Source organism: Chryseobacterium lactis (assembly GCF_003815875.1).
GTDB classification, from domain to species: Bacteria; Bacteroidota; Bacteroidia; order Flavobacteriales; family Weeksellaceae; genus Chryseobacterium; species Chryseobacterium lactis.
Genome location: NZ_CP033924.1, coordinates 807,171 through 864,841, shown reverse-complemented (window position 1 = coordinate 864,841; position 57,671 = coordinate 807,171). Strand labels below are relative to the sequence as shown.

The following is a 57,671-nucleotide window of genomic DNA, read 5'->3' as shown; positions in this document are numbered from 1 at the left end:
AATAAAATATCCGCAGCCATCAAAATAGGATAGGTAAACAATCCTGCATTCACATCCTGAAGTCTGTCTGCTTTATCTTTAAAAGAGTGCGCTAATGTTAATCTTTGATAAGGGAAGAAACATGATAAATGCCAAGTAAGTTCACAGGTTTCAGGGATATCACTCTGTCTGTAAAAGTACGTTTTCTGTGTATCTAGTCCACAAGCAAGCCAAGCCGCAGCAATCTCGTAGGTATTCTGTCTCAGCACCTCCGCATCTTTAATCTGCGTAAGTGTATGAAGGTTAGCGATAAATAAAAATGATTCATTTTCCTCCTGCTTGGATAATTCGATAGCAGGAATAATCGCCCCAAGAAGATTTCCAAGATGGGGAGTTCCGGTGGCTTGAATGCCGGTAAGAATTCTTGACATTTGTTTAAAATTTATATTTAAAAATTAATGAATTGCAAATTTACGAGGTTTGCCGGGAATAATGAATTAAAAAGTTTAAAAGATGAAAGACGAAAGACGAAAGATGTTGTTACCAAATTTCAATATTGGCTTGGCTCTATCAATAGGGGTGGGCTTTAGCCCGCCTTACAATAAAGAAACAATTCCAATGGCTTTAGCCAAAACATAAATTATGGAATCACGATCTTTTCACCTCCAAATTTCGGCTGTACTCCAAACAAAAGATCCCAATATGCTTTAGCTTTCGCTAGGTATTCTCTCAGGTTGGTCTTTAAACCCGCATATTTATTCACATCTGCTGCGTTATATCCGAATGCTTCCATGCCGTTGTGCCGTGCCAGAAAAACGGCTCTTTCATTGTGAAATTTTTGTGAGATGATCACCAGTTTCGTTTGTCCGAAAATATCCTTAGCTCTTACAACGGAATCCAGTGTTCTGAATCCCGCGTGGTCCATGATGATTTTGTCTTTTGGAATCCCTTGTTTCATCAGTTCCAACTGCATATCTTCGGGCTCATTATAATCTTTGGTGCTGTTGTCGCCGCTGACAATAATGTATTGTATTTTTCCGCTGTTGTATAAATCTGCGGTGGCTTTAATTCTGTTGTAGAAATAAGCATTCGGCATTCCGTTGCTTAATGTTTTGCCGGTTCCAAGTAACAAGGCTGTCTTGGTTTCCGGTACATCCGCAATATGGTAGGAAACAAAAGATTCACTTTCTTTCTTAATACTGTAATTTGCCCAGGCGATAAAAATAATTCCTGCCACTACAAGCAACAGGAAAAATTTAAAAATATTTTTGATTGTTTTTCTCATCCGAAAAATAAGTCATTTAAAATTCAAGACCGTTCGGGAAAGCTTTTTTTCTGAAAATTAATAATAAAGCAGCTCCTACAGTAATGGCAGAATCGGCTACATTAAAAATATATTTGAAAAATTCAAGGTGCTTGCCACCGATTAAAGGCCATCCTTCAGGAACATACCAGTCTACTAACGGGAAGTGGAGCATATCTACCACACATCCTTTCATAAATGTAGAATAACCTTGTCCAAAAGGGGCAAACTTGGAAATCCCACCATATCCTATCCATCGGTCAATACTTGGATCATATACGGTTCCGCTGTCGAAAATCATTCCGTAGAACATCCCGTCGATAATATTTCCGATGGCTCCTGCAAAAATAATGGCCATAGGAACCAAAAGATAATTGGATGCTCCGTCTTTCAGCCATTTTTTGAACATATAAACCATTCCTCCGATTAAGAAAAGTCTTAAAATAACAAGGAAGTATTTCCCAATAACTCCACCGAAGTGAAGTCCATAAGCCATTCCTGGATTTTCTACAAAAGTCAGCTTAAAGCCGGGAAGAACAGAAATGCTGTCATCCAGATTGAAATGGGTTTTAATATAAATTTTTGAAGCCTGGTCTATTAACAATACCAAAAATGTAATCGCTAAGATCTTTTTCATTACTCTCCTTTAGGTTTTGAAGGTTTGTTAGCTGGTTTAATATTTTTATTATCGCTTGCTTTTTTGATTACCTTCTGGCCATTAAACGAACTTTTAACATGAGCTTTCTCAAATTTAATGTTCATTTCTTTCAAAACACCTTTCAGTGCGCTTAGCTCCATTGCGTTTTTTGGATGTACTATAATAGATTCCATTTCTTATATTTAATTATTACATTTTGGACAAATCGTCAAGTCGTTTCCTATCTTTTTCTGACAAGTCATTGACTCCGTTTTTACCCATCTTACTCAAAAGTCTGTCAATTTCTTTTTCCCGGTCGCGTTTATCAGAATTAAATTGATCATCTATCGTATAGTTTTTATGTTGTTCCGGAAAGAATTTATTTTTGATCCATTCTCTATTAAAAAACATTAAAACGATTGCGATGATAATTCCTAAAATTAATAATTCGCTCATGGGTATACATTAAAAATTAGGTTTATAAAGTATCCTTTGAATACGATATAAACCCAATATTATTTTTCAAACCTTACGGTTATTTTTGCATATTTTTCGCTTCGATGCTGAGCGTAGCATGAGGAACGGCCAAAAGTCTTTCCTTAGGAATTAATTTCCCTGTTACTCTACAAACACCATACGTTTTATTTTCGATTCTGATTAATGCATTCTTCAGATCACGCACGAATTTTTCCTGTCTTCCTGCTAAAATAGAGTTTTGCTCCTTGCTCAATGTTTCAGCTCCTTCTTCAAATGCTTTGAAGGTAGGCGAAGTATCATCCGTCCCATTGTTCTGGTCATTGATGAAACTTTCTCTGATCAGCTGAAGATCTTTTTCTGCTTTCTCTATTTTGTCTTTAATGATCGCTTTAAATTCCTGTAAATCAGCATCGCTGTATCTAACTCTTTCGTCTGACATATTCTTTTCTCTTTTTTAATAAAATTATGAAATGGAATTTGAAATACAATAACTACATGTTAATTTTTTTCGATATTTATCTTAAAATTAACCTCATCTATTTCGATTTCGTTAAAATTTGAAAGTGAAGATACAATTTCTATTTTATTTGACAAGACCTCTGAAGAAATATATTCCTCATTTTTCTTAATATTCTCAATGAATGGTGAGCTTTCTTCAACGAAAATATTAATTCTGTCTGTCAGTTCAAAGTCTTTATCTTTTCGCAAGTTCTGAATTCTGTTAATAAACTCTCTTGCAATCCCTTCAGATTTTAATTCATCTGTTAACGTCAAATCTAGTGCCACAGTTGTTTTCCCGTCAGAAGTCACGGTCCATCCTGGGATATCTTTTGTAGAAATTTCCACATCTTCAAGAGTAATCTCATATCCCTGAACATCAAGTTTTCCTTCTTTTTCAAGACCGGAAATCTGTTCTGCAGTAAGATTGCTGATTTCAGCACCTACGACTTTCATGTCTTTTCCTAATTTAGGGCCTAATGCTTTGAAATTGGGTTTAATCTGTTTTACAATTAAATGAGATGCTTCTTCAGCATTAATTAACTGTAATTCTTTCACATTCACTTCCTGCTTGATCAGATCTGCAACAGCAAGAATTTGCTCCTCTGTTTTGGAATCCAATACGGGCACCAATACTTTCTGTAATGGCTGGCGTACCTTCATGTTCTCTTTCTTTCTCAGGGAGAAAACCATACTGGTGATATTCTGTGCTAAGTGTGTCTTTTCAACCAAATCCTGATCAATCATACTTTCATCAGCCACCGGGAAGTCTGTTAAGTGTACAGATTCACAGTTTTCTTTACCGGTTACTTTATTTAAATCCTGATACAACTGATCCATAAAGAACGGAGCAATAGGAGCCGATAGTTTGGCCACTACCTCAAGACAGGTATATAAAGTCTGGTAAGCAGAGATTTTATCATCAGAATAATCTCCTTTCCAGAAACGTCTTCTGCATAATCTTACATACCAGTTACTTAAATTATCATTTACAAATGTACTGATCGCTCTTGCCACTCTTGTTGGTTCGTAGTCTTCATAGAATGCTTTTACTTCTTTGATCAGAAGATTAAGCTCAGAAAGGATCCATCTGTCTATTTCAGGGCGGTTTTCCACTTCTTTCTCAGAATAGTTGAATCCATCAACATTGGCGTACAATGCAAAGAATGAATAGGTATTGTAAAGAGTTCCGAAGAATTTCCTTCTTACCTCATCAATTCCTTCGATATCAAACTTCAGGTTTTCCCATGGATTGGCATTGGAGATCATGTACCAACGGGTAGCATCAGGTCCGTATACAGAAAGTGTTTCAAATGGATCTACAGCATTTCCTAAACGTTTTGACATCTTCTGTCCGTTTTTATCCAGTACAAGACCGTTACTCATCACATTTTTGTATGCAACAGAATCAAAAACAGCTGTTCCGATCGCATGTAACGTATAGAACCATCCACGGGTCTGATCCACTCCTTCTGCGATAAAATCAGCAGGGAATGCTTTATTGCTGTCGATTAATTCCTTGTTTTCAAAAGGATAATGCAATTGTGCATACGGCATTGAACCTGAATCAAACCATACGTCGATCAAGTCGCTCTCACGCTTCATTGCTTTTCCTGAATCAGAAACCAATACCACTTTGTCTACTACATTTTTATGAAGATCAACCAGGTCGTAGTTGGATTCAGACATATTTCCGATCACAAAACCTTTGAACGGGTTTTCGGACATTAATCCTGCTTCAATAGATTTTTCTATTTCGTTGTAAAGCTCTTCCACAGAACCTATGATCTTTTCTTCTTTCAGATCATCTGTTCTCCAGATAGGCAATGGAATTCCCCAATATCTTGAACGGGAAAGATTCCAGTCGTTTACATTCTCCAGCCAGTTGGCAAAACGGCCTTCTCCCGTAGCTTTCGGCTTCCAGTTGATTTCTTTGTTTAAGTTAACCAATCTGTCTTTTACAGCAGTCATCTTTACAAACCAGGAATCCAGCGGGTAGTATAATACCGGTTTATCCGTTCTCCAGCAGTGTGGATAAGAGTGGACATATTTTTCTACTTTGAAAGCCTTGTTTTCTGTCTTCAACAAAATAGCAAGCTCTACATCCCATGATTTCTCAGGAGCAGTGCCTTCATCATAATATTCGTTTTTGATATATTTTCCAGAGAATACTTCAGGAACATTTTCTCCCTGAATGAATTTACCCTGAAGATCAACCAGTGGTACAAGATTCTCGTTCTCATCCTTTACCAACATTGGTGGAATCTCAGGTTGTGCCATTTTAGCAACTCTCGCATCATCAGCACCAAAGGTAGGTGCAGTATGAACGATACCTGTACCATCCTCTGTGGTTACAAAATCTCCAAGGATTACTCTGAATGCATTTTCAGCATGATCATTAGGTGTAAACCATGGAACCAGTTGCTCATATCTTGTGTCAACAAGCTTTTCTCCGGTAAATTCTTTTAAAATTCTGAAAGGAATTACTTTAGTTTCCGCCGTATAATTTGCAAAATCCTCATCCGTTCCTTCAGCATATTTTTTACCGAAAACCTTAGGTAAAAGAACGCTTGATAAAACAACAGTTACCGGTTCAAATGTATATTGATTGAAGGTTTTAACCAAAACATATTCAATATCTCTTCCTACGGTAAGAGCCGTATTGGAAGGCAACGTCCATGGAGTAGTCGTCCATGCTAAGATATGTACATCACCGTCAACATCACTGAATAAAGCAGATGAATCTTTTTTAACTTTAAATTGGGCCACAACCGTAGTATCTGAAACATCACGATATGTTCCGGGCTGATTCAATTCGTGAGAAGAAAGTCCAGTTCCTGCTTTTGGCGAATAAGGCTGGATGGTATATCCTTTATACAACAAACTTTTGTCGTATAACTGCTTCAGCAACCACCATACCGTCTCCATATATTTTGATTTGTACGTGATATACGGATCATTAAGATCTACCCAATATCCGATTTTTTCAGTAAGGGTATTCCAGACATCTGTATAACGCATTACTGCTTCACGACAAGCTTTGTTATAATCTTCAATCGAGATTTTTTTGCCAATATCTTCTTTAGTGATTCCTAATTCTTTTTCTACACCCAGTTCCACAGGAAGACCATGCGTATCCCAACCCGCTTTACGGAAAACCTGCTTCCCGTTTTGCGTTTGATAACGGCAGAAAATATCTTTCAATGCTCTTGCCATTACGTGGTGAATTCCAGGCATACCGTTTGCTGAAGGCGGACCTTCATAAAATACAAACTCGGGACTGCCCTCGCGAATCTCAACACTTTTGCTGAAAGTTTTATTCAGTTTCCAGAATTCCGCTACATTCTCGGCTATGTCAGTAAGGTTGAGGTTTTTATATTCTTTAAATTGGCTCATTGTAAATATCTCAATTTTCGTTGATTAATTAAGTCTGCAAATTTAGTGATTTTTGTCGGTTTATAATATATGTTTTATTTCGATATATTCTATTAAAAAGTTCAATTTCAGAAATATAAATGGAGAAAGGGTTTAAAAGGGAATAGATAGTAGTAAATGAGTGAATTTATGAGCCTCTTTTATTTTCAATCTTACCGGGAATTTATGCATGAAAGATTTAATACAGATTGACTTTGGCTTAATTTAAATTAGGTTATTATATACAATTTTACACTGATCCTGATATCGTAGTTATTATGGCTCTGTCATTCTGAATACAAACTGAAGGTTTGCGGACGTAGTTCAGAAGTGAAATGAAGAATCTAGCCATATATGAGATTCTTCCTTCGTCAGAATGACAATGGCCCTTGAGTAGATTATCTCTCGCAGACTTTAGAGATTACAAGATTATCAATAGAAATGGGCTTTAGCCCATTTAATAAAGGAAATATTCGCTCCATAGGCTTTAGCCAAAACTTTAAATAACCCTTACCAATCTCCATCTCTGTAAATCTCTGGTTTAAAAAATATGGTCAATCCAGATTATCTGTAAAACTAAAATAGCACAATCATTGCTTGAAATTTCGTATATTTAAAATGAACCTAACTAAATGATGTATGAAAATCTTTTGTAAACTGATACTGATTGTTTGTTTCATAAACAGTATCGTCTCACAAGCTCAGAATTACCCACAAAATTATTTCCGGAATCCCTTGAATATTTCCATGCAGCTGGCTGCTAATTTTGGAGCGGTCCGTTCCAATCATTTTCATATGGGATTGGATCTTCGAACCAACAGTCAGGAAAACCTCTCTGTTCTTGCCGCAGCAGATGGCTATGTAAGCAGGATAAAAGTAGAACGATATGGTTTTGGAAATGCGGTTTATATCACCCATCCCAATGGATATACGACAGTGTATGCCCATTTAAATAAATATTACGATAAGCTTGATGAATACGTAAAAGAAAGACAGTATAAAGATGAAAAATGGGAGCAGGATATCACTTTTCAGCCCGGGCAATTTCCTGTCACAAAAGGGCAGTTAATTGCGTTAAGTGGTAATACAGGAGGTTCAGCCGGCCCGCATTTACATTTTGAAATAAGAGATACCAAAACAGAAGAATGCCTTAATCCATTGCTTTTTGGTTTTGCGATTCCCGATAATGTGTCCCCAATTATCAGTGGGTTGTATTGGTATGACAGACGTTTCAGTACTTATGAGCCGGGAGCAAACGGAATTGCAGTTAAAAAAACAGGAAATATTTACAGTGCAGATATTGTCAGAGTTAACTCTCCGGTAATAAGCTTTGCAATAAAAGCCGTAGATAAAGCAAATCAGGGATTTAATCTTGGAATTTATCAGGCAGAGTTGTTGATGGATGGTAAGTTAATCTATGGTTTTTCTATTGATAAAGTAAGCTATGACGATACCCGTTTTGAAAATGGTTGTATTGATTACACGAAATTTTCAAGAGACAAAATGAGTATCCAGCATTTATCTACTTTACCGGGAATGAAACTTCAGAATTACAGCACTCCCAATTTAACCGGAATTATCACCCTTCAGGATGAAGAGATTCACAACATTGAGATTGTTTTAAAAGATGTCAAAGGAAATACAAGCCGCCTGACGACCAAAGTTCAGCTTAGTGGTGCTGCAAATAAGGCAATCCCTACAGGTAATAATGTTCTGCAACCTAACGAAGCTAAAACTATTACGACCCAGAATGCTGAAATCAATTTCAGTAAAAGTGCAGTGTATGATGCTGTTAATTTTAACGCTAATGAAAAACAGGATGCTGACCCGAATGTAATTTCCAGTCTCATTAATCTGCACAATCCTTATGTACCGGTTCATGATAATTATACGGTGAAAATAAAACCGAACAGGAAGTTAAGTCAGGAAGAAAAAGATAAGGTAGTTCTTTTGTTTGATTATGGCAGCGATACCGATGCAGTAAAAGGAAAATGGAATGGTGATAAAGCAGAAGGGCAATTTAACAGATTGGGTACTGTAAAACTGGTATTGGACAACAGTTTACCTTCTGTTTCTTCCGGTTGGAAAGATGGAGCATTGGTGAACGGAGCTTCCTTACGATTAAAAGGCACTACCAAAATTGGTGATATCATCTCATTTCGGGCAGAGTTGGATGGGAAATGGCTTAGATTTTCCCGAGTGAAAAATGATTTTGTATATATTTTTGACGAAAAATGTCCAAAAGGTTCCGGTTCTCACACATTAAAAGTTACCACCATCAATACGGCAGGCAATACCAATACCCAAACATTTACGTTTCAGAGATAAATAAGAGATTAGTTTTTAAATCTTGTAATCGCTCAATCTTTTAAATTTAATTAAATAAATTTGCTCAAAATTAAAATCATTGGAATTTCATCCTTCAATCGAAAAATCGAGTACCGCAGAGATTAAGCAGTTTCAGGAGAAAAAGCTTCACGAGCTGTTAGTTTATCTTGAAAATCATTCTCCTTTTTATCAGAAGCTGTTCAGGGAAAATAATATCAATATTGAAGATATTAAAACTCTGGAAGATCTGCAGAAAATTCCCATGACCACTAAGAATGATCTGCAACAATACAATCATGATTTTTTCTGTATTCCTCCAAATAAGATTGTGGATTATAGTACAACTTCCGGGACACTTGGTGATCCGGTAACATTTGGACTGTCTGATAATGACCTTGAAAGGCTGGCTTACAACGAAGCCATATCTTTTGCCTGTGCCGGTATTCAGAAAGGAGATGTAGTACAGATGATTACCACCATTGATAAAAGATTTATGGCCGGCCTTGCCTATTTTTTAGGATTAAGAAAAATGGGTGCGAGTGTGGTGAGAATGGGCCCGGGAATTCCTGAGCTGCAGTGGGATTCCATCTTCAGATATCAGCCTAAATATCTGATTACCGTTCCTTCTTTCTTACTGAAAATGATTGATTATGCAGAAAAACATGGCGTGGATTATAAAAACTCCAGTGTTTATGGTGCTGTGTGCATAGGAGAAAGTATCAAAAACCAGGATTTTACCGATAATATCCTGTCACAGAAAATAAAAGAAAAGTGGAATATCAAACTTTTCTCAACTTACGCTTCTACGGAGATGAGTACTGCCTTTACAGAATGTGAACATCAGATTGGAGGACACCATCATCCGGAATTAATCATTACAGAAATTCTCGATGATCTTGGAACTCCCGTGAACGAGGGCGAAAGTGGCGAGTTGACGATTACTACGTTGGGAGTAGAAGCAATTCCGTTGTTGAGATTCAAAACAGGAGATATTGTAAAAGCTCATTACGAACCATGCAGATGTGGTAGAAATACAATGAGACTGGGACCGGTAATCGGCAGAATGCAGCAAATGATCAAGTACAAAGGTACAACGCTCTATCCACCTGCTCTTAATGATATTTTGAATGATTTTAATACTATTTTGTGTCATCAGATCGTTATTCAATCGAATGAAATTGGTCTGGATGAGATTATCATTAAAATAAGTACAAACGGTGAATCAGAAAACTTCGTGAATGAGGTTCGGGATCATTTTCGTGCAAAATTAAGAGTAAGCCCGAAAATTGAAATCATCGAATTTGATATTTTATCTAAAATAGTTTTTAATCCCAACAGCAGAAAACCCATTACATTCATTGATTTAAGATAAAAAACTAATTAAAACAACCATGAAAAAAACACTATTTCTATTCTTTTTGGCTCTTTCCGTATGCCTGATGGCACAGCGGGTCAAAGTAATTTCCGGAGATTATAATTTCTTAAAAGGACAAAAATTTATTAAAGTCGTTTTCAAATTTGATGGAGTAACTTTTGCCAGGAAAAAAATTACGGAAGAGCAGTATATTGCCGAAAGAATGGCAGAAATTGAAAAAAGAAAGGATAAAGAAGAAGCTGAGAAATGGAAAAATGACTGGGAATATTCGAAGACAAAAACATTTCAGGATAAATTTTTAGCATCCTGGAATAAAAATACGGATATAGAAGCAGCTACCCATTTTGAAAAAACCAAATATACTTTAATTGTAGAACCAACCTGGATTTCTCAGGGTATTTTTGGTGGTATCGGGAGCATTCATGCCGAAATGAATTCTAGAATGACGTTTGTAGAAACCGATAATCCAAACACTGTTTTAATGGTAGTCGAAGGGTTAAAAGCTACAGGAGATAATGTTATAGGAGTTCCTAACAACAATGACCGTATTGCGGAATGCTACGCAAAGACCTCGAAAATGCTCGCCCTGAAAGTTGACTATTATACTAAAAAATAAGTGTCCCTTATAAATTTAAATTTTAACTAATAAACTATGAAAAAATTATTTCTGCTATTGTTGATGGCAGTTGCTACAACCACTTTTGCACAAAACCAAATCAATCTTCAATCCGGTAATTTTGACTTTTTAAAAGATCAGAGTGTGGTCAATGTTCAATTGAAACTTGAAAATGCTACCTATCAGGAGAAAAACCTTACTGAAGCTCAGTATCTTGAAGGCAGAAAAGGCGAAATTATGCTGAAAAAAGGCGAAGCTGTGTGGCAGAACTGGACTTCTCAATGGGAAAAATTCAAAACATCAGAATATCTTGAGTACTTTTTAAAAGGTATTAATGGTAAATCTAAAAAAGTAGTGTTTAATAATGACACTAAAGCAAAATATACGCTGATCATTGATTCAAAATGGATCTATGCGGGTTGGTATGGTGGAATGATCGGTTCTCAGGAGGCTAAGCTTACAGCTGATCTGACCTTTGTAGAAACGGATAATCCTGAAAAAGTGGTCATGAAGTTAAAAGCAGATAAAATCGGAGGAAAACAAATGAACAAAGAGTTTTCCTGGGAATATGGAAGAATTGCTGCTGCTTATGAAGTGACAGGAAAGAAGTTAGGAAAAGAAATCAAAGATGCTTTGAAATAAAAACAAAAACGGTCTGAATCTCAGACCGTTTTTTTATGATTAATTTTGTTCCTGTTTTTCTAATTTGATGAGGTTCGCGAGATTCTTAATCACCGTATCATGCTTCTTCACAAAGGGATTTTCCTTATTCCATACATATCCTGCCAATACGGCGCAGATCTTTTTCTTTACATCCGGATTTTCTGGTTGGTGGAAGAATAATTCCTGGAGGTTTCCGGTATACCATTCCTTTACATACGTTGTGAAAACATCTACTCCATAAAGAATGTAATCGCTATATTCCGTTTGCCAGTTGATCGTTTCCCCATTCAATTGTCTTAAGGCCAGCTTGGCAGCCAGCATTCCGGATTCTGTGGCAAAAGCCATTCCTGAAGAAAATACCGGATCAAGGAATTCAGAAGCATTTCCCGTTAAAGCAAATCCATCTCCGAAAAGACTTTTTACCGAACAGGAATAATCTTTTAAATGTTTTGGTTCAAAAAGGAAATCTACACTTCCAAAACGTTTCACATAATAATCCGAAAGAGAGATTGCCTTTTTTAAAGCTTCGGTGGTATCTCCGTTTTCAGATAATTTTTCAATATAATCAGTTGGCCCTACAATTCCTACACTTGTATTTCCGTTGGAAAAAGGAATTACCCAAAGCCAGACTTCAGTTTCAATAATATCAAAAGAAATCAAAGTGCCTTCTTCACCTTCCTCTCTGTTGACGTCCTGTACATGAGAAAAGATGGCAGAATGAGGAGAAAGTTTTGATGGTTTTTCAAGGTTTAATAATTTGGGAAGCACTCTTCCGTAACCACTTGAATCGATAACAAACTTAGCATGGATCTCTTTTGTTTCACCATCCTTGCTTCTTACCGTAGTAACTGAATCTGTACCATTGAATTGAATATCAATAACTTCAGTTTCAAATTCAAGATCAATTCCTTTATTGATAACTTCCTGAGCAAGAGTATTATCAAAATCAGCTCTCGGAACCTGCCAGGTCCAGTCCCAGCCGTCGCCGAATTTGTTGCTGAAATCAAAAATGCAGACTTCATCTCCGCGAAGGAAACGTGCGCCGAGCTTTTTTTCAAAGCCCATTTTATCTAAAGCAGGGAAAAGTCCGGCCTCGTCAAAGTGATCCATAACCCTCGGAATTAAGCTTTCACCAACTACCAGCCTGGGAAATTTTGTCTTTTCAACAACTTTCACGTTGACGTTGTTCTTCTTTAAGTATGAAGAAGACACGCATCCGGAAGGTCCAGCTCCGATTACAAGAACGTCAACAAATTCTTTGCTCATCTTTGATTTTTTATTTTAATAATAACTTTTATCTTTGCCGCAAAATTAGTGACAAATAATTAATATTTTACAAAATTATCAACTATTACTTTTAATTGATGAAAATAAATAACTTTTTAGGACTGAAAGATTTTCAAAAAATTATTATTGAAAATGAAAAAATAGAACTGGATGAATCACTTTTATCGAGAGTAGATACAAGTTTTCAGTTTTTAAAGGAATTTTCAAAAAATAAAGTAATATATGGTGTGAATACCGGCTTTGGGCCGATGGCTCAATTCAAAATCAGTGACGAAGATACCCATCAGCTTCAGTATAATCTGATCAGAAGCCACTCTTCAGGAATTGGAAATCCTTTGCCTGCTCAGGAAGTGAAAGCTTGTATGCTGGCCAGAATGAATACTTTATCGCTAGGGAATTCCGGAGTGCACCAGTCTGTTATTTATCTTCTTCAGGAGTTAATTAACAGAGATATTACGCCATTGATCTTTGAACACGGAGGTGTAGGAGCAAGTGGAGATCTTGTTCAGCTGGCTCATTTGGCTCTGGTATTAATCGGAGAAGGAGAAGTTTTCTATAAAGGAGAAAGGAAATCTACAAAAGATGTTTTCGAAACGGAAGGCTTAGAACCTATTAAAGTAGAAATCCGTGAAGGACTTGCCTTGATGAACGGAACTTCCGTGATGTCGGGAATTGGTATTGTAAATGCTTATAAAGCAAACCAGCTGACAGATATTTCGATCAGACTTTCCTGTGCCATCAACGAAATCGTTCAGGCGTATGACGACCACTTCTCGGAGGCTTTGAACGCCACCAAAAGACATTACGGTCAGCAGAAAGTTGCGGAAAGAATGCGTGCTCATCTGGCAGACAGTAAATTAATAAGAAAAAGAGAAGATCATCTTTATACCCATTTTGAAGAACAGGAAAAAGTATTTAAAGAAAAAGTACAGGAGTATTATTCTTTACGATGCGTTCCACAGATTTTAGGACCTGTATTGGATACTTTGGAATATACTGAAAAGGTGCTGGAAAACGAAATCAATTCTGCCAACGATAATCCAATCATCAATGTGGAAGACCAGCATGTTTACCACGGAGGAAACTTCCACGGAGATTACATTTCTCTGGAAATGGATAAGCTTAAAATCGTGGTAACGAAGCTTACAATGCTTGCAGAAAGACAGTTGAACTATCTTTTGAATTCTAAAATCAACGAAATCTTGCCTCCTTTTGTAAATTTAGGTAAATTAGGTTTCAATTTCGGAATGCAAGGGGTACAGTTTACGGCAACTTCTACCACGGCGGAAAGCCAGATGTTATCGAATTCTATGTATGTTCATAGTATTCCAAACAATAATGATAATCAGGATATCGTTAGTATGGGTACCAATGCAGCGGTAATATGCAGAAAAGTAATTGAAAATGCTTTTGAAGTATTGGCCATTGAAGCGATTACAATCATTCAGGCTATTGAATATCTTGGTTTCCAGGATAAAATTTCATCCTCTACAAAAGAACTGTATGATGATATCAGAAAAATTATTCCGGCATTCTCCAGTGATATGATTATGTATCCATATCTGGAGGAAGTGAAGAAATATTTAAAAACCATGTAACTATTAGCCTTGATCAATTGTCTATTAATCAATAGATACAAAGCTAAACTTAAAAAAACTAAAACGAAATAAACACTAACGCATGAAATGTGCAATTGTAACAGGAGGCTCCCGCGGAATCGGGAGAGCGATCTGTATAAAACTGGCTGAAGAGAAAAACTATCACATACTGATCAACTACACTTCCAACGAAGCTGCGGCAAAGGAAACTCTTGCCAAAGTACAAGAACTTGGTGCCACCGGAGAAATCCTTAAATTTGATGTTGGTAATACGGAAGAAACACAAACTGTTCTGACAGACTGGCAGGAGAAAAACCCTGATGCAGTAGTAGAAGTCATTGTCAATAACGCAGGTATCACAAGAGATGGACTGTTTATGTGGATGCAGAAAGAAGACTGGAACAGTGTCATTAATACAAGTTTAGATGGGTTTTTCAATGTTACCAATTTCTTTATCCAAAAGCTGTTACGTAACAAATACGGAAGAATCATCAATATGGTTTCAGTTTCGGGGGTAAAAGGTACAGCCGGACAGACGAATTATTCTGCTGCAAAGGGTGCTTTGGTAGGAGCAACAAAAGCTCTCGCACAAGAGGTTGCCAAAAGAAATGTTACTGTGAATGCGGTAGCTCCAGGTTTTATCAAAACAGATATGACTCAGGAGTTTAATGAAGATGAACTTAAGGCCATGATTCCTGCCAACAGATTTGGTGAGGCAGAAGAAGTCGCTGATCTTGTCGCATTTTTAGCTTCAAAAAAAGCTTCATACATTACAGGAGAAGTGATTAATATTAACGGAGGAATTTATTCATAACATGGAAAATAGGGTTGTAATTACCGGAATGGGAATTTATTCCTGCATCGGGACATCTTTAGAAGAGGTCAGGGAATCCCTATACCAAGGAAAATCCGGTATTATTTTAGATCAGGATAGAAAAGAATTCGGTTTCAGGTCAGGGCTTACAGGCGTTGTTCCCAAGCCGGATCTTAAAAATCTCCTGAACAGACGTCAGCGTGTGAGTATGGGCGAAGAAAGCGAATATGCTTTCATGGCTACTACCGATGCGTTGAAACAGGCGAATCTTGACGAAACATTTTTAGATTCTCATGAAGTAGGAATTTTATACGGAAATGACAGTGTTTCCCAGGCAGTCGTAGAATCTATAGACATTGCAAGGGAAAAGAAAGATACAACATTGATGGGATCGGGAGCGATTTTCAAATCAATGAACTCTACGGTGACCATGAACCTTTCCACGATTTTTAAATTAAAAGGAATCAATCTTACCATCAGTGCAGCCTGTGCAAGCGGATCTCATTCTCTGGGATTGGCTTATATGATGATTAAGAATGGTTTTCAGGATATGATTATCTGTGGCGGCGCTCAGGAAACCAATAAATATTCCATGGCAAGTTTTGATGGATTAGGAGTGTTCTCCGCCAGAGAAGATGAGCCTACGAAAGCATCAAGACCTTTTGATGCCGGAAGAGACGGCTTGATTCCTAGTGGAGGAGCGGCATCTTTAATCGTTGAAAGTTTAGAATCTGCTCAAAGAAGGGGAGTTCCGATTATTGCTGAAATTATCGGCTACGGGTTCTCTTCAAACGGAGGGCATATTTCGACACCCAATGTTGACGGGCCGGCTTTAGCAATGAACAGAGCCTTACAACAATCGGGATTAAAGGCTTCAGATATCGATTATATCAATGCGCATGCAACTTCTACTCCCATTGGTGACGCCAATGAGGCAAAAGCGATCTATGAGATTTTTGGAAGCGAAGTTCCGGTAAGTTCTACCAAATCTATGACAGGACACGAGTGCTGGATGGCCGGCGCAAGTGAAGTTATCTACTCAATTCTGATGATGCAGAATGATTTTGTAGCCCCTAATATTAATCTGGAAAATCCTGATAATGAGATTGCAAAGATAAATTTAGTCGCAAAAACAAAAAATCAAAAAATTGATGTATTTTTGTCGAATTCTTTTGGTTTTGGGGGAACCAATTCTGCATTAATAGTTAAAAAATTTGATTAAAAACATGGAAAGGGGAAAAATTGTTGCTATCGTAAATGATTTTTTAGTGAACGAATTCGAAGTAGACGGAGACGAGATCAGCAACGAAGCAAATCTTAAAACAACATTAGGCTTAGACAGCTTAGATTATATTGATATGGTAGTGGTTATCGAATCTAATTTTGGAGTGAAATTGGGAGAAGCCGATTTCAAAAAAATGGTGACATTCGATGATTTCTATACAACGATTGAAAATAAGATTGCTGAAAAAAACGCGTAATTATTGAATCAATCTTAATTCTTTAAAAGGTACCAATGTGATAATAGAACAGTGTGCAGGCCATACTCATGATATTGTTACATTGGTATACTGTTATATTGATAAAATGTATTTATGAACAAGTGGAAAGGTAAATCTAAAGGGACGGTATCGGGATACAGAATATTCGTCTGGTGTATTAGAAATATCGGGATCAAAAGTTCATATTTCGTATTATACTTTGTAGCTGCGTACTACACACTCTTTCAGAAGAAAAGTAACCAATATATTCTTTACTATTTCCAGAGAAGATTGAGCTATGGATATTGGAAAGCAAAATCTTCAATATTTAAAAGCTATTTCACATTCGGAAAAATTCTTATTGATAAAACGGCGATCTCTGCCGGGTTAAGAGAAAAATATACCTACGAATTTGATGGGATTGAAAACCTGAGAAACCTTTTAGCAGCCAAAAAGGGAGGGGTTTTGATCAGTGCTCATATCGGTAATTTTGAAATTGCTGAACACTTTTTTGCAGATATTGATTTCGATTGCCAGATTAATCTGGTTACTACAGATCAGGAAGTTACAGTGATCAAAGAATATCTTGAAACGGTAGCTGTTAAAAAAAGTAATATTAAATTCATTTATGTCAGAGAAGATATGTCGCATATCTTTGAAATCAATCAGGCATTATCCAACAACGAACTCATTTGCTTTACGGGAGACCGTTATTTTGAAGGATCTAAATATCTTGAAGCAGAACTGCTGGGGAAAAGTGCCAGATTTCCTGCCGGTCCTTTTCTGATCGCTTCCCGACTGGGCGTACCCGTAGTATATGTGTATGTAATGAAGGAAAAAAATCTTCATTATCATCTCTATGCCCGTGTTGCACAGAATATTAAAAATCGCGATTCACAAGGACTTCTGCAGTCTTATGTTCAAAATCTGGAGGTGATGGTAAAAAAATATCCTCTCCAGTGGTTTAATTATTTCGATTTTTGGGATGATGTTGATTAATTTTTCTATTTTTATCTCCTAAAACTAACAAAAAAACTAACAACTACTAAGATTTATTGAGAATCTAAGATCATCAGATACTATTTACCAGATAGAATTTTCCTGTCTATTGATAACAAATAATACGCGAATTTCTTAATTTCTCAATCTCTTATTAATAAACACATTCCCCTTGAAGAAAGAATATGACATACTTGTAATCGGCAGCGGATTGGGAGGTCTTGTTTCGGCTCTTATTTTGGCGAAAGAAGGACTAAGTGTCTGTGTGCTGGAGAAAAACAACCAGTATGGGGGGAATCTTCAAACTTTTTCACGGGATAAACTTATTTTCGATACCGGAGTTCATTACTTAGGCGGTCTTTCTGAAGGTCAGAATCTTAACCGGTTCTTTACCTATCTCGAAATCATGGAAGATCTTGAGCTTCAGAAAATGGATGAGGACGGGTATGACAGGATCTCATTTGATGATGATACTATAGAATATCCTCATGCGCAGGGATACGAAAATTTTGTAGAACAGCTCACCCGATATTTTCCCGAAGAAAAAGAAAACCTTGAAAATTATTGTGAAGAAATTCAGTATGTCTGCAGTCAGTTTCCGAGATATCATGTAGTTGGAAAAGACCATTACAATGAGGAAATTCTTCATTTAAATACCAAAAGATTTATAGAATCCGTTACATCTGATAAAAAACTTCAGGCGGTCTTATTGGGTTCTAATTTTTTGTACGCCGGAGATTCTGAGAATGTTCCTTTCTATGTGCATGCCCTTACGGTGAATTCATACATCCAAAGTGCTTACAAATGTGTAAAAGGAGGAAGCCAGATTTCTAAACTGTTGATCAGGAAACTTCGTGAATACGGGGCAGAAGTCCACAAACATGCTGAGGTTTCTGAGTTCATTTTTAATGAAAATAATGTGCTGACATCGGTAAAAACAGCAAATGAAAAAGAATATGCTGCCAAGCAATTTATTTCCAATATTGAAATCCGTTCCACCATTCGGCTGATTGGAGAGGAAAGGTTAAAAAAATCTTTTCTGAACAGGGTTTTAAGCTGGAAGCCGGTTCCTTCATGCTTCAGTGTTTATTTGATTTTAAAACCTCACAGTCTTCCAAATTTCAATTATAATATCTATCATTATTCCTCGGAAGATCACGTTTGGAATGCTTCCCGCTATCAAAAAAAGGCATGGCCTGAAACGTATATGCTTTCATCAACACCATCAAAACATCATCCTGAGTTTGCAGAAAGTATGACTGCGATTTCATATATGGATTTTGATGAGGTTAAAAAGTGGGAAAAAACGTTCAATACTGTAGCTGATGAACATGAAAGAGGAGAGCAATACGAAAAATTTAAGCTGGAAAAGACAGAGCGGATGCTCGATGCCTTAGAAAAAAGAATTCCTAATTTAAGACGGGCAATTAAAAATATTTATACCTCTTCACCGCTGTCTTATCGTGATTATATCGGAAGTTTTGAGGGAAATATGTATGGATATATGAAAAACTCAGATAATCCTCTTAAAACCATGGTTTCCCCCCGTACGAAAATAGATAATCTTTTTTTGACAGGCCAGTCGGTGAACATGCACGGAATTCTGGGGGTAACAATCGGGGCTTTTAATACCTGTGCTGAAATTGTAGGAAAAAATTTGATCGATGAAAGATTAACACAAATGATTAAAAATACTGATGGGAAGTAATAGGCAGTCTGTCATTCAGAGTGAAGCAAGTAGTTCTTTCTGCGGGAAACAAATCAAAGTATTGTGCTGCTTATTCCTGCTTGTTAATCTGATTTCCTGTGGTATTAAAAAATCAATTACCCATATTCCTGATGTCAAAGAATATTCACTGGAAACTCCGAAAGTAACTCAAATTAACGACACCACATTTAGCTACAATCAGAATTTTCTGACTAAAAATAAACAACAGCTCTGGGAATTGTACATCAAAGGAAATCCTTTACAGCTGGGTTACAATAACGGTGCACTGACTCAAAGTCTGATGCAGAAACAAGAGGAAATCTTTTTTTCAAAAGTGGAAGGATTTGTACCTTCAAAATTCAAACAGAGATTGCTGAGAGGATTTTTAAAATGGTACAACAGAAAGATGTATCTCAATGTGAGGGAAGATTATCAGGTAGAATTATATGGTTTATCACAATACTCATCTGATAAATATAATTTTATTGCTCCCAAATATTTAAGGAATTTGTATCTCCACGGGGCACATGATATTGGGCATGCTTTGCAGGATCTTGCTATGGTAGGCTGCACTTCGCTTGCGGTCTGGAATGAGAATTCAGAAGACGGGGATCTCCTGATCGGACGAAATTTTGATTTTTATGTAGGCGATGATTTTGCCAAAAATAAACTGGTAGAATTTGTAGAACCGGAAAACGGAATTCCCTATATGTCCGTAAGCTGGCCGGGAATGATTGGTGTTGTATCCGGAATGAATAAAAAAGGAATTACAGTCACCATCAACGCAGGGAAATCGAAAATCCCGCTGACGGCAAAGACACCCATTTCTCTTGTTACCAGGGAGATTCTGCAATTTGCAGGGAACATTGAAGAAGCCATTGCGATTGCTAAAAAAAGGAAAGTTTTCGTTTCAGAATCCATTCTCGTGGGAAGTGCAGCCGATAAAAATGCGGTCATTATTGAAGTTTCACCCAAAAACTTTGGAGTCTATCGGGTGCAAAATACAAGTAAAGTTCTTTGTACCAATCATTTTCAGTCAGAAGCGTATAAGGATGATCTTAAAAACCAGAAGCACATTGAGGAAAGTCATTCAGCGTACCGGTATGAAAAGCTTCAGGAACTTTTACAGGAAGAACCAAAGCTTAATCCCGAAAAAATGGCTGCTATTCTCAGAAACCGATCCGGGTTAAAAGATGAAAAGATTGGCTATGGAAACGAAAAAGCATTAAATCAGCTTCTGGCCCACCATGCTGTGATCTTCTCACCTCAGAAAAGATTGGTTTGGGTTTCTTCTAATCCTTACCAATTGGGAGAATTTGTGTGCTATGATTTGAATGAAATATTTTCTGATAAAGGAATTCAAAAAAATGATTTTTCAAAATCAGGATTAAATATTGCCAAAGATCCGTTTGCCGATTCACAGGAATTCAGAGATTACCAGGAATATAAGCTGATCAACTCAAAAATTAATGATGCGATTGATCATCATGAAATACTTGCTGATGATTTTTTAACCCATTATCAGTCTTTAAACCCTGATTTTTGGAAAAGCTATTATATGGCCGGAAAATATTATTTTTACAAAAAACAATATACCAAGGCAAAAAAAGAATTTGAAACAGCTCTTACCAAGGAAATAACAACCATTCCGGATAAAAGAGACGTAGAAAAATATCTGAACAAAACGTTGAAGAAATTAAAATGATTCCTAAATATATAAAACTCTTATTCTGTATTCCCGTCCTTATTATTATCTGCTATTTTATCTATCTGTGCACGGTCTATCAGTCGGTTCCTGATGTGATAACGATTCATAGCTATGGAAATAATCCGGATCTTTCCGGTAGCAAGATGTTTCTCTTTTTACCGATATTGCTCAATGTTGTGATTCTTGTATTCACCTGGCGGATCATTAGCAGACCTGATAAAATCAAATTTACCTTTGAGATCAGTGAAAATGAGAAGGGAAAAGTATATCATACTACACAGTTGGCCTTGGTCATTATTGCCATATTTGTTACAATCATGATGGGCCCGTTGTCATTTTCAGATGTTGTTTATAAATAATTTTTTCTCTTGTTAAGGCAGAATCGTGTAAACATTTGATTGATTTCTATACAATTAATGCCTTTTTATTCCAAATTTTCGGTACAGGAAACGTATAAAAAATAATTTAACAATTATTTTAGCGAAAAATTTAAATCTTTTCATTGCTTTTTTTGTGAATTAGTTGATGTTTTTTTAATTATATCATTGTTTGTTGTGTTTTTTATTGCTGTATTATAAATTAGGCTTTTAAAAAACATTAGATATGATAAAAATTAGACTGACTGTTAAGCTCCTGCTTTTAACTTCACTGCTGAGTACAGGAGTAATTCTTGCTCAAAATCAGGAGCAGGTAATTAAAGACTATATGAACTCCTCAAAGGGGCAGTTTCAAAGAGTAGATGCAGATTTGAAAACCTTTAAAGTAGTTAATGTTGACCATTCCACGAGCCTTAAAGGAGATGTGGTTGGTATACAACAAACCATCAACGGAATCCCGATTTTTGGAAGCTCGGCAAATGTGCTGATCAGAGAAGGAAAAGTACTAAGTTTTGCAGATACATTTATAAAAACACTTCCCAGCAGTATCAAGGGTAAAGAAAACTCTCAGAAAGAGGCTTTGGTTGCTGGCGTGGCCACGAAATTCCGCGGGAGTTCTACATCTAAAAATAAGGAAGATAAAGAAGTACCGATCAAGACTACAACCGTTTATTTTGAGAAAAATGGAACTTTGATACTTGGATATCATTTCGATGTTGAAGAAAAAGGAACGAGTAATGTTTGGAGTGTGATTATCAGTGCTGATGACGGCTCTGTTTTGTATAAAGAGAATTTAACGTTGTCTTGCAATTTTCATTCTGATGCCTATCAACGTTTGGAGGAAAATAATCAACCACAGAGAAGTATACAGCCTGCAATATTTCCCCTGCTACAGAAGGAACTGAACCAACAGAATAAAAACTTTGTTTTGGCTCCTGATGATGCATCTTATAATGTATTCGCATTTCCGGTGGAAGCTCCTAACTTCGGCAATAGAACTTTAGTCAATAATCCGTGGGATATTACTGCTTCTCCTGAAGGATGGCATTCTGACGGAACCAACAAATATACCATAACAAGAGGAAATAATGTGTATGCTTATACTGATGAAAATGCAACGGATACCCCGCAGTTTTCACCTGATGGTGGGGCCTCCAGAGCTTTTGATTTTCCATTGGATATCACACTAACACCACAGAATTATACCTCTGCAGCGGTAGCCAACTTGTTTTACGTGAATAATAAAGTGCATGATGTCTTTTATAAATTTGGATTTACAGAAACCGCTAAGAATTTCCAGACTAATAATTTTGGACTTGGAGGAAATGGTGGTGATGCGGTCTTAGCTGAAGCAAGAGACGGGGCGAAGTATGATAATGCTGATTTTACTACATCTGATGATGGCTGGAAGCCAAGGATGCAGATGTACTTATTTGAACCTCGAAATATGCAGAACCTTTTTTATAATTCACCTGCCGCCTATACATCGAGAACTCCTAATAGTAAAACTGCGGATTTTGGGCCAAAACTTACAGTAATTGGTGTTACAGGAGATATTGGAACAACTACACCTACTGATGGATGTGCCTCTATCACTGAGGATTTAGCGGGGAAAATAGCTTTAATACAACGCGGAACTTGCAATTTTGCGGCTAAGGTTAAAAATGCTCAGCTAAAAGGCGCTAAAGCTGTAATTATATATAACGCCGCCACTTCTACAAACTTTCTTGGAATGACAGGAGGTGATTCCAGTATTACTATTCCATCGATAATTATTGAAAATTCTGAAGGTGTGGCGATTGTTAATCAATTAGCATCTACTTCTGTAAATGTAACATTGAAGTACGATAAGCCCAATTATATCTATAGAGATGGAAGTCTTGATAATGGTATTGTCACTCACGAATATGGGCATGGCATTTCTAATCGTCTTACCGGCACAGCTGTGGGTTGTTTAAATTACAAAATATCAAATGAGCAGATGGGTGAAGGGTGGTCTGATTTTTTTGCTTTGATGTTGACCAATAGACCTGGAGATAATGCTTCAGTTCCCAGAGGAATGGGAACTTTTGTTTATGAACAGCCAATAAATGGGGCAGGAATGAGACCGAAACAGTACTCACCTGATTTTACTGTTAATGATTATACATACGGAAAGACAAATGGGATGAAATATAATGATACCGAAAAAGATGGTACTCAGATTACCAGAGCAAATTCTCATAGTATAGGATTCGTTTGGGCTACCATGCTGTGGGACCTTCACTGGAACTATGTAGAAAAATATGGATATAACAGTAATGTTTTAGCTGATCCTAACAGTGGAAGTGCCAGAGTACTCCAGCTTGTAGTAAATGCTCTTAAATTGCAGCCATGTTATCCTAATTTTGTGAAGGGAAGAGATGCTATTTTAGCTGCTGAACAAGCTAGAACAGGAGGTGTTGATAAATGTATGATTTGGAAAACTTTTGCTAAAAGAGGCTTAGGAGTTAATGCTTCATCAGGTGGGCTCAATGGAAGATGGCTAGGTTCTGATCAGCCTGCACCAGATTTAAATGATCAGGTAGAAGATAAGACTATTCCGGCAGAATGTGGAGTTTTGGCTGTAAATGAAGTTTCAAAGTCAACAGGAATTGCCATTTATCCAAACCCTGTAAAAAATGAGTTTACTATAAAAACTCCTTCAGGAATGAATCTTTCAGGAATTACAACCGTGGCTATCTATGATTTCACCGGTAAAATTGTCTCTAAAGAAAGTATCAATCTTAATAAAGAAAATACCATTAGGGTTGATAAGCTGATCAATGGAGCTTATGTGGTAAAAATCAATGGAAATTCAATTGATTACACACAAAAGATTATCGTTTCAAAATAAAAATAGAATAATTCAATTGGGTAAAGTCTCGGAATCTTTTGGTTTCGGGGCTTTTTTATGTTTGATCCTTATCCTAATTATTCTCCGGATTAAGCTTATTAAGAAAAAGAAAAGTGATTATTCCTGACAGCGCTGCTAGTGAAGTACTCAAAATAAAACTGCCGATAATATATTGAAGCAGATTGTTTTTAATCAGATCAAAATTTAAATCCTGACCTAAAATATTACTATCACCATGCACAAAAGGTGCTCCCAAAAATAAAGAAGCTGCAATAATAAAAGGAATAAAAGGTGGTAAACTCACATTGGACGCCACAAAAGCAAGGACTTTGTTCAGTTTTAAAAGTACCGACAGGCTGATGACAAGCAATGTCTGAAATCCCCAAAAAGGAGAAAGCCCGATGAATACTCCAAGTGCAATAGAAAATGCTTTGGTACGGTTGCTGCCATCACTTTCCAGAACATCTTCCTGAATGAATTTTTTAAAACTTTTTTTTTTGAAATTATTCACAAAATTCCTCGGAATAATATAAAACAAAGTGATCGTTACCAGAATTGTATTCAGAATACTGATTCTGGTGAAATCCTTGAAAGGCCTGAAATGAGAAACCCGCTCAGCAGGATCGTAAAGAACTTTTATCGGCACATTTTTTACAGGAACATGCCTCCATGCTGTTCTGACAATGATTTCAATCTCAAATTCAAATTTTGGAGTAAAATATTTTTTTGGTATTTTATGTAAAGGATAGAGCCTGTAGCCCGATTGGGTATCTTCCAGTTTAATTCCGGTTTCAAACCAAAACCAGAAATTCGAAAAACGATTTCCGAAACTGCTTTTCTTAGGAATTCCATCCTGAGACATATTTCTGTTTCCGATTAATAAAACATCCTCCTTTTCCTGCAAAAGAGCTTCAACAAAAACAGGAATGTCATCCGGATAATGCTGTCCATCAGAATCAATGGTTATCGCATAATGATACCCCATTTCTTTCGCTTTCCTGAAACCAAGTTTCAACCCATTACCTTTTCCTTTATTTTCCGGTAAGGTAATCACCATAATTTGCGGATATTGCGTAAGGATATTTGGGGTAGAATCAGTAGATCCATCGTTAACTACAATAACGTTCCCGGTATAATTTAAAACACCGTCAATGACCCTTTTCAGAGTCTTTTCATTATTATAGGTAGGTATTAAAACACAGATTTTCTTTTCAGAAATTGCATTTTGTACTTCAGGAAAGGACATGGTTTTATTTTAAAGTGGCTCTTTCAGCCTCGGTAATAGTTTTAGACTGCATTGCAAACCTTTTGATATAGTTTTTTAATGCTGTGTTTTGCTTGCTGTAATTGCTCAGAAGGAAAGCTTTATCATCTTTCAGACTTCCACGGTATCCTACTATTTTGGGAATATTTTCCTGTACACTCAGTCTGATCAGGCGAAGTTCTGCATTGTTCGGATTGCTTTTGATGGTTGCTTCAAGACTCGTAGCTCCTGTTTTTACCAAAGCTTTTCTGTTTCCTTTAGCAATTTTAGCTTCCATGATCTTAGCAGCAGCTTTATAGCCTATAGTTACCGGATCAGAACCGGATTGTCTCCCTGCAGTTTCAATAAAGTTTTCTGTATTGGCATTGGATTCAGTAGCTTTTGCATAGCTGTTTCTCAGCGCTTCTATGTCCGACTGAAAGAAAAAAATAAAAGCCGTTACTAATGATAAGATAAGTTTCATGACGGTATTTTTTTATAGCTTACAGACAATTTCAATGCAATAGTCTCGCCAAAAGAGGTTATATTTTTTACTTTAACATCTTCTTCATTTTCGTTAATATCCAGTTGAAGAACCAAATCCGATGTTTCAAAAGGATTTATAATTGCCATAAATTTGACGTTGGAAGCTGTTTTTAAAAATAATTTTGAACCTACAAATTCTTCAGTCAGTTCCTTAATAATTTGCATCATACAAACTCCAGGAGTTACAGGATTTCCAGGAAAATGTCCCTTGAAAATATCATGATCCTTGTTCAGGCTGATGTTGGCGATATAATGTCCGTTTTCTGCTTTTTCGTATGAAGTAAGAGTATAAAAGTCTGTAAGAATGGTTTGCATAAACTATTTTTTCAGGTTAAAATTATTCGGTTTCGGTTATTTGAAATAGTTTTATATTAATCTTAAAATCCTTGTGTTGAAGGCGTAAGCTATCCGCGAAGATATGCTTTTTTGCATCAAAAGTAAAATCGATTTTTTCCTTATTATTTTTAGTATAAATGATCTGTTTCAGCAAGCCATTTTCTTTGTTAAAGAATAGATAGTAATTTTTTCTATCAATTTTAGAAAGATAAATAGTAGCATTTTCATTCTCAAAGCTTTCGCTCACCGGATATTGTCTTTTTAAAAGCTGCTGGAAATCATTTTTCAAAAAGTTGATGACAATTTTTTTATCCAGATCTGGCAGAACATAGTTGAGTTTAAAATCGCTGTCAGAAATTTCAAAATCAATCAGCTTATTCCCGAAATCTGAAGTTAATACTACACGATGCGTCGTTTCATTCAATTTTTTGATGATCAGGATACCGCTTACATGATTGCTGTAAATATCCATCTGACACTTGTATACATAATCTTCTTTGGAAGAAAAATACAGATTCTCAACCATTTTTTCTGTCGTTCCTGTTGGCTTTGCATCTGTAAGCTGATATGTTTTACAGGACACAGCCAGCAATAAAATCAGACTATAAAGTAAATTCTGACGCAGGAATCGAAGCATTGACTTTGGTGTTTTTAAATACAATATTTGTAGTGTCTCCTGAAGCTTCCGTCATATTGACCTGTGAAACCGTTGACTGGTTTTTTGGAAAATAAAGCTCAATCTGTTTGATGTATTTCAGAAGCTGAGATGTTTTAGGAACGAACTTCGCGACATTATAATTTCCATTTTTAAAATAAGTGACGGTAAATTCAGGATCGTTAAACATTGTCCCGTTGGAACTCCCTACAATTAATTTATTGATTTTCTCAAACGTCTTGCTTTTGGCATCTACAGAAGATTTCTTCCCCTGATCGTTAATGTATATTTTGTTGCTTTTAAAAACAATGCCGTATTGATAAGGCTTGGTGTACTTCCAACTCAGCATATTAGGAGTCTGTAAAGACATTTTTCCATAGGTCACAATGTTTTTATCCAGAAAATCCATTTTTTTGGTCTGGGTAAAATCACTTTGCAGGGTTTTAATCTCCTTCGTTTCTGATGAGACTTTTGAGACAAATGCTTTTGCTTCAGCTCCTGACATTGCCGTATTTTGGGCAAAAAAGAACCCGGAAACCAATAAAAATGCTCCGAAAGCAATATTTTTAATCATTTTTTCTTTGAATTTGTAATTGAATCAACAGTGAATGTTGAATATTTTTTATCCTTCAAAAATACTAATAAATCTACCACGACCTGATATGTTTTGTCTGAAGTATCGTGAAGCAGAATAATACTCCCTTTTTTAAGGGTTTTAGTAATTCTTCGGTATATTTTCCTTTCGTCATCGATTATTGTGTCTAAAGAACGAACATTCCACCCGATACTGTGTTTGCTGGTTTTGCTAATTGCTTTTGCGATATTGGGATTTGTAACTCCAAAAGGAGGTCGGTACAAATTCGTTTTTATATTCCCGACATCATTCATTACCTGATCACAATTTTCAATCTCTTCAATCATTTTTGAAGTGGATAAAAATCCGGTAGAATTGGAGTGAGATAGGGTATGATTGCCAACAGTGTGGCCTTCGGCAATGATTCGCTGAAATGTTTCAGGATATTTTTCAATCTGTTTTCCTATACAGAAAAAGGTTGCTTTGATCTGATGTTCTTTGAGTAGATCTAAAAATTTTGGTGTAAATTCAGTCGGGCCGTCATCAAATGTCAAGGCAACTTCCTTGATTTTTGTTCGTTTGTGGGTAATGCTGTTGACGAAATACCCTAATTCAATATCAAAAGAACCCCAGACTACTACTGCTGAAAAAGCAATGAAACAAACAACATAAACCCAAAAGCTTCCTTGAAACGCATAAATAAAAACGTTACAAAAAATATAAAATAGAATGAATGGGTAATGTTTCATCGTTGGCTGTTTTTGAGTTTAAATGCTCTGTTTTGTCATTCTCAAGGTAGCGAAGCGAAATGAAGAATCAAAATATAACAGAAGAGATTCTTCCTTCGTCAGAAATCGAAGATTCGGCGCAGCCAATGACAATAACGCAGTATTATATCATTTCTTTTAGGTAAATAAGCAAATTTATTACCATTAGGCTTTTTCCAATAATACCAAACTGTGGTCGCTTCCCGCTAAATGATTGTAAAGAAGGACAGTTTTTATTTCCTCTTTCTTCACGTCATTGATCATCATGACTTCCGGAATTTGCTGTTCCTTCAAAATATGACATGCCATGAAAGTGGAAAATCCACTCGCAGTGTTGAATTCGCCACTCAAATGCTTATAATACAATGCAGCCGAATCGGGAAATATTTCCATTGCTTTTGTATAATAAACATCGGATTTTGCATCTCCACTGAAACCTAAAATAACGGCATCAATATCCTGTGCTGAAAGATCATTTTTAGTCAGATAATCCTGGATAAAGATAATCACTTCATTGATATCCACTCTATTGCTAATCTGAATGTTTTTAAGCTTCGCATAAGAACCAGCCGTCTTATCTTTTCCCAGCACAAAGAAGCTCGCTCCTTCTCCCCAAATGACACCATCAGTTGTGGAGGTTAAATAATCAACTGGAAGATCAGTTTCTTTTTTAATGGTATTATTTAAACAGTAAAGCTCCATGGTTCGGGCTGTCTGCTCATCGGTAGACCCTGCCAAAACATTTTCTGCTTCACCGTCATTGATCTGAAGTTGTGCATCCAGGAAAGAAAATTCCAGTGACGATGAGGTGTTTACATAGGTGAAGTTATACGCATGGCATTGTAATCCCAGCGCAATTTGTCCTGCAACAGTGTTGTGGGTCGACTGAATGAAAAATGTAGGTGTTAAAAACTCTTCTTCATTATCAATCACATTTTTGAGAAACTTTTCAGAATCCTGGGAACAACCCATTCCTGTTCCTACGATGATCGCATCCGGTTTCGATATTCCTGCTTCCTGTAAGGCATAATGGGAAGCAACAGCGCTCATCTTTACGGTTTTAGACATCCTTCTGATCATGGCAGGAGGGATGAATTCTTTATAGTTAGGATCTATAGCTTTTAACATTCGGCTCGAATTTTCCGGCTTCAGATTCTGAAGAATATTTTCGTTTAAAGTGTCCTGAGCAGAGATACAGGATGCACTGTTGATGTATACTGGACTCATGATTTTGAGAAAATTAAGGTTGAACAATTTCCTCCAAACCCGAATGAATTGGAAAGAACATTCGTGATATTCTTTTCTTTTAACTCGGTCACAGGAGTCAAATCAAACTCTTCCATTTTCGTTTTGAAATTCAGGTTGGGGAAAATAAGGCTATGTTGCATCGCAAGGATTGAAAACACAGCTTCTATTCCAGCGGCGGCTGCCAGAGTATGCCCTGTAAATGCTTTTGTAGAACTGAATTCAGGAACCTGATGATCACCAAAGATTCTGATCATGGCAATACCTTCCGATAAATCATTATTAGGGGTCGCAGTACCATGAACGTTGATGTAATCAATATCTTCTTTAGACAATCCTGAAACTTTCAAAGCCTGCTGCATGGCTAAAAATGCACCTTGTCCGTTTTCTGAAGAAGCGGTCTGGTGATGAGCATCATTGGCGTTTCCATATCCGGAAAGATAGGCCAAAACCTGTTTATTGTCTTTTTTAACTATTTCTTCGGATTCCAGGACCAAAAAAGCAGCTGCTTCTCCCAGGTTCAGTCCTTTCCGGTCATTATCAAAAGGAGTGTTGTAAGAATCGGTAAGAATCATCAGGGTATTGAACCCGTTTAATGTAAATTTTGACAGAGAGTCTGTTCCTCCGACGATCACACGATCCAAAACGCCATTTTTTATCAGCTTCGCCCCCATCATAATTGCATTAGCTGCAGATGAGCAAGCAGTGCTGATGGTGGAAACCATCCCCTTTAGTCCTAAATAATCGGCAATAGCCAATGAGGAATTTCCGGCATCATGAGCGTCAATATATTTTTGCTTTTCAGGAAAGTCTTCATAAGAGTAGAAATACTTTTCAGTGATATCCATTCCGCCCACACTGGTGGAGGAAATCAGGCCTGTTTTATAACCGTTAATATCTGAAATCTTAGCACTTTCTACGGCTTCTTTTGCAGCAATCATTCCTAATAAAGAGGTTCTTGTCACATTATTGTCTTCATTCAGCTGAAGTTTCTGTACAAGCTCTTCGTTAGATAATTTTATTTCACCTGTTTTAATCGATCCTGCATGGCGGGTTTCAAACATTTGGATATCTGAAATTCCATGGGTTCCCGATTGTAATGAAATAAAATTTTCCTCTACGTTGTTTCCGATAGAGGAAATGATGCCCATTCCTGTTATGGCAATTTTTTGACTCATGGTATTACATAATATAACAATGCAGCGATCTAACAATTTACCAGTAATTGCTACATTGTTACACTGTTAGATTGTTACATTAACTTTATTTCGTTCTGTTTTCTTCGATGAATTTAGCCATCACATCAATGGATTGAAAAATTTCCTTTCCTTTTTTAGGATCAGATAATTTTATTCCGTAGTTTTTATCAAGAAGAACAATCAGTTCCAAAGCATCAATCGAATCAAGTCCTAATCCACCTCCGAATAAAGGATCTGAATCTTTGATATCCTCTACAGATACATCTTCAAGGTTTAGAACTTCAATAATTTTGTGTTTCAATTCAGTTTTTAGGTTTTCCATAATTAAGTTTAATTTACCAATGTATCAATAACCGGTTTATCCATTAATATTGCCACATTGTTATATTGTTACATTTTTATAAGGTTAGCAAATATACAAAAGCTTTATAATTTTCCTGATACAATTCTACCCAGCCGCATAATACCTTTTCAGCCTTTCCGGAGCGAAGAATCTGTTCGGAATACTCATTTAAAAAATTTTCATCAAAATCATCCAAAACGAAAAAAGCATTCTCAGTCTGCATCTTATGTTTAATGCTGATTTCACCTGCGCAGATATTCGGAAGTGTGTATACAAAAACTGCGGGGCTAGGGAAGTATTCTTCTTGTGAATTGATACTTTCCTGGTATTTAAAATCAGTATCCAGACTGGCTGATTTGTTAGCAAAAACGAGAGCTGTCTGGCTTTGGTCTTCATCTTTTAACAGCATTTCAGCTGCCAGGAAAGCTAATTTGCTTAGGCTGTCCATTTTATGAAACTTAGGATAATTGAGTTCTAAACTTTTATAAGCCTCTTTTGCAAATTCAGGGAAAGTTTGATTTTCTGTTTCAAAAATAAGGTTTCCGTCAACGGTTATTTTTGAATCTTGTATAGTACAGGTACTGGTTTTCTTCATCATATTCATTTTAATATTTCTCCAATACAATGGCAGCATTACACCCTCCAAAGCCAGAAGCGGTTTTGAGAATATATCTGATTTCAGCAGGCTGGTTTTCTTTAATAATATTCAAAGGTTGGGAAACTCCCGGTTCTTCAAAATTTTTGGAAGGGATTAACGTATTGTGAATGGCACTTTCCATAGAAATAATACTTTCCAGAAGTCCGGAAGCGCCAAGACAATGCCCGTAAAATCCTTTCATACTGTTTAAAGGAGCGTTTTGCAATTCCATTCTGTTGAATGCAACGGCCTCCATTTCATCATTGTATAATGTTGCCGTTCCATGAGCGGAAATAAAATCAATTTGCTCTGAAGATACAGCAGCTTCTCTCATTGCATTTCTGATGCTGGCATATAAGCCGTCTCCGGTTCTCGAAGGTCCGGAAATATGATTGGCATCATTGATGGCGGAATCTCCCAGGATTTTAAACCTGAAATGATCTTTTTCTGAGGGTTCTGAGGTGATATAGGCGGCAGCTGCGGCCTCACCAATATTGATTCCGTTTCTGTTTTTATCATAGGGCTTGCAGGGTTCTGTTCCTATTGCCTGAAATGAATTGAATCCTGAAATCACAAATTCAGAAAGTTCATCACCGGCAATTACAAAGGCGTCTTTATATCTTCCTGCCTGAATCATATTCTTGGCAACAGCAATCGCCATTACTCCTGAGACACATGCGTTGGAAACCACAATGGGTTTTGTTTTAAATCCGAAAAAATCAGCTATTTTCTGTGCTAATGCGGAAAGATAAACACCTTCCGGCAATTCCGCCTTATTTTTTAACAAACTGATATTACCTTTTGTAGTTGAAAGGATAAAAGCAGTATTTTCTGATATTGAATGTTTTTCAACAAGAGGCTGTATGCTTAAAAGCAACATTTTTTCAAGTCTTGTGAAATCAAAGGTGTTTTGAACAAAAATCCGGTTGAATTCCTCATCCAGTTTTTCAGAATCAATTCCGGAAGCGTAAAAGGCATCCTGATTTTCTATGATCTGATGTAATGCCACTCCTGATTTTCCTTCTAAAATTGCGTTCCAGTTGGAATCTACATTAAATCCTAAGGGAGTAACGCAGTTGTAATCGGTGATATAAATTTCCTTCTTCATGATAATCCCATTTTATCTTTCCAGGTTTGAAAAAACTCCGGATTGTAAAGACACAGATTATTTTCACTATCTAAAAATACCTGTATGGTTTCCCCAGTACAGACCAGTTTATCTTCCTGATTAAAAATCTCATATGTATAGATCAGTTTTGCTGAGACTGAGTTCACAAAAGTGGTGACAATCTTGAATGTTTCTCCATATTTTAGTGGAAGAAAATGTTCACAGGTACTTTTTACAATAGGTGTTACATACCCGGCATTCTGAATATCCAGGTAAGTTAAGCCGTGTTCTCTTCCGAAAGCCTCCCTTCCGTCTTCAAAATAAACGATATAGTGTCCATGCCAGACGATCCCCAATGGATCAGTTTCATTGAATCGTACTCTTACTTCTTCAGTACAGGATAATATGTTTTCTTTAGACTGCATTTTGTTTTTTCTCGTAAAAAATGGAAATGGATACCGTTGCAAGGTAGAATAAAAATAAGAAAGCTAATTCTTTTGCAATTCCGCCGATACCACTATTTCTTAATATAATATCATAATAAGCGTTCAGTCCCCAGTTCATTGGAGAGAACTTAGCTACCGTCTGCATGAAATCAGGCATTAAAAATACCGGTACCCAGATTCCGCCAATGGCTGCCAATACAACAACCGATGTAGCTCCAAATGGGGCAGATTGTTCCTGAGTGTCGGCAATAGTTCCCAATAAAACTCCGAATCCGATAGCCGCTAATCCTGCAAATAAGGTGACTACCACAAGGTGAAACATTTTTCCTGATACATCAAATGCAGGAAGATCCATGTATGGAAAAAGATAAATACCCACAGCAACCATCAGTAAAAACTGAATGATACAAATGATAAGGTATGTAAATGTTTTTCCTAAAATATGCACAAAATAGGGGGTAGGGCTGATTCTTGCTCTAACACTTGTTCCCTGGCTTTTTTCTTTTACCAGGTTGATAGATAATGGAACAACAATAAAAAAGATGGCAAAAAGAGTCCATGCCGGGACGTTGTGCTGAACAGAGTTCGGCATCACATCCATTTCTCCTTTTTTAGGAGTAATTTCTTTAAAGCTAATCAGGTTTTTGTTTTCATCCAGATTTTCTGTAGTCCCCAGTTGATCCTGAAATGCCTTGTAAATTTTTTTATTTTCGATTTCAAAAACCATTTTGTTGACAGAATTCATCACAGAGTTTTTGAATCCTGCATTGGTCGCCGGATCGAAATATAAATGAATTTCTTTTGCTTTTGGAGAAGCTATTTTTGTTTTTGCAGAATCTCCTTCCAAGCCAAATGAGCTTACAATGGTCTGAACTTTTGACTCAATATTTGAATTTAAATCTTTCGTCAGATTTTCAGGAATGACGATGGCCATCTGATAATCTCCCGAGAAAACGGCTTCCTGAGCTGATTTTTCGTTATAGTTGGTCAACAGCTGAAAAGTTTTGCTGCTTTCCAGTTCACTTTTTATATTTTTTGAAACTTCAGATTTGTCGTTGTCAATAAAAATGATTGGGATTTTCGAGCCTTCAAGATTTTTAAAGGTTGAATCCTGGATTAAGGTAATGGTTACAATTAAAAGCAACGGCATTACAAATATGATGACAATTCCTCCGATATCTCTTTTGAGCAGAAGAATTTCCTTAATAAAGCTTCTCCACAGTTTATACAACAACATCTCTTAATTCTTTTCCGGTTAATGAAATGAAAACATCCTCAAGGTTTTCAGCGCTGGCAATTTGGGAAACCAATTCTTCAGGTGTTCCCACAGCATGTATTTTCCCCCTGTCAATGATGGCTATTTTGGTGCAAAATTCTTCCGCTTCAGAAAGGTGATGGGAAGTATAAATAATGCAGGTTCCGTTTTTATTCAATTCCTGTAAGAAATCAATAATTACTTTTTTGGATTGAACATCAACACCAACGGTCGGTTCATCCAAAAACAAAACCTTCGGATTATGAAGGGTTCCGGCGATGAGGTTGCAACGGCGTTTCATCCCTCCTGAAAATTGCCCCACCTGTTTATCTGCAAATTTTGAAAGTCCCATGATTTCAAGGGAATCATCAATTGCTTTTTTAAGCTGTTTATGTTTTAAACCATATAAACTGCCGAAAAACATTAAGTTCTCTCTTGCAGTAAGGGTAGGATAAAGTGCATATTCCTGAGGTACAATACCGATAATCTGTCTTATTTTGAAACCATCTTTGTGTGGCGATAATCCGTTAATTGTAAATAGTCCTGAAGTAGGCTTAATCAATCCCGAAAGCATAGAAATCAAGGTGGTTTTTCCTGCTCCGTTTGGTCCAAGAATTCCGTAGATCTCGTTTTTTTCGATATTCAAAGAGATATCATTGACAGAAAACTCATCTGAGTTTTTGTACTTTTTATATAAACTTTTGATTTCAATCATATTCTCCGCCATATCAGATCGCTTTTCTCAGTTTTTTATAGAAAGCTTCTTCCAGATCTGCAATCTGCAACATCGTTTTTGAAAGTTCGTTATAAATATTGCTTTTTGAGTTTCTGTTTTTGTAAACACGGGCAATATCTACGGCGAAATCTCTCCAAAGGTCTCCGATAGAGGTTATTTCTTTGGATAACTCCTTTAATTCATCATTTTTAAGAATCACTGCTGCTTCCTGAAGAAAAGCGCCATAAATAAATCTGAAGCCTCCACCACCGGTTCCGATTTCCTCCTGCATTCTGATCAGTTGTCCCAGATAGTGGTTGGTCACTTTTGGCCCTTTCTTTTCTGCCCATTTCGGAATGCTCTTCGCAACCCATCTCATGGCTTTCACTCCGATGAGAGGAACGGGAGCCAGCATATTTTTGCAGGTATCCTTAATACCTTTTTTGATGGCTTCTTCAAGATTGATATTTTCCGGAACATAAATAGGGTAGTACATGTGTCCTTTCGGAGGCAAGGCTCCTTTGGCATATCTTACCTTTTCCAGTTCTGCTTCAGAAAGGGACGTTACATAATCCATTACCGGATCACTGATAAGAAATTTTCCGTCTTCTTTACCATACACCACCAGGTTGTGGGCATTGAAGTGGAATTTATATTCTTCAGGAAAATAAGTAAGGTTAAAAACTCCAACCTGAAGTCCTGTAGGTATATTTTGTTCTAAGTTTCTTTCCAGCGCCTTTTGGGCATCTTTTGGATTTGAAAACTTTTCTCTTTTGATTTTAATTCCTAATCTTTTGGCGGCTTTACTGAAAATAGCACCCGGCATCGGCCGATAGCTGAAGCCCGGAGCAAAATTCACTTTTAAAAAAGGCAGGTATACAAAAAACAATCCGGAACCGATTCCGAAGATCATCGGTTCGCTCAGTTTTAAGCCTTTGTTAAGCAGTAGATTAGAAGCAACACCGTTTTCGCAATGCGCAGTCTGATGGTGTTCAAAGTTTAATTTCATTTGCAGCTTATATCTTTTTCATTGGTCAAATGGAATAATGCATAGGTGCCTTATTTCATTTATTTCCCGTCGAAGTTTTTTAATTCATCCACTGAAATTCCGAATGCATCGGCATATTTTTTCAGGGTGGTCTCGCTTAGTGTTTTAAAATTTTTGGGTTTAAAGTGTCTTTTTACCCTCCATTGCCATATTCCCACATAGGAAGAAAGCACGCCCATATCCATTTTATTGAGTTCCATAAAATAAACAATCGGGCTTACAATATTATTGGCAACGTTTTGCTTTGCCTCTTCAATTCTTTCATGAATGAGTTCCATGGATTCATCCAAAGCAGCCTTCTTTGCATCCCAGCCTGTACTGTTTGCCGTGGTATAGTTGTCGTTTTCATCCATTACATACAAGACTTCAGTCATGTTGGCGGATTTCAGATTGCTTTCGTCCTGAGGCAGGTCTTGTTTTTTCATCTAAATAATGTTTAATTTTTTTAGATTCCAGATGAAATAAGGTTCACCTGTTTTGATTCTTTTAATCAGGTGGCTAAAATAGTGAAAATACATTATATGTAAATCAGATCATTTGTTTCCGGCAAATAAATACTAAATGTTATTGTAATTCGGTATTGTCATGAGATTTGTGTGGCATTCAATTTTTTAGGACAATATATTTGTATTTTTACAACTCATCAAAAATGTGCGATAAATATCTGAACAATTGCAGTAGTATATGAAAATCGATGTAAAGTTTTATAAGCCATCCAATAATATCTTAAACAAATATATCGAAGGGTTTTATTTCATCTCCAAACAAAAGATTGAAAATCCTTTTAATTATCAGACCTTTCCAAACAATTATAACATTGTTTCTATTTATCTGAATGCAGCTGTAAAACTGGAAAAAGATAAAATTACGGTCTCTTCTGCTGACCAAAAATTTACGTCTACACTGGTGAAAAAATATATTACACCCGTAGAAGTCATCGTCAATGCTGTAGTGGACGAAATTACAATTTATTTTAAGCCTGCCGGGCTCAATTATTTTATAGAGGAGCCATCGTCTTTATTTGAAAATGACTTTAGCTATTTTAGTCCTTTTAATGATTATGAGGATGAAATGATAAATATACTTTTTACAAAAGAAAGAAGTCATCAATTGGAGTTACTGGAAAAATACTGGATGTCAAAGCTTATTAAAAAAGATCTTACACGTGTTGAAGATTGGCTGAAGGATATCAATTCCCAAATGAGCATAGAAGAAATAGCAGAAAAAAATCAAATATCCAGACAATACCTGAATAAAATGTTTCAAAAGTATGTAGGGAAATCACCTTCTGAATTTCGAAAAGTAAATAAATTTAGGAACGCCATTAACCAGAAAAGCAGTAATCCTAATCTTATAGGTTTATCATTGGATGCCAACTTTTATGACCAATCTCATTTCATCAGGAATTTTAAAGAACTGGCTAAAATTAATCCTGGATTATTTTTCAATAATGTTGACATTTCCAAAGAAAATATCTGGATGTTTAAAGAGTAGTTTCCATTTGTACAATTATAATCATGTTGCACTTTATATTTTTGTTCCAACCATTATAAAACAAAAATGAAACAAAAATTATTAGCGCTGCTACTTGTAATTGGCCTTTTTCATATAAAAGCCCAGGATTATCCTGTCAAGACGATTGAACTCAATGTAACTAAGGATTATGTGAAAATAGTAACACCGGTTGTAGAAGAAATCGGAAACAATACCATTGTCGGGCTTGGAGAAGGCACGCATGGAACCAAAGAGTTTAATGAAATACGAGCGGCAATCTCTAAAAATTTAATAACGAAGCAACATTTCAATATTGTATGTTTCGAGGCCCCGTATGGCGATATTTACTATTTGAATAAAGCTGTTAATTCCAATACAGATATTAAAACAGCAATGAAACAATATCTCATTTCTATATGGCAGACTAAAGAAATTGAAGATTTTCTGTTATGGATAAGAGATTATAATAAAAGGAATAAAAATCAGATTTTGCTTTCCGGAGTCGACTTTAACTTTACATTTAATTGTGTAAATATTCTTGAAAATGAGTTTAAAAATAACAAGGTATTAAAATTATTGACGGATAGTCTTCTGTTAAAAGCCAAATACCAGGATGAGATGTGGAACAAACAGAATGATAAAGGCTTTCGGATTGATATGCCGTCACTTATAAAGAATGGTACTCAGGCTTATGAATTAGTAGAGAATATTAAAGAAACAGTAAGGAAGGAAAATGTTGATCTATCCACTGAATCAACACTGGCATTAGAAAATATAAAACTGGGCTTTACTGTAATGTATGAAGCCAACAAAAAGAACTATGAGGTTTCCAGAGATCAGATGATGGCAGAAATGGTCATAAAAACCTATCAGTTATACAATAACAAAAAGGTTATTATTATAGCTCATAATGGGCATGTCTCTTTCAGATTTCCTTTTTCTGGAGATATGGGTATGGGCGGATATCTTAAAAAGCAGTTTGGTGAAAAATACTTTGCATTGGCAACATTAACATCCACCGGTACTTATAGCGCTACTTTAGATAATATTGACACTAATGATAACAAATATAAAGCCTATGAGCTTCCACTTCCGTTAAAAACCAGCTGGCAAAATTATTTTTCAAGTTTTAAAAATGAAAATTTTTATCTGGATCTTCGTAAAAACCATGGAAATCTTAAACAAAATTTGTCCTTAGCGTTATGGGGATACTTTTATCTGGATCCTGTAAAATATGAGAAGAATATATACACAGAAAAGATCAGTAATCTAAATGATTATTTTGATGGTATTATTTTCCTCAGAAAAACAAATGCTTCTGAGCATTTAAACTGATAGGGTAAACCTCACTAATAATAAGGAGCTGGATTTTTATAATTTGGCTCCTTTTTTATATTAATTAACCGCTCTTCTGTGTCCCTTTAAACATTTAGTATGCCTTCTGTGTGATCTACAAAATTCTTTTAGGAATGTAATACATCTACTGTAACAAGTGTATTGTAAATAAGACTAATGGTTTTAGAAATTTGGATAAAAATAACTAGCAAATAACAACTATGAAAAAGTTTTTTATTTCTGTTTCGCTTTTCTGTATGCTGAGCGCAATGGCACAGAAATTCGATACACAAAAACTGACGGATGCGCAGGGGTACACCTATGAAACGGTAAAGAACGACCAGGCGGGCGTAAGAGTGTACACTTTGAAGAACGGACTGAAAGTTTATCTGGCAAAGAATGAGGATGCACCGAGAATTCAGACTTATATTCCTGTAAGAACAGGTTCGAATAACGATCCAAGTGATAATACCGGTTTGGCTCATTATCTTGAGCATATGGTGTTCAAGGGAACATCACACCTGGGAACTCAGGATTGGGCGAAAGAAAAAGCTTTATTGCAACAGATCTCCGACCTTTATGAGCAACATAAGGCGGAAAAAGATCCTGTAAAGAAAAAAGAATTGTATAAAAAGATCGACGAAGTATCTCAGGAAGCATCAAAGTATGCGATCGCTAATGAGTATGACAAAGCAATTTCTTCATTGGGAGCTACAGGTACGAATGCGCATACATGGCTGGATGAAACGGTATACAAAAATAATATTCCGGCCAATGAACTGGAAAAATGGTTAAGAGTTGAAAAGGAGCGTTTTTCGGAACTGGTATTACGTCTTTTTCATACAGAACTGGAAGCTGTATACGAGGAATATAACAGAGCACAAGACAACGACGGACGTTTGGTAAACTACGCCTTAATGGAAGCTCTTTTCCCAAAACATCCGAACGGACAACAAACTACGATTGGGACTTCAGAGCACCTGAAAAGCCCTTCAATGATAGCAATCCATAAGTATTTTGATACGTATTATGTGCCTAATAATATGGCGGTAGTGCTGGTGGGAGATATTGATTTTGACAAAACTATAAAATTAGTTGATCAGTATTTCGGAGCTTTCAAATATAAGGAGCTTCCGATGAAAAAGATGGTTACTGAAGAACCGATGACCAAAATCGTTTCCAGAACAGTGAAAAGCCCGTCTACTCCAAGAATGACGATGGCATGGAGAACAGATTCTTACGGAAGTCAGGATGCAAGATTAGCAGATGTCATTGCAGAAATTTTAAGCAACAGTGGAGATGCAGGGCTGATTGACCTTAATATTAATCAAAAGCAAAAGACTCTTGGAGCGAGTGCTTATGAGTCCCCTTTCAAAATGTATGGTTATTTTGGATTGGTGGTAACTCCTAAAGACGGACAAAGCTTTGATGATGCTAAAAAGTTATTGCTGGATCAACTGGATCTTGTTAAAAAAGGACAATTCCCGGATTGGATGCTGAAAGCCATCGTTAATGATAAAAAGGTTCAGCGCATGAAAGGATGGGAAACCGCAGACGGATTGGCAACTGAGCTTTATGATTCTTATATCAAAGGAAGAACCTGGGAACAGGAACTGGATGAAATTAATCAGTATGAAAAGATTACGAAAGCTGATGTTGTAAAGTTTGCGAATGATTTCTTTAAGGATAACTATGTAGTGGTTTATAAAGAAAAAGGAGTGAATGATAAATTGGTTCGAGTAGAGAATCCAGGAATTACTCCGATTAAACTGAACAGAGAAGTACAATCTCCTTTCCTTAAAGATATTTTGAATACAAAGGTACCGGAGATCAAGCCTGAGTTTATCGATTATAAAACAGCGATTCAGACTTCGCAGATCAAAGACAAAACGGTAAGCTTTGTGAAAAATAAATATAACGAGATTGCACAGGTTAGCTATGTATTCCCGTTCGGAACAGATAATGATAAAGAGCTGTCTGTTGCAGGAACTGTTTTTGAATATCTCGGAACGGATAAATATACTCCGGAACAACTGAAGGAAGAATTCTACAAATTAGGTATTTCTTACAGCATCAGAACTTCCAATGACCAGATGTATATTACATTAAGCGGTCTTGAGGGCAATATGAAAAAAGGAGTGGAGCTGATGAACCACTGGATGACCAATGTGAAAGCTGATAAAGCAATTTACAGCCAAACGGTAAAAACAATCCTTGAAGCAAGAGCTGCCGCTAAGAAAGATAAGGTTAGAATTATGGGAGCGCTTTCAAGCTATGCTAAGTATGGAAAAGACTCCAGAATGACAGATATTGTTTCTAAGCAACGTCTTGAAAGTATAGATGCTGCAGAGTTGATGAAAAAGATAAAAACTTTGGGGCAGTATCCTTATCAGATATTCCTTTACGGTCAGGATCAGTCCGGATTGGAGAAAGCCGTTAAGCCTTTTGTTATCAATGCAAGTCTTCAGCCGTCAAAAGCTAAAGAATATGCGGAACCTGCCACTACAGGGAAGGTGTATTTCACCAACTATGATATGGTACAGATGGAAATGTCAAAAGTAGCGAAAGGAAGCACTGTGAATCTGAGTAATTTTGGAAAAGCTAATCTCTTCAATGAATATTTTGGAAGAGGGTTATCTTCCATCGTTTTCCAGGAGATCAGAGAAAGTAAGTCGTTAGCTTATACAGCCTATGTTTCTTATGCTAATGCTTCAGAAAAAGGACATGCCAACTACATTACCAACTATATCGGAACACAATCGAATAAGCTTCCGCTAGCCGTTAATGCAATGAATGAGCTGATGGTAGAATTACCACAAGTTCCGGCACAGTTCGAAAATGCAAAAGGTTCGGCACTGAAGCAGATTGCTTCCAACAGAATCAACAGAACCAATATTTTCTTTAGTCAGTTAGGATTGAAAAAATTAGGTGTTGACTATGATATCAGAAAAGACGTTTATTCTGAAATCCAAGGGTTAAGTTTACCACAATTGACAGGATTTTATAATACAGAGGTTAAACCTGTACAATACAATACTGCCATCATTGGTAAGAAAGAGAACCTGAATATGGAATCGATCAATAAAATGGGAGAATTCCAGGAGGTATCACTTGAAGAGATCTTCGGATACTAATATTCTAGTTTTAATAATAGGTAGAGTGGAGCAGAAATGTTCCACTTTTTTGTTTAAATAAAGGTTTTGTCTGATAGTGAATGTTCCACGGATTTGTAGAATGTTTCACGTGAAATAAATCTACTTTAAACACAAATGTCACTAATGAAATTGCACAAATATTCACAAATTTAATGGGGTTTAAACGCAAGACTTCGCAAAGGAATTATTATAACAGGTATTTTTGATCGCAAGGGCGTTTCACTCAGCGATGGGGAATTGAAATATCTTTGTTGGGAAATATTGTGGTCATATCAATAGGAATGGGCTTTAGCCCATTCAATAGAAAAGATAAAATCAATCTGGCTTTAGCCGAAACTTAAAGCTTAAACACAAATGTCACTAATAAAATTGCACAAATATTCACAAATTTAATTGTGGTTTAAACGCAAAAATTCGCAAAGGAATTATTATTGTAACGGGTATTTTTGATCGCAAGGGCGTTTCACTCAGCGATGAGGAATTGAAATATCTTTGTTGGGAAATATTGTGGTCATATCAATAGGAATGGGCTTTAGCCCATTCAACGGATAAAATAAATTCAATTGGCTTTAGCCAAAACCTACCCTTAAAACGCCCTATAAATTTTAGCTATAACAAAAAAGCCGCACATTACGTACGGCTTTACAAGTTTATAATTTTCTCTTACGATTTCACCTCCTGGATAAACAGATTAATCTCTGCTCTGATCAATAATTCATCATTGTTGAAGGTTTCACAGAAGATATGGCATATATTTTCAAACTGAGAAATGAGGGAAGCTTTTGAAATAATGGTGCTGCCAACTTTGGGAAGGGCAAAAATTTCAATTTTTTTGATATTGGTGATAAAGCCTATCACTTTAGTATCTGCTTCAGGGTTTTCAAAGAAGCTTTGTCCAAGGATTGAGGAGCAGGTTTGAGCCAGGTTTTCAATTAATCCAGATTCTGCAAATTCATCATGATGAACAAAGATGTTATCTTTTTTTATTTCAAAGGAAGTCATCACTTTTTCCTTGGTTAGCTCCAGAATATAATCTGCCATGAGCATGGGCTCACGATGAGGTAAAAAGTTGTGTATATTGATGATATTGTCTTCCTTAATTTCCATTTTCAGTTATTTTACAGCGGTTTTCATTTGTGATTTTGCAATCACTTCACCATTCAGCCTGGTAATAATATCTACCAGCGTTACTCCCATTACTTCGTTGAGGATGGTTACCTCAGATTTCAGCTGATCTCCGGCTTTAGGAAGGGTTTCTGCTTCAAAGGATTTGATGGCTCCGATGTATCCGGTTGGTGCATCTTTTCCCAGCAGGTAATATTTATATCCTGTGTGCAATGCTACGCTTTGTGCTTGATGTTCGATGAGACCGGAAGCCTGAAAGTATCCGTCCTGAACAAACAGGTTATCTTCCTTTATCTTAAATCCTGAAATAAGGTGGTTTTCAGAGTATTCCGACAATTCATGTACCATTACAAACGGAGCGCGTTGTGGAATAAGGCTTTCTACAAAATCTTGATCAGATGATGGCAGTTTGTTTTCCATTAGCAAACTGTTAATAAAGAACAAGAATACGCGAATCTTCCACTCTCAGGAACACAAAGAAGTACTTTTTCTCCTTTTTTCAATTTTCCTGAATTCATTAGTTCTTCCAATGCGATAAATATTGATCCGGCACCAATATTTCCAACATCAGAAAGGTTATAGAACCATTTTTCCCAAGGGAAATCCATTCCTTTTTTAGCGAATTCTTCTTTCAATCCCTCTTTAAAGTAACCAGAGGAGATGTGCGCCAATACATGATCGATTTTTTCAGGATCCAGATTGTGTTTGTCAAAAGAAGATCGTAAGCTTTCGGCTCCTTTTACCAGAATATATTTGTCAAGAATCTTAGTGTCCTGTTTGATGGCAAAAATAGATTGCTTCAACCAGTCATCAGACGGATAATCTGCCCATGATTTAAGGCTTCCGTCTTCCTGTTTGTCGCATCCGGCATACATACAAGCTTCGATTTCATGAGCGTAAGAATAGAAATCAATAAATTCTATTTTTAAAGAGATCTGGTTTTCTCTCGGTTTATTTTGTAATAAGAAAGCACCCGCTCCGTCAGAAAGCATCCATCTAAGGAATTCTCTTTTGAAAGCGATAATAGGTCTTTCTTCCAGTAATTTTAAATTTTCAGCTTCGTGATTGAATTTGTCGGCAGTCATCCACGCAGACATTCTTTCAGAACCTGCACAAACTGCACTTTCCTGTACACCGGCTCTCACTGAAAGGAATCCATAGTTCAATGCATTCATTCCGGAGTTACAGAGACCTGTTGCCGTATTAATTTCAATAGATTTTCCGATATTCAGCTCACCATGAACCATAGATGCATGAGACGGCTGAATCTGGTCCGGGGAAGTAGTTCCTACTGATAATAATTTCATATCCTCCTTTTTGAAATTTTCATCAAAAAGTCCTTCTATTGCTTTTGCTGTAAGCTGCGCATTGGAGTGCGTAGGATTTCCTTCTTTATCTAAAGCGTAATATCTTGTCGTAATTTTATTATTTCTCAGAATCAGTGATCTGGCTTTAGAAGGCGCATCATTGATAAGCCCAAGATAAGTCTCCATTTCATCATTCGCTACCGGCTCATTGGGTAAGTATTTTGATGCTTTTGTTATAAATACGTCGTACATTCTATTTTAAATTAATTCCTTGTAAATATCTTTTTTGCTTTTGTCTTTTAAACCAAAATATAGGGGTTGTGAGAAGGTGTAAAACCAAAACGACAGGTGAGATAATCCATATCGCTGCCATCAAATATACCTTAAAGAATTTTATTAGCAATGGGCGCTTCTCTTTTTTCTTTATAATCAGATTAGACCAGACGGTGAAAATTTTATTTCCAACCTTTTCAACCCGTACCAAAAACGGACGTATTTCAATGGCTCCATTTTTTACAAGATCAGGTTGAAGGCTGTTGAAATCGTTGTTTTTAAAATGCCTTTCAATGATTTCACCATATTTTACAGATCCGGCAATTTCTTCATCGGAAATACCGGCTGCAGGAAGTATACCCGACTTTTCTTTCTGGCCGGTCGTCAGCCAGCGGAGAATAGTAAGGACACTGGTATAATTATCATGTCGGTCTACCAGGGCGATATTTCCAACAAGTTTTGCTTTTAAATCTCTTAAATATACTTTTAACTTCTCCTGAGAAAGCATCCACATATTTCTTGTTCCAGAAATCGTCACAACGGGAGTGTCTTTAAGAATGTTCTCCGCATAACTGCTTTTAAGGAATGAAATAATAGGAATAGAAGGCGTAAGGTACCATACCTGATATCCAAACAGGATGAGGTCGTATTTTTTGCTGAGTACTTCCTCAGATGGGGGTAGCATTTCCTTTGGGATCTGCAGATAAGATTCAGGGAAAGTATTGAAAAAAACATCACCCGGCCACGGAAAAGGGAAATCTTCCTTTAGCTTAATATTATAATAGGTAACATCATATTCTTCCTTTTGGGCCTCAAAAGGCTTGGCTATATTTCTCACAATATCTTCCAGCTGGCCGGTTTGAGAATAATATATGACAAGTATGTTTTTTTTCATGGGATCTCTTTAGCGTTTACAAAAATATGTTTTTCATATTTATTATTTAGTTTTAAATACTTTTAATGAGTCAGAACTAAATTTTAATGTATAATTTTCACTTTCAAACTCCGGGCCATTTATATTTACAAAAATGATGGTTTCAGGTAAAATAGCCATATCATTGGGGTTAAAATGATCGTCTGAAATCAAGAGAACGTCTATGTTTTTATTGACTTCGGAGATATCCTTTATATAATGTAGCTTTCTTTTTTTAGCAAGATAACTGTGTGCAGCGGTTTCTCTTTTTTCGTCATTTTTGATAAGGGAGAAAATTCTTCGGCTGGCTTGATATAATGTTAATAATGCATCTTTTTGTCCAAAGTCATTGGCAAGATGAAGAATGTTGGCATCATTCGGAATATGTTTGTTCAGCTCAAAGTAAACCGATTTATTTGTGTTAAAATCTTTCTTTACTTCTTTTACCACATCGCTGTCTTTGTATAAATAGCTTAAGAATAATTGTTTTTTAAAATAATTTTCATCTTCAATCTCTGCTCTCAATTTTGCAAATTCGTCTCTGTAGTAAGCATTGATTTTCTTTGTTCTTTCCGAATAGTTTTTGCCAAAACTAAGGTTGTCTTTAAGGATTCTATCCCCAACTTTTACGGTAATGCTACCGTCATATATTATAAAATCTCCTTTAGGAAGTACTTCTGAATTCCCATGAATATAGAGTGGGAGAATATCCAGATCAAATTGTTCTGCAAGGTAAAAAGCTCCTTTATGAAATCTTTTGACATCATTGCTATAAGACCGTTCGGCTTCAGGGAAAACCACAAGAGAATATCCTTGTTCAATTTTCTCTTTCAGTTTGTCCATTCCATTTTCTATACCTTGTGAAACCGGGTAAAAACCTAATGCTTTTACCAGTTTTCCGAAAACAAGGGAATCGTATACCCAATCGTTGACCAGATAAATAATTTTGTGAGTCGCCATTGCAATGGCCAGTGTATCCAGGAAGGAGGTGTGATTGGCAATGATAACGGCCGGTTTGCTGAAATCTTCGGAAGTGTTTTTGATGACTCTTTTCTTTACAAAAGGATTTGAGTACAATACCGATGTTAAAAATTTAGCTAAAATAAGTTTAATAAAATCTAACGTTTTACCCTTGGAGTTTCTTACAAAGAAGCTGCCAAAAACGGAGAATATCAATCCACCCAATCCATAATATAAAAATGAAATAACAGAATTTAAAAACAATCTGAATGTAATCGGAGAAAGTCCTTTTTTTGCTCTGTTTGTAATTAGTAGTCTGAACCAGAAAGGGTAGAGGGTAGAAGTAATGATGATCACAGAAAACATTCCGATCAAAGCAACCAAAGCTAAAGAATGCAAAGCCGGATGTTTGGCAAAGATCAGCGATCCGATAGAAAGTATCGTGGTGAAAACCGCCAGTATAATAGATGTTCTGTAGGTTGGTAATTCATTTTTCCCTCTGGTATGTTCCTTTTGCATAGCCTGTGTCAGGAAAATACTGAAGTCATCGCCAACACCAAAAACCAATGTACACACCACAGTACTGAAGATATTTAATTCTAATCCTAAAAAATAAAGCAACCCTGCAGTGACCACTCCGGTTAAAACAATCGGAAACATGGTAAGAACCGTTAATTCAAAGTTTCTGAAGAAAACAATAATGGTCAAAACAATGGCCAGAAGAGAGTAATTAATCAGCGTATTGAAGTCTCTTTTCAAAAGGCCGAGAAAGTTTTCGTTCATCTGCTGCCGGTCAATGGCCAGAGCATCGTGTTTCTTTTCAATATCTTTAATGAAAGCATCCCTTTTATTTTCGTTAACTTTTACCACATTGGAAACGGTGTAAAAGCCGTTCTCATTACTCAGGAATTCTGAGATTTGCAGTGCTTTTACCTTTTCATAATCTTTAAGTGCTAAGGTAGAATAGTTCTTATTTAATACCTTCTGGAAATTATCAAATGCTGAACTATTGAATCCAAATTTGTTTCCGTTGCTTACCAATTGGGAAATGGTCTGGTTTTTTTTATTGTTATCCCAAAAGCTGTCCCAAGCTTTAATTTTCTTTTGCTGGTCACTTTCAGAAAGAACAACATTTCCAATCGAATTATAACTTAAGATTTTACCTTCTTTCTTCTCTTTTTCTAAAAAGGTGCTTAATTGTGAGTTTCTGGCCAATGCTTCTTCTTCGGAATTTCCATAAGATATGGTGTAGATCGATTTGGAAGTGATATCAGAGAGTTTCTGTAGCTTGGCTTCACTTATTTTAAGTTCTTTAGGAATATAATTCAGATCTCCGATGTCCTGATTAAAACCCACATGCCTGAATCCGAATAAGCAGGCAATGATAATGACAGTACACCCGATGATTAACGGTTTATTTTTCTCATACGGATAGGATCCGATCCGATCGATGAAATTGGTGTTGGTTTTACCTTCTTTTTCTTTAGGATGATAAAGCTGCGGAACAATGATTAATGCAGTGATTGACGATAAAATAACTGTAATAGCAGCGAAAAGTCCTAAATCTTTTAAAGCTTCAGAACGTACGAAGACCAGACATAAAAATGAAACCGCAGTAGTTGCACTACTAAGTACAATAGGTTGGGTTATTTCTTTATAAAGCTCTTCAATATTATTATTGTGCTTGTAATGGGTAAGAATATGCAGGGCATAATCTATGGTAATTCCTATAAGAATGGCGCCTACACTTAATGAAATTGCCGAGATTTTATCCTTTATGAAATACAAAATCAATAGAGCCAGCAAAACAGAAAATACGGTCGGAAGAAAAACAATGATCGGGGTAAAGAGATTTCTGAAATAATAAATCAACAAAATCAACAGCACTGTGAGGGAAATTACAACCGTATTCTGGATGTCTTTTTTGATCTGCTTGGCATTCGCAACAGCAATGACAGGAGAACCGAAATAACTGATTTCTGTTTTCCCTTTAAACTGTTTATTGATATCACTTTGTATCGTGTTCAGCCGATCTACAAAGGCTTCATTAGCTTTCGTATCGTTGCTTTTATTTTTAGGATCAATAAAAAGTAAAAGATTTTTTCCGTCTTTGGTGACAATATAGCTGTCTTCAAGCTTGAAATCTTTGCTGATGTTGAGTGCGTTGAGTTTTTTAATTCCTAAAAAAGTAAGTCCGAGTGGATCTTTTTTGATGAATTCTTTGGTCACAAGACTCGTAGGGGAAACCAATGATATGTAGTTGTTTTCAACTTGTTTGGCAATGCTGTCTTTATCGAGCTTACGAGCAATTTCCTTGTAATCATTTTCATTTAAAAACAGCGGTAAATTCTGGCTTACAAAATCAAATGTTTCTGAGATTTCATGATCATTTACCTTACCCTGAACCGAACCGATATATTGCTGCAAAGGCTCAATCTTTTGTAAAAATGTATCTGCTGTTTCCGAAAGCTGGAAGCTGTCTTCGCGGGATTTCTTTTCTATAATAACAATGATCTTGTCCGAAAAGTTTAATTGTTTAAGAACTTTGGCCGTAAGATCAGACTTTTCATTTTTAGGAATGATCTGATTGATGTCTTCTTCAAAATTGATTTTTGAAGCAAAAAATATGCACAAAACCGCAATCCCCAGCGCTGTTAATACAGAGATGATTTTGTTTTTGGAAATCAGATAATAGAGAAATATAAAAAATCGATGCATTACATGGTTAAATCAAGTCTGCAAATTTAAATTTTTAAGAATTAGTTCAAATAAGTTTTCGCTGAAAATCAATAAAATATTCTAGGCAGAATGAAAAAATATTCTACTTTTGCAAAAGTTCCCTTTTGATAAAATGTATTTTAAACCACAATTATTATTAAAAAATAAGAATCTGTTTTAGATATGTTGAAAAGAAATGATGAAAAAATAAACGGATTTCTATTTGTTGTAGTACTTCCGCTTCTGTTGTTTGCGATGTCCTATTACGGCTTTGAATCTTCCTACACAAGATTAAAAACATCAGAAAAAACGCCGGATTTTTTATTTACCTCCGTATATGCTTACAGAGTGATTCCCAATTACCTGAGTGTTCAGATGACAGGTCTCATGGAAATCCTTATCAATGGTCGTTTTTCTTTTTTTAAAGATTTTCTATCCAAGAACGGAACCCCATTTTATCATGGACTTTTTCTGATGAATAGTGTCTTCTTCATTTTATGTTCTGTGGTTTTGAATGCTATTTTTAAACTCAAATCACTGGAGGTGCTTTTATCCGTTAACGCAAGAAGGATCGTTCACCTTTTATCAATATTTTTTATTGTAATCACCCAATATGCTCCTACAAATTGCGATACTATTGCTCTTTTTTGTTATCTCACAGGAGTTTTTTTAACCTTGAAATATTTACATACCCAAAACAATATATACTTTTATCTTTTAACAGGTCTTGTTGTGATATCTACATTTGTTCGAGAAACAGCTTGTATTAATATTGCCTTTTTTGCTGCCGTATTTCTTAATATAGAGGATTTGAAAAAAGGTAATTGGCAGACTATCTGGAAAATAATACCACTGGTTATTGCTTTTCTAGTTCCTTATTTAGGATTGCGGGCAATGCTTGAGCAAAAAGAAACTACTTTTGTAGAAGGCTTTTATATCAACCGCAATTTCTCAAGTCCGTTCAATCTGGCGGGGCTGGTTTTTGCTGCTGTTGTACTTTATTTTATCTACAAACTTTGTATTACTCAGGAAAATAGAATTGTTTTTGGAAAATATCTTTTCTTTTCAATACCTTACCTTCTTATGGTTACCTTAGTGGGACTGTTTTGGGAAGTCAGGCTTTTTCTGCCTTTAATTCTGACGGGAATTGTCATCGCCTATCATCAATTTAAAAAAATAGTAGAGATTTAGCATGAGTTTATTACATCCATATTACATCATTGCGATGATCTATATGCTGTTTTTCAGTATCCAGGAAGTCTATGGGAAGAAAGTAGATAAAAAATGGTTTTGGTTTCTAGGGATTTATCTCATTATTATTGCCGGGCTTAGAAATGATGTAGGACCCGATTATGGAAGTTACCTTGGGATTTATATCTACTCCGATACGAAGAGCTATTACAGTATCTTTATGAAGATGCTCCATATGCAGGGGCCGGATAATCTGGATGTAGAATGGTTGTATACCTTGATTAATAAAATATTGCTTAATGTTTTTAATGCTCCGTTCTATATCGTCACCCTGATTATTGCCATTTTTGCTATTATTTTTAAAGTTGAATATACGGAAGACAATACCTTTTATCCGTTCACGTTCACACTGTTCATGTTTATTCCCAACTTCTTTGTCGGGGAAAGCGGGCAGATCAGGCAGAATCTCGGAACCTTTATTGTCTACTTTGCCATACGGTATATTAAAGAACGGAAGTTCTGGCATTACCTCTTTTTTATCTTTATAGGATCAGGAATTCACAGTGTCTGTTACTTGTTCCTGCCTATGTATTGGCTGGCCAGAGTTCCCATCAACAAGACGATAATGCTGATCATGATTATTACCTCTATTTTCCTTTCACCATTTGAGGTGTATCGGGTCTTTGGAGATTATTTAAGTGGTATGGCGTCCGAAAGTTCCTTAGTAGAAGGTTTTAACGGGTATATGAATGAAACTGCGCAAAGATTAAACGGGGGTTTTGGAATCCCCGAAGCCATGATGGCCATTCTTACCTTCTTCCTCTTTGTTTTTGATACCAAAATGAAAGAGCTGTATCCTTACTACGAATATCACAGAAACTATGCAGTTATCGGAATCTGCCTCTATTTTATTTTCAGAAATAATCCTATATTTTCCTCGCGATTGGCAGGGGCATTCATTGGGTTCTCCTATATTATTATTCCTAATGCAATGTATGTTGTATCAGGCAGGGTTAAAAACATGATCTATGCCTTTATCATTGCCCTTGTTCTCTTTAATTTTGTTGTCTTTGCAGCATTTAATAATATCAAGTCGGGAAGATTCTCCATTGATCTTTACAGGAATCATATTCTTCCATAAAAAAGGAATATTGAAAATACAAAAGGCATCTTTTAAGGTGCCTTTTTTTTGGATTAAAAATCAAGCAGACACAGTGCTTTTCTGTGATTAAGACTTTTTATTTTTCATTTTTCAGGTTAATATTTGTTCAAATTACCTCTAGAGTTACAAACTCTGTGAGAAATCCTTTAATTTTGCATCAGATTTTTGTGAGTGCATAATGTTTTTATTTTCAATTATTTATAATATAATTTAAATATGTTGTTTTTATTTATAAAATAAATCTCTTTTGGTTGAAGTGGGCTTAAAAGTTGTATTTCTGTAATGACACACTCACAAATCATAAAGTATGAAAAGGTTAGTTGAAAAGTTAGCGGCAGTATTCTGCCTTGTGTCGATGGGTATCTGTTCTAAAGGTAACATACATTTAAAAGAAAGTTTCCCCTCGGTTGGGTATTCACATGGTTTACTGACCATGAAAGATTTGGATTCGGTAGCTAAGCCAACCAATGGGAGTACATCTAAAGTGTTTATTCCGGACTGGAAAAAAGCACCTAACAGCTACATTTTCGATCCCGGACAAAATAGTGAAGGTTTATGGGTTCCGGTAAGAAAAGCTTACGCGATGTGGGAAGGAGGCGGCTACCTCAATGGGACTGGTATTCCTCAGGGAACGGTAACAGCAGATGTGCTATGGGAAGATGTCCATGGGTTGATAAAATCGGGAGCAAATTATGCGCTGGAAGTAGAAGGCTCCGGTCAAAGTGCCAAAATAAAGGTGCCGATTAACAAATCAAAAAAGGGAAATGCCGTAATAGCTCTCAAAGTGAACGGAGAAGTATACTGGAGCTGGCATATCTGGGTAACCGATGATCCTGCCAATGGATCTTCTTATAAAAGTTTTGATAATATTAAAAGAGTAAGATCAGACGGAACAACAGAGCTGATTCCCAATACAGAGTGGCAATGGATGGATCGTAATCTTGGAGCGCTGACCAGTTCTATTACATCTTCCGATTGGAACAGAAGCGGAGGTCTTCTTTATCAATGGGGAAGAAAAGATCCTATACCGCCACTGGTAACAAGAGGGAATGATTTCTATGAAGCCTCAGGATCAATAGGAAGAGTAAGACACAGAGGCGCAAAGAATCTTAACAATGCAGCAAGTATTGATGATCTAAGGAAATTTGTATTATTTTCCAATGCAGAGGTTACTAATAATATCCGACTTTCGGTAAAAAATCCTCTGAGCCTGATCTACGTTAATAAAGACGATAATTCTGGACAGGCCTATTATAATAATAATCTCAATTTGCCGGTCAACTGGTTTGGTAAAACAGCGAGTTTACCAGATAACAGACTCTCAGAATTGAATCTGTGGTCAGATAACGCTCAAGGTGTAATAGATGCAGCTTACAATACGGATGACAGTGCAAAGCCATATCGGGATAAGTCCTCTTATGATCCTTGTCCCAATGGCTGGAGGATACCTTCTATGCTGGTAGCGAATCTGGCTTCTTCGACCTACGTAGACGATGTCAGAATAGATTTTTCACCTTTCGGAGTGAGAACAAATATGGGCAGAAATACCTTTGATGCCAATAAATATAATATCATAAAACCTACTGATGCAGGAGTACCTGGATTTATGACGGGATTTAAAATTTATCCTAACATGGGTTTCGATTTATCCAATGTGGGTGGGTATAATATGGGAATTTTTCCGGGAACAGGTCAATTGATCCGCGGGGCTCATTTAGGGCAATACAGCGATCAGCACCACATTGCTTTATGGACGGCGACCATGGCAAGACAGTTTGATGCAACACCAGCGGTTGGAGTAAGAGGATTATCAATGATTCCTGATAAAACACAGCCGGATATTCCGGATCCAGGCTACCCGGATATCAAAGGGCGTTATTTTTATTTTCCTCTTGCCGGAATGTATACGTCGGATGCCAATGGATGCCGATGTATAAAAGATCCTTTATATGTAGTGAATGACTATGATTTTCCTACTGAATATCTGCCGGCAGCAACAGAATATAAAGAAGGTCTTAATAACCCCAATACCTATCAGATCGTAAAGAGCACATCAGCTTCTGTAATAAATATTCCGGTGAGTAAAGCATTTTCGGTACAAAGTCAGCTGTTGAATAATTCTGAGATACTTAATCCGTCAAATTTTAACAATTTAAAAGCAAATGTCCTTTGGACCACAAATATAGGTTTAATAAGTAAAGTTTCAATAATAAACCCATCTCCGGGCTCTGTTCAAAATCTTGGCAGTTCCCGTATAAATGTTGAAATTGCCCCCAACCAAAGTGGAAATGCTGTAATCACTTTACATAACGGAAGTATTTCTGCTCCGGTCTATTGGAGCTGGCATATTTGGGTAACCGATACTCCGGTTGGAGCTTATACGTATACTACCGAGCCACCCGTTGCCCAGGCTGTAAATTACATGAATTATGTCAACAAAGCAGACGCCGTGTTGCAAACTACCATCATGGATCGAAATTTAGGAGCCACAGATTCTTTCCCATCAGTTGCTAATCCTCTTACCCCTACTGCTTCAGAATTAGCAAGAATACGTGCATCAACAGGACTTCATTACCAATGGGGAAGGAAAGATCCTATACCTACATTTCAGAATGCAGATAACAGAGGCTCTTTTAGCGTGTTTTTGGGAAGTGTATCGGCTAGCGGAACGGTCTCTTACACTACACTTTCACCGGCGGCTTATAATGATCTGGCGGGTAGTTATATAGTTCCTTACAATACATATGCTTCAACATCTAATGTACAGGCAGCAGATAAGCCGAACGATAAAGTCTCCAAAATAATTTCTTATTCCGTTAAAAATCCTTTGGTGTATATGATTCCGAGTGTGTTTGCTCCTTTTAATAGTGCAACTCCCAATTACACTAACGGAACAGACTGGCTGTCAACAGAGCCTAACCTTGCTCCGGAAAGATGGGGAAGAGGAAGTACAAAATCTCCTTTTGACCCTTGTCCTGAAGGCTGGAGAATTCCGGATGTTACAAATGTAGCATTGGTGTCGGGAGCAGACTTTGGGCAGACTCCCTGGTATAAAAAAGATAAAAATATAGCAACTTCTTATAGTGCGATTACTGATTATTCGGGGGTCAGAGTCCGAAATCCCTCTACAACGGCAACGATCGGTTATATGTTTAATGACCCTTCATATCGCGTTGGAAACTATCCTAATTCAGGATCCCGCGGATTCAGAAGTGTAACCGGAAACCAGCCTGCACAAGGAACTTTCAATACCATCAACTTTCAATATCCCGGAGTATGGATGGATGCTTTAAATGCCAACTATATCGGAAGACCTGTAAGCATTCTTTTTGATGCAGCTTCTTCAGCCAATCGGTTTATAGCGTTCCATGATAATAATGATCCGTATTTCGGAATGAATTGCCGATGTGCAAAAATCGAATATGACAGCAATGGTAATGAAGAAGGGCCAGCCTCAAGAATGACTGTAGTATTCAATGATCCTTCGCTAAGTACATCAGAAACAAAGGCTTCGGCTAAGGGAAATAGTATTGAGGTGTATCCGAATCCTGTAGATGGCACTTTGTATATTAAAAGCTCCGGAAATAAGGAATATCAATATCAGATTTACAGCATATCAGGCCAGCTTGTAAAGTCCGGCAAATTTGAAAATAAGCAAACCGACATCTCATCTTTAGTATCAGGGGTCTATGTAATGAGAATAAATAATTCCGAAGCCGTTGTGAAAATTATAAAACGATAAAAGCCTTGAAAAAGGCAGTTAACCAGCAGGATAGAAGCATTTATCCTGCTTTTTTATGACCAAACATATTTTCTGCGTCTATTGCAGTTGATGAAAAATTCTATATTGTTCCCTAAAAATAGAATTATCAGGAGCTAAGGTATACAGTATAAAGGACTTGGTTGTTTAATAAAACCATGTTATAATGTGGTCTAAACGGCTGTATTTGATAAATTAAATAAGGATGACAAAAAGTATATAATAAAAAAGCTTTACTTTTGCAAAAATTTTTAGAATGTCGAAAAATTTAGTAATCGTTGAGTCCCCGGCAAAAGCAAAAACTATTCAGAAATATTTAGGAAAGGATTTTGAAGTGAAATCCAGCTTTGGTCATATCCGTGATCTGCCTAAAAAAGGAATGGGTATAGACCTCGCCACATTTAGTCCTGATTACGAAGTTTCAGCAGACAAAAAGAAATTGGTAACAGAATTAAAAGCCGCTGTAAAGAAAGCCGATATGGTGTGGCTGGCTTCCGATGAAGACCGCGAAGGAGAGGCTATTGCATGGCACCTGGCGGACGAATTGAAGTTGAAGCCGGAAAACAGAAAAAGAATTGTTTTCCACGAGATTACAAAAAACGCCATTCTAAAAGCTATTGATAATCCCAGAGATATTGATCAAAATTTAGTAAACGCTCAACAGGCGAGAAGAGTTTTGGACAGAATCGTAGGTTTTGAAATGTCACCCGTTTTATGGAAAAAAGTAAAACCGGGGTTATCTGCAGGAAGAGTACAGTCTGTAGCGGTACGATTGATTGTAGAAAGAGAAAAAGAAATCCGTGACTTTACTCCAAAAGCAAGCTTCAAATTAGACGGAATCTTCTTAAATAAGACTGAGCAGGAAATTGCTGCTAAACTTAAAAAAGATTTCGAAAAAGAAGAAGACGCAGAAAAATTCCTGGAACAGGCAAAAACTACAGAATTTAAAGTTCTGAATGTTGAAACAAGACCAGGTACACGTTCTGCATCTGCCCCTTTTACAACTTCTACATTACAGCAGGAAGCCTCTTCAAGATTAGGGTATAATGTGACCAATACCATGCGTTTGGCACAGAGACTATATGAGGAAGGGTTTATTACCTACATGAGAACAGACTCGGTAAACCTTTCTCAGGAAGCAATTGAAGGAGCGAAAAAGCAAATTATATCAGAATATGGAGCAGACTATTCTTCTCCAAGAAATTATACTACAAAATCAGCTTCAGCACAGGAAGCTCACGAAGCAATCCGTCCTACGGATTTCGGAGTAAAAAGTATTGGTGACGCTCAGTTGAATAAATTATATCAATTGATCTACAGAAGAACACTTGCTTCTCAGATGTCCAATGCTAAAATCGAAAAAACGGTTATTGAAATTGGAAATGCGTCACTGCCACATCATTTTGAAGCACAGGGAGAAGTTATTATTTTTGATGGTTTCCTGAAAGCTTACGGTATCGTAAAAACAGAGGAAGAGGATGATGAAAACAACGAAAAGTTGTTGCCAAAGGTAAGCGTAGGAGAAATTTTAAATTATAAAACAATCACTGCCACTGAAAAATTCACCAGACCAAGTGCGAGATATACTGAAGCTGGACTGGTAAGAAAACTGGAGGAATTGGGAATCGGTAGACCATCTACTTATGCTCCGACAATTCAGACAATTCAGAACAGAGAATATGTGGACAAGCGTGAGATTGAACCACACACCCGTGAGGTGATTAAAATGTCTCTCGTAAAAGATAAGATTAAAAAAGTTGTCCTTGAAGAGAAATTCGGAGGCGATAAAAATAAATTCATACCTACAGATATCGGTGAGGTCGTAAATGATTTCTTAACCGATAACTTTAGAGAAATCCTAGATTATGGTTTCACCGCAAGAGTAGAAGAAGGTTTTGATGAGATTGCCAACGGTGACCAGAAATGGAAAGAAATGATGACTGATTTCTACTCAAAATTCCATCCGAGAATTGAAGATGTAGAAGAAAATGCAGACCGCGCAACAGGAGACAGACTTTTGGGTG

The 57,671-nt window shown here is 36.5% G+C and carries 50 protein-coding genes (2 of these 50 cut by a window edge); 21 read left to right on the top strand and 29 right to left on the bottom strand.

Going from position 1 to position 57,671, the window contains the following annotated elements; all coding sequences use genetic code 11:
- Nucleotides 1–410 carry the beginning of a tryptophan--tRNA ligase gene (gene trpS / locus EG342_RS03660; RefSeq protein WP_103288462.1) on the bottom strand. It extends 559 nt beyond the left edge of the window, so only the first 410 of its 969 coding nucleotides appear in the window; the start codon lies at nt 408–410; its stop codon lies beyond the left edge, outside the window.
- A gap of 82 nt (nt 411–492) precedes the next feature.
- Here trpS and EG342_RS25595 point away from each other — a divergent pair, with 82 nt between their 5' ends.
- Nucleotides 493–618 (top strand): hypothetical protein, encoded by a 126-nt coding sequence (locus EG342_RS25595; RefSeq protein ID WP_260232354.1) that lies wholly within the window; start codon nt 493–495, stop codon nt 616–618.
- A gap of 1 nt (nt 619) precedes the next feature.
- Here EG342_RS25595 and EG342_RS03655 read toward each other — a convergent pair whose 3' ends face one another.
- The 6 genes from EG342_RS03655 to ileS all read right to left on the bottom strand — a co-directional run bounded on the left by EG342_RS03655 (nt 620) and on the right by ileS (nt 6,290).
- Entirely contained in the window at nt 620–1,264 is a 645-nt protein-coding gene (locus EG342_RS03655) for a SanA/YdcF family protein (RefSeq protein WP_103288461.1), read from the bottom strand.
- Between the two features lie 16 nt (nt 1,265–1,280).
- Nucleotides 1,281–1,919 (bottom strand): lipoprotein signal peptidase, encoded by a 639-nt coding sequence (locus tag EG342_RS03650; protein ID WP_103288460.1) that lies wholly within the window; start codon nt 1,917–1,919, stop codon nt 1,281–1,283.
- Nucleotides 1,919–2,113, bottom strand: coding sequence for a DUF2683 family protein (locus EG342_RS03645; protein ID WP_076356893.1), 195 nt, complete (start codon nt 2,111–2,113; stop codon nt 1,919–1,921). The genes EG342_RS03650 and EG342_RS03645 overlap by 1 nt, the downstream gene beginning before the upstream one ends.
- Before the next feature lie 16 nt (nt 2,114–2,129).
- The gene (locus EG342_RS03640) at nt 2,130–2,375 is read right to left on the bottom strand and encodes a DUF6576 domain-containing protein (protein WP_103288459.1); all 246 of its coding nucleotides are present in this window, start codon (nt 2,373–2,375) and stop codon (nt 2,130–2,132) included.
- Nucleotides 2,376–2,454: 79 nt separating this feature from the next.
- The gene (locus EG342_RS03635) at nt 2,455–2,835 is read right to left on the bottom strand and encodes a TraR/DksA family transcriptional regulator (protein ID WP_027373061.1); all 381 of its coding nucleotides are present in this window, start codon (nt 2,833–2,835) and stop codon (nt 2,455–2,457) included.
- A gap of 59 nt (nt 2,836–2,894) precedes the next feature.
- Nucleotides 2,895–6,290, bottom strand: coding sequence for an isoleucine--tRNA ligase (gene ileS, locus EG342_RS03630; protein WP_103288458.1), 3,396 nt, complete (start codon nt 6,288–6,290; stop codon nt 2,895–2,897).
- Between the two features lie 657 nt (nt 6,291–6,947).
- On the opposite strand from ileS, the gene EG342_RS25670 reads away from it, so the two are divergent.
- The 4 genes from EG342_RS25670 (at nt 6,948) to EG342_RS03610 (ending at nt 11,269) form a co-directional block, all read left to right on the top strand.
- Nucleotides 6,948–8,636 carry a M23 family metallopeptidase gene (locus tag EG342_RS25670; RefSeq protein WP_103288457.1) on the top strand — a complete coding sequence of 563 codons (1,689 nt, stop codon included), beginning with the start codon at nt 6,948–6,950 and terminating at the stop codon, nt 8,634–8,636.
- 79 nt (nt 8,637–8,715) lie between these two features.
- Nucleotides 8,716–10,008 (top strand): phenylacetate--CoA ligase family protein, encoded by a 1,293-nt coding sequence (locus EG342_RS03620; protein WP_103288456.1) that lies wholly within the window; start codon nt 8,716–8,718, stop codon nt 10,006–10,008.
- A gap of 19 nt (nt 10,009–10,027) precedes the next feature.
- Nucleotides 10,028–10,627, top strand: a complete 600-nt coding sequence (locus EG342_RS03615) for a hypothetical protein (RefSeq protein WP_123868024.1) — start codon at nt 10,028–10,030, stop codon at nt 10,625–10,627.
- Nucleotides 10,628–10,663: 36 nt separating this feature from the next.
- A complete protein-coding gene (locus tag EG342_RS03610) occupies nt 10,664–11,269 on the top strand; it encodes a hypothetical protein (protein ID WP_103288454.1) in 606 nt (201 codons plus the stop codon).
- Between the two features lie 39 nt (nt 11,270–11,308).
- Here EG342_RS03610 and EG342_RS03605 read toward each other — a convergent pair whose 3' ends face one another.
- Nucleotides 11,309–12,556 carry an NAD(P)/FAD-dependent oxidoreductase gene (locus tag EG342_RS03605; protein ID WP_103288453.1) on the bottom strand — a complete coding sequence of 416 codons (1,248 nt, stop codon included), beginning with the start codon at nt 12,554–12,556 and terminating at the stop codon, nt 11,309–11,311.
- 98 nt (nt 12,557–12,654) lie between these two features.
- Here EG342_RS03605 and EG342_RS03600 point away from each other — a divergent pair, with 98 nt between their 5' ends.
- From EG342_RS03600 to EG342_RS03560, 9 genes are all read left to right on the top strand, one after another.
- The gene (locus EG342_RS03600; protein WP_185126877.1) at nt 12,655–14,175 is read left to right on the top strand and encodes an HAL/PAL/TAL family ammonia-lyase; all 1,521 of its coding nucleotides are present in this window, start codon (nt 12,655–12,657) and stop codon (nt 14,173–14,175) included.
- A gap of 82 nt (nt 14,176–14,257) precedes the next feature.
- Nucleotides 14,258–14,989: a 3-oxoacyl-ACP reductase FabG gene (fabG, locus tag EG342_RS03595; protein WP_103288451.1), complete on the top strand. Its 732-nt coding sequence runs from the start codon at nt 14,258–14,260 to the stop codon at nt 14,987–14,989.
- 1 nt (nt 14,990) lies between these two features.
- Nucleotides 14,991–16,211, top strand: a complete 1,221-nt coding sequence (locus EG342_RS03590) for a beta-ketoacyl-[acyl-carrier-protein] synthase family protein (protein WP_103288450.1) — start codon at nt 14,991–14,993, stop codon at nt 16,209–16,211.
- A gap of 4 nt (nt 16,212–16,215) precedes the next feature.
- Nucleotides 16,216–16,470, top strand: a complete 255-nt coding sequence (locus EG342_RS03585; protein ID WP_103288449.1) for an acyl carrier protein — start codon at nt 16,216–16,218, stop codon at nt 16,468–16,470.
- A 114-nt stretch (nt 16,471–16,584) separates the two neighbouring features.
- Nucleotides 16,585–17,469 carry an LpxL/LpxP family acyltransferase gene (locus tag EG342_RS03580; RefSeq protein WP_103288448.1) on the top strand — a complete coding sequence of 295 codons (885 nt, stop codon included), beginning with the start codon at nt 16,585–16,587 and terminating at the stop codon, nt 17,467–17,469.
- Between the two features lie 172 nt (nt 17,470–17,641).
- A complete protein-coding gene (locus EG342_RS03575) occupies nt 17,642–19,177 on the top strand; it encodes a phytoene desaturase family protein (RefSeq protein ID WP_103288447.1) in 1,536 nt (511 codons plus the stop codon).
- Nucleotides 19,167–20,882 (top strand): C45 family autoproteolytic acyltransferase/hydolase, encoded by a 1,716-nt coding sequence (locus EG342_RS03570; RefSeq protein ID WP_103288446.1) that lies wholly within the window; start codon nt 19,167–19,169, stop codon nt 20,880–20,882. The genes EG342_RS03575 and EG342_RS03570 overlap by 11 nt, the downstream gene beginning before the upstream one ends.
- Nucleotides 20,879–21,244 (top strand): hypothetical protein, encoded by a 366-nt coding sequence (locus EG342_RS03565; RefSeq protein WP_103288445.1) that lies wholly within the window; start codon nt 20,879–20,881, stop codon nt 21,242–21,244. The genes EG342_RS03570 and EG342_RS03565 overlap by 4 nt, the downstream gene beginning before the upstream one ends.
- Nucleotides 21,245–21,488: 244 nt before the next feature.
- Complete coding sequence (locus tag EG342_RS03560) at nt 21,489–24,137, top strand: T9SS-dependent M36 family metallopeptidase (protein ID WP_103288444.1); 2,649 nt, start codon at nt 21,489–21,491, stop codon at nt 24,135–24,137.
- Nucleotides 24,138–24,210: 73 nt separating this feature from the next.
- On the opposite strand, the gene EG342_RS03555 is transcribed toward EG342_RS03560, so the two are convergent.
- The 16 genes from EG342_RS03555 to EG342_RS03480 all read right to left on the bottom strand — a co-directional run bounded on the left by EG342_RS03555 (nt 24,211) and on the right by EG342_RS03480 (nt 36,679).
- Complete coding sequence (locus EG342_RS03555; RefSeq protein ID WP_103288443.1) at nt 24,211–25,383, bottom strand: DUF2062 domain-containing protein; 1,173 nt, start codon at nt 25,381–25,383, stop codon at nt 24,211–24,213.
- Between the two features lie 4 nt (nt 25,384–25,387).
- Nucleotides 25,388–25,864, bottom strand: coding sequence for a hypothetical protein (locus tag EG342_RS03550; RefSeq protein ID WP_103288442.1), 477 nt, complete (start codon nt 25,862–25,864; stop codon nt 25,388–25,390).
- Nucleotides 25,861–26,241 carry a 3-hydroxyacyl-ACP dehydratase gene (locus tag EG342_RS03545; RefSeq protein WP_103288441.1) on the bottom strand — a complete coding sequence of 127 codons (381 nt, stop codon included), beginning with the start codon at nt 26,239–26,241 and terminating at the stop codon, nt 25,861–25,863. The genes EG342_RS03550 and EG342_RS03545 overlap by 4 nt, the downstream gene beginning before the upstream one ends.
- A gap of 22 nt (nt 26,242–26,263) precedes the next feature.
- Entirely contained in the window at nt 26,264–26,899 is a 636-nt protein-coding gene (locus EG342_RS03540) for a hypothetical protein (protein ID WP_103288440.1), read from the bottom strand.
- A complete protein-coding gene (locus EG342_RS03535) occupies nt 26,865–27,491 on the bottom strand; it encodes a LolA family protein (RefSeq protein WP_103288439.1) in 627 nt (208 codons plus the stop codon). The genes EG342_RS03540 and EG342_RS03535 overlap by 35 nt, the downstream gene beginning before the upstream one ends.
- Complete coding sequence (locus EG342_RS03530; RefSeq protein WP_103288438.1) at nt 27,488–28,240, bottom strand: polysaccharide deacetylase family protein; 753 nt, start codon at nt 28,238–28,240, stop codon at nt 27,488–27,490. Before EG342_RS03530 ends, EG342_RS03535 begins: the two co-directional genes overlap by 4 nt.
- A 183-nt stretch (nt 28,241–28,423) precedes the next feature.
- Nucleotides 28,424–29,485 carry a beta-ketoacyl synthase N-terminal-like domain-containing protein gene (locus tag EG342_RS03525; protein WP_103288437.1) on the bottom strand — a complete coding sequence of 354 codons (1,062 nt, stop codon included), beginning with the start codon at nt 29,483–29,485 and terminating at the stop codon, nt 28,424–28,426.
- Nucleotides 29,482–30,681 (bottom strand): beta-ketoacyl-[acyl-carrier-protein] synthase family protein, encoded by a 1,200-nt coding sequence (locus EG342_RS03520; protein ID WP_103288436.1) that lies wholly within the window; start codon nt 30,679–30,681, stop codon nt 29,482–29,484. Before EG342_RS03520 ends, EG342_RS03525 begins: the two co-directional genes overlap by 4 nt.
- Before the next feature lie 85 nt (nt 30,682–30,766).
- Nucleotides 30,767–31,024: a phosphopantetheine-binding protein gene (locus EG342_RS03515; RefSeq protein ID WP_103288435.1), complete on the bottom strand. Its 258-nt coding sequence runs from the start codon at nt 31,022–31,024 to the stop codon at nt 30,767–30,769.
- Between the two features lie 76 nt (nt 31,025–31,100).
- The gene (locus tag EG342_RS03510) at nt 31,101–31,643 is read right to left on the bottom strand and encodes a 3-oxoacyl-ACP synthase (RefSeq protein WP_185126876.1); all 543 of its coding nucleotides are present in this window, start codon (nt 31,641–31,643) and stop codon (nt 31,101–31,103) included.
- A 7-nt stretch (nt 31,644–31,650) separates the two neighbouring features.
- Nucleotides 31,651–32,790 (bottom strand): beta-ketoacyl synthase N-terminal-like domain-containing protein, encoded by a 1,140-nt coding sequence (locus EG342_RS03505; protein WP_103288434.1) that lies wholly within the window; start codon nt 32,788–32,790, stop codon nt 31,651–31,653.
- Nucleotides 32,787–33,215, bottom strand: coding sequence for an acyl-CoA thioesterase (locus EG342_RS03500; protein WP_103288433.1), 429 nt, complete (start codon nt 33,213–33,215; stop codon nt 32,787–32,789). The genes EG342_RS03505 and EG342_RS03500 overlap by 4 nt, the downstream gene beginning before the upstream one ends.
- Nucleotides 33,205–34,473: an ABC transporter permease gene (locus EG342_RS03495; protein WP_103288432.1), complete on the bottom strand. Its 1,269-nt coding sequence runs from the start codon at nt 34,471–34,473 to the stop codon at nt 33,205–33,207. The genes EG342_RS03500 and EG342_RS03495 overlap by 11 nt, the downstream gene beginning before the upstream one ends.
- The gene (locus EG342_RS03490) at nt 34,460–35,218 is read right to left on the bottom strand and encodes an ABC transporter ATP-binding protein (protein ID WP_103288431.1); all 759 of its coding nucleotides are present in this window, start codon (nt 35,216–35,218) and stop codon (nt 34,460–34,462) included. Before EG342_RS03490 ends, EG342_RS03495 begins: the two co-directional genes overlap by 14 nt.
- Before the next feature lies 1 nt (nt 35,219).
- Nucleotides 35,220–36,215 (bottom strand): BtrH N-terminal domain-containing protein, encoded by a 996-nt coding sequence (locus EG342_RS03485; protein ID WP_103288430.1) that lies wholly within the window; start codon nt 36,213–36,215, stop codon nt 35,220–35,222.
- Between the two features lie 59 nt (nt 36,216–36,274).
- The gene (locus tag EG342_RS03480; protein ID WP_103288429.1) at nt 36,275–36,679 is read right to left on the bottom strand and encodes a hypothetical protein; all 405 of its coding nucleotides are present in this window, start codon (nt 36,677–36,679) and stop codon (nt 36,275–36,277) included.
- 259 nt (nt 36,680–36,938) lie between these two features.
- Between EG342_RS03480 and EG342_RS03475 the strand changes: the two genes are divergently transcribed.
- From EG342_RS03475 to EG342_RS03465, 3 genes are all read left to right on the top strand, one after another.
- Nucleotides 36,939–37,748: a helix-turn-helix domain-containing protein gene (locus EG342_RS03475; protein WP_103288428.1), complete on the top strand. Its 810-nt coding sequence runs from the start codon at nt 36,939–36,941 to the stop codon at nt 37,746–37,748.
- 66 nt (nt 37,749–37,814) lie between these two features.
- Nucleotides 37,815–39,083, top strand: a complete 1,269-nt coding sequence (locus tag EG342_RS03470; RefSeq protein ID WP_103288427.1) for an erythromycin esterase family protein — start codon at nt 37,815–37,817, stop codon at nt 39,081–39,083.
- A 221-nt stretch (nt 39,084–39,304) separates the two neighbouring features.
- The gene (locus tag EG342_RS03465) at nt 39,305–42,217 is read left to right on the top strand and encodes a M16 family metallopeptidase (protein WP_103288426.1); all 2,913 of its coding nucleotides are present in this window, start codon (nt 39,305–39,307) and stop codon (nt 42,215–42,217) included.
- 684 nt (nt 42,218–42,901) lie between these two features.
- On the opposite strand, the gene EG342_RS03460 is transcribed toward EG342_RS03465, so the two are convergent.
- From EG342_RS03460 to EG342_RS03440, 5 genes are read right to left on the bottom strand one after another with little or no spacing between them, the layout of a single operon-like run.
- Nucleotides 42,902–43,345: an ABC transporter permease gene (locus EG342_RS03460; protein ID WP_103288425.1), complete on the bottom strand. Its 444-nt coding sequence runs from the start codon at nt 43,343–43,345 to the stop codon at nt 42,902–42,904.
- A 6-nt stretch (nt 43,346–43,351) separates the two neighbouring features.
- Nucleotides 43,352–43,783, bottom strand: a complete 432-nt coding sequence (locus tag EG342_RS03455) for a hypothetical protein (protein WP_103288424.1) — start codon at nt 43,781–43,783, stop codon at nt 43,352–43,354.
- Entirely contained in the window at nt 43,783–44,922 is a 1,140-nt protein-coding gene (locus tag EG342_RS03450; protein WP_103288423.1) for a beta-ketoacyl-ACP synthase III, read from the bottom strand. The genes EG342_RS03455 and EG342_RS03450 overlap by 1 nt, the downstream gene beginning before the upstream one ends.
- A gap of 1 nt (nt 44,923) precedes the next feature.
- Nucleotides 44,924–45,838, bottom strand: coding sequence for a hypothetical protein (locus tag EG342_RS03445; RefSeq protein ID WP_103288422.1), 915 nt, complete (start codon nt 45,836–45,838; stop codon nt 44,924–44,926).
- A 42-nt stretch (nt 45,839–45,880) separates the two neighbouring features.
- Nucleotides 45,881–49,534 carry an MMPL family transporter gene (locus tag EG342_RS03440; protein WP_103288421.1) on the bottom strand — a complete coding sequence of 1,218 codons (3,654 nt, stop codon included), beginning with the start codon at nt 49,532–49,534 and terminating at the stop codon, nt 45,881–45,883.
- A gap of 183 nt (nt 49,535–49,717) precedes the next feature.
- Here EG342_RS03440 and EG342_RS03435 point away from each other — a divergent pair, with 183 nt between their 5' ends.
- The 4 genes from EG342_RS03435 to topA form a co-directional block, all read left to right on the top strand.
- Nucleotides 49,718–50,725 carry a hypothetical protein gene (locus tag EG342_RS03435; RefSeq protein ID WP_103288420.1) on the top strand — a complete coding sequence of 336 codons (1,008 nt, stop codon included), beginning with the start codon at nt 49,718–49,720 and terminating at the stop codon, nt 50,723–50,725.
- A gap of 1 nt (nt 50,726) precedes the next feature.
- Complete coding sequence (locus EG342_RS03430) at nt 50,727–51,866, top strand: EpsG family protein (protein WP_246008727.1); 1,140 nt, start codon at nt 50,727–50,729, stop codon at nt 51,864–51,866.
- Between the two features lie 328 nt (nt 51,867–52,194).
- Entirely contained in the window at nt 52,195–55,629 is a 3,435-nt protein-coding gene (locus tag EG342_RS03425; RefSeq protein ID WP_103288419.1) for a T9SS type A sorting domain-containing protein, read from the top strand.
- Between the two features lie 274 nt (nt 55,630–55,903).
- A protein-coding gene (gene topA / locus EG342_RS03420; RefSeq protein WP_103288418.1) for a type I DNA topoisomerase crosses the window boundary here: on the top strand, nt 55,904–57,671 show its 5' portion. The gene runs 794 nt beyond the window's last position; only the first 1,768 of its 2,562 coding nucleotides appear in the window; the start codon lies at nt 55,904–55,906; the stop codon falls past the right edge of the window.

Coding starts and splice junctions, on each gene's coding strand:
- EG342_RS03645 (WP_076356893.1), bottom strand. CDS start 2,113: ATGGAATCTATTATAGTACATCCAAAAAACGCAATGGAGCTAAGCGCA.
- EG342_RS03655 (WP_103288461.1), bottom strand. CDS start 1,264: ATGAGAAAAACAATCAAAAATATTTTTAAATTTTTCCTGTTGCTTGTA.
- EG342_RS03530 (WP_103288438.1), bottom strand. CDS start 28,240: ATGAAACATTACCCATTCATTCTATTTTATATTTTTTGTAACGTTTTT.
- EG342_RS03650 (WP_103288460.1), bottom strand. CDS start 1,919: ATGAAAAAGATCTTAGCGATTACATTTTTGGTATTGTTAATAGACCAG.
- ileS (WP_103288458.1), bottom strand. CDS start 6,290: ATGAGCCAATTTAAAGAATATAAAAACCTCAACCTTACTGACATAGCC.
- EG342_RS03540 (WP_103288440.1), bottom strand. CDS start 26,899: ATGCTTCGATTCCTGCGTCAGAATTTACTTTATAGTCTGATTTTATTG.
- EG342_RS03450 (WP_103288423.1), bottom strand. CDS start 44,922: ATGTACGACGTATTTATAACAAAAGCATCAAAATACTTACCCAATGAG.
- EG342_RS03590 (WP_103288450.1), top strand. CDS start 14,991: ATGGAAAATAGGGTTGTAATTACCGGAATGGGAATTTATTCCTGCATC.
- EG342_RS03505 (WP_103288434.1), bottom strand. CDS start 32,790: ATGAAGAAGGAAATTTATATCACCGATTACAACTGCGTTACTCCCTTA.
- EG342_RS03435 (WP_103288420.1), top strand. CDS start 49,718: ATGTTGAAAAGAAATGATGAAAAAATAAACGGATTTCTATTTGTTGTA.
- EG342_RS03535 (WP_103288439.1), bottom strand. CDS start 27,491: ATGATTAAAAATATTGCTTTCGGAGCATTTTTATTGGTTTCCGGGTTC.
- EG342_RS03640 (WP_103288459.1), bottom strand. CDS start 2,375: ATGAGCGAATTATTAATTTTAGGAATTATCATCGCAATCGTTTTAATG.
- EG342_RS03495 (WP_103288432.1), bottom strand. CDS start 34,473: ATGTTGTTGTATAAACTGTGGAGAAGCTTTATTAAGGAAATTCTTCTG.
- EG342_RS03565 (WP_103288445.1), top strand. CDS start 20,879: ATGATTCCTAAATATATAAAACTCTTATTCTGTATTCCCGTCCTTATT.
- EG342_RS03480 (WP_103288429.1), bottom strand. CDS start 36,679: ATGAAAAAACAAGACCTGCCTCAGGACGAAAGCAATCTGAAATCCGCC.
- EG342_RS03460 (WP_103288425.1), bottom strand. CDS start 43,345: ATGGAAATTAAGGAAGACAATATCATCAATATACACAACTTTTTACCT.
- EG342_RS03610 (WP_103288454.1), top strand. CDS start 10,664: ATGAAAAAATTATTTCTGCTATTGTTGATGGCAGTTGCTACAACCACT.
- EG342_RS03510 (WP_185126876.1), bottom strand. CDS start 31,643: ATGATGAAGAAAACCAGTACCTGTACTATACAAGATTCAAAAATAACC.
- EG342_RS03465 (WP_103288426.1), top strand. CDS start 39,305: ATGAAAAAGTTTTTTATTTCTGTTTCGCTTTTCTGTATGCTGAGCGCA.
- EG342_RS03585 (WP_103288449.1), top strand. CDS start 16,216: ATGGAAAGGGGAAAAATTGTTGCTATCGTAAATGATTTTTTAGTGAAC.
- EG342_RS03455 (WP_103288424.1), bottom strand. CDS start 43,783: ATGGAAAACAAACTGCCATCATCTGATCAAGATTTTGTAGAAAGCCTT.
- EG342_RS03560 (WP_103288444.1), top strand. CDS start 21,489: ATGATAAAAATTAGACTGACTGTTAAGCTCCTGCTTTTAACTTCACTG.
- EG342_RS03555 (WP_103288443.1), bottom strand. CDS start 25,383: ATGTCCTTTCCTGAAGTACAAAATGCAATTTCTGAAAAGAAAATCTGT.
- EG342_RS03440 (WP_103288421.1), bottom strand. CDS start 49,534: ATGCATCGATTTTTTATATTTCTCTATTATCTGATTTCCAAAAACAAA.
- EG342_RS03525 (WP_103288437.1), bottom strand. CDS start 29,485: ATGAGTCCAGTATACATCAACAGTGCATCCTGTATCTCTGCTCAGGAC.
- EG342_RS03490 (WP_103288431.1), bottom strand. CDS start 35,218: ATGGCGGAGAATATGATTGAAATCAAAAGTTTATATAAAAAGTACAAA.
- EG342_RS03635 (WP_027373061.1), bottom strand. CDS start 2,835: ATGTCAGACGAAAGAGTTAGATACAGCGATGCTGATTTACAGGAATTT.
- EG342_RS03545 (WP_103288441.1), bottom strand. CDS start 26,241: ATGCAAACCATTCTTACAGACTTTTATACTCTTACTTCATACGAAAAA.
- EG342_RS03430 (WP_246008727.1), top strand. CDS start 50,727: ATGAGTTTATTACATCCATATTACATCATTGCGATGATCTATATGCTG.
- EG342_RS03520 (WP_103288436.1), bottom strand. CDS start 30,681: ATGAGTCAAAAAATTGCCATAACAGGAATGGGCATCATTTCCTCTATC.
- EG342_RS03515 (WP_103288435.1), bottom strand. CDS start 31,024: ATGGAAAACCTAAAAACTGAATTGAAACACAAAATTATTGAAGTTCTA.
- EG342_RS03445 (WP_103288422.1), bottom strand. CDS start 45,838: ATGAAAAAAAACATACTTGTCATATATTATTCTCAAACCGGCCAGCTG.
- fabG (WP_103288451.1), top strand. CDS start 14,258: ATGAAATGTGCAATTGTAACAGGAGGCTCCCGCGGAATCGGGAGAGCG.
- EG342_RS25595 (WP_260232354.1), top strand. CDS start 493: ATGAAAGACGAAAGACGAAAGATGTTGTTACCAAATTTCAATATTGGC.
- EG342_RS03615 (WP_123868024.1), top strand. CDS start 10,028: ATGAAAAAAACACTATTTCTATTCTTTTTGGCTCTTTCCGTATGCCTG.
- EG342_RS03500 (WP_103288433.1), bottom strand. CDS start 33,215: ATGCAGTCTAAAGAAAACATATTATCCTGTACTGAAGAAGTAAGAGTA.
- EG342_RS03600 (WP_185126877.1), top strand. CDS start 12,655: ATGAAAATAAATAACTTTTTAGGACTGAAAGATTTTCAAAAAATTATT.
- EG342_RS25670 (WP_103288457.1), top strand. CDS start 6,948: ATGAAAATCTTTTGTAAACTGATACTGATTGTTTGTTTCATAAACAGT.
- EG342_RS03550 (WP_103288442.1), bottom strand. CDS start 25,864: ATGAAACTTATCTTATCATTAGTAACGGCTTTTATTTTTTTCTTTCAG.
- EG342_RS03475 (WP_103288428.1), top strand. CDS start 36,939: ATGAAAATCGATGTAAAGTTTTATAAGCCATCCAATAATATCTTAAAC.
- EG342_RS03470 (WP_103288427.1), top strand. CDS start 37,815: ATGAAACAAAAATTATTAGCGCTGCTACTTGTAATTGGCCTTTTTCAT.
- EG342_RS03570 (WP_103288446.1), top strand. CDS start 19,167: ATGGGAAGTAATAGGCAGTCTGTCATTCAGAGTGAAGCAAGTAGTTCT.
- EG342_RS03425 (WP_103288419.1), top strand. CDS start 52,195: ATGAAAAGGTTAGTTGAAAAGTTAGCGGCAGTATTCTGCCTTGTGTCG.
- EG342_RS03580 (WP_103288448.1), top strand. CDS start 16,585: ATGAACAAGTGGAAAGGTAAATCTAAAGGGACGGTATCGGGATACAGA.
- EG342_RS03605 (WP_103288453.1), bottom strand. CDS start 12,556: ATGAGCAAAGAATTTGTTGACGTTCTTGTAATCGGAGCTGGACCTTCC.
- EG342_RS03485 (WP_103288430.1), bottom strand. CDS start 36,215: ATGAAATTAAACTTTGAACACCATCAGACTGCGCATTGCGAAAACGGT.